Raw genomic sequence first — 56957 nt, 5'->3', positions numbered from 1 at the left:
TTCGCGCCCATCGAGGAGATAAGTGCGACCTGCTTCGCTTAAGGATCGTCAATATGACGAATTGGAAATGCCAATGTACCAGATTATTTTGCCCCATGCTTTCACCTCCAGCCGGTGGAAGAACGGAGGCGGCGTCGTTCATGAGATTATACGCGATAACGTCAATGATCCTTGGCAATGGCGGATCAGTCTCGCAGACGTCACTTCGGACGGACCGTTTTCCCTGTTCGAAGGCATGACGCGGATTCTCACCGTGGTTGACGGCAATGGCCTTAATCTGCTCACGCCAGAGTGTGAATTGGCGGCGCGCCGCTTTCAACCCGTGGAGTTTGCAGGTGACATCCCGGTCGAAAGCCGCATGGTCTCTGGGGGAGTGCGCAACCTGAATGTGATCTATAGCCCCGCCAAAATGATCGCCTCCGTCGTTGTTCTGGCCGGTCCAAAAGTCATTCCTGCAGGACCCGGGCAGACCGGTCTGTTCTGTTTGGCAGGGCCCATCGAAGCCGACGGGCAGACCGTACCGACAGGCGCCTTTGCTCTGGGTAACGGCGGGAACATCTGCTTACCGAGACGAACACATGCCGCGATACTAAAGCTGACAGAACGGCGTTCATGAGGGCTGCAGTGCCAGCTTCCTCGCTTTGCACCTCATATATTCCTTCCTCCTTGCGGTTCAGAAGAGGTTAACCCGGGTCCGCGCATAGAGGCGACCGCCGCGAGGAAAATATCGTTCTCTTGCGGAGTACCGACCGTGACCCGCGCCCAATTGGTGAAGGGGGGCTCCAACCAAGGCTTTATCAGCACGCCCCTATGGCGCAGAGCCTCGGCAAAATCCGTAGCCGACCTGCCGGTGTCGAAAAAACAAAGTTGGTCTGGCTTGGTGCACAGACAAAGCCCGCCTCAGCCAGCCCAACAGACAATCGGGCGCGTCCTTCTGCCGCCAACGCCGCCGAGCGAGACAGATGTTTGGGATCGCCCAGCGCGGCGCGCGCGGCTGCGGCTGCCAGCGCGTTGACACCGAAAGGATTGCGCGCCTTCATCACTTGCGCCACCAGTTCCGGATCGCAGGCAATACCGTACCCCACCCGTAACCCCCGCCAGCCCATAGGCCTTGGAAAAAGTGCGCAGTGCGATCCAAGGGTGCGGCCGGGCAGCAAGGCAGGCGAGGGCGTCAAACCGCAAGCTGGGGTCAATATATTCCCGATAGGCTTCGTCGAAAACGACCAATGTTTCAGCCGGTGTCGCGGCCAGTAATGCCTCGAACTCATCTATGGAGATAGTCGGACCGGCAGGATTGCTGGGCGCGGAAAAAATTAATACGCGCGGCGTCTCTGCTGCCATCGCCCGGGCCAAGCCATCCAGCGGGAAGGACCAGTCGGGTGCAAACGGCACCTTCGTGACATTGGCTCCGCAGGCCAGCGCCCCGAACTCATGCAAGCCGAAGCTCGGCGCGATCGTGACCACGTGATCGCCGGGGCGCAGCACGGAGCGGAAAATCGCGCCGATTAGGTCTTCGGAGCCGTTGCCGATGATGATCCGGTCTGCCGCTACCTTTGTAGCCCGGGCCAGATCATCGCGCAGCGACGAGCTACCCGCATCGGGATAACGCGCGACGCCGGCCGCCATCTCGCGGATCGCCTGCACCGCGCCGGGGCTTGGGCCAGTCGGGTTTTCGTTGCTATCGAGCTTCGCAAGACAGGGGGTGCCGTATTGCGCGCGGAATTTCTCAAGCGCCAGCCCAGCATTGTAAGTCTGTAGTGAAGCAATTTCCGGGCCGATCAGATTTGGGTTCATATCGGGTTCCTGTGGTCAAAGATCGATGAGCTTACCGGTGGAAGGCCGGCATGCTGCCCAGCTTGTATGCGCGCCAAGGTTGAGCAGGAAGAGAAGGCGAGTACAGCATAGCTACGCGTTCACCACCGATTGCGAAGTATCAAAAAGCAGGGCGAAATCACCGAACATAAATTCGGGGCCGTAGGTGTGACACAACGGCGAACCGCCAACTCAAGCGGTCCGCCGCTGTGTCTGCTCTTGCATCAGGCGTTGAACCACCAGCGCTCACCGCAGCGGTTGCCGTCAAGATCCCAGTCGCCCGAAACCTCGCCTGGAATGCCGATTTTCGAGGATTTGGCGTCGAGGAAATCTGCCCAGACCGGCGCGATCAGCCCGCCTTCGTCCGACAGGATGCGCTGACATTCGTGGTAAAGTGCGCGCCGTTCGTCTTCGTCCTTTTCAGAACGTGCCGCGATCAGTGCCTTGTTGAATGCCGCGTTGTCCCAGTCGGTCGCGTTGTAGCCTCCCAATGATTCTTGCGAGTAGGCCAGTGTCAGCATCAGGTCTTCATTTGCGCGACCCGACCAGCGCGAGGCAAAGAACGGCTTTTTACCCCAGATGTTAGACCAGTAGCCGTCCTCTGGTTCGCGCGCGACGTTGATAGTGATCCCCGCCTTCGCCGCGTGTTCGCTGAAAAGCTGTGCTGCATCAACAGCCCCGGTAAACGGCGTATTCGAAGCATGCAGCGTGGTCGCAAGCCCCTCCGCTCCCGCCTCTTTCAATAAGGCTTTGGCCTGTTCGGGATCATAGCTATATTGCGGGAGGTCGGGGTTGTGATAGCGGTAAGCCTCGGAAATCGGTTGATCATTGGCGATCGAACCGTAACCGTTCAGCACTTTGTCAACTATGTCTTGCCGGTCGATTGCCATCTTCATCGCGCGGCGCACCCGTACATCCGAAAACAGCGGATTGGATGTCATCATGCTGAAGCAGTAATGCACCTTGCCCTGCGTTTGCACGAGGTCAATCCCCGGCATAGCCGCCATCAGATTGGCGGTGGTCGGATCGACCGAATTCATAACGTCAATCTCTCCGGTCTGCAGGGCGGTCGTGCGGGCGTTCACGTCGCGGATCGCCAGCATCTCAATGGCATCGAAATGGGCGCGATCTTCCTTCCAGTAGTTTGCGTTCTTCTTGACGATGGACTTGATGCCCGGCTCGTAGGATTCCAGCGTGTAACCGCCGGTGCCTATTCCAGCTCCAAAGTTCATGTCCCCAGCAGGCACAATAACCATCGTGGTCAGCGCCAGAACCGGGGGAAAGCCGGCGTTGGGCTCTTTAAGCGTGATCGTCACCTCATTGGGCGCCGTGGCTTCCACTTCTTTAATCATCGCGACCAAAGATTTGGTCTGGCTGATGGTATTCTCGCCCCTATGGAGGTTGATGGAGAACACCACATCATCGGCGTCCATCGTCTTGCCGTTATGAAACTCGACCCCCTGGCGAAGTTTGAACACCCAGACGGTCAGATCGTCGTTCGGCTCCCAACTTGTAGCCAATTCCGGCACCAGAACGCCACCAGGCCCAATCTCGATAAGGTTGTTGCGCAGCTGCCATTGAAGGTTCTGCATGAACTTAGTCTCATTCACCTGCGGATCCAGCGTTTCACCTGAATCAAAGCTGCCGATGCCGAGACGCAGCGTGCCGCCCGGTTGCGGTGTAGCAGCACGCATGGGGCGCGCCGAAAGACCCAATACCGTCGTCGCGCCCAACGCGCCCGCGCCCAGCAGTAGTGTACGTCTGTTAGTCGAAAGTACCATTCTGAAAGTCTCCCCGGATATCAGCGGATCTTTTAGATCTCTGCATGCAGCGCCGCTGTTAGGCTTGCCATTATGTCTAGTTTTATTATGATAATTTGCGGTATATCATCGTGGCAAACCAGATTTGCGGGAACACTGTTTAGTGTTTCTAAACCCGGCATCTATACGGACATGTAGGTACGCCATGAAACTGCCCCTCCCTCCCCTTCGTGCGCTTCAAGCCTTTGAAAGCTTCGGTCGGCTTGGCTCGGTCACCGACGCCGCAAAGGAACTAAGCGTTACCCCCGGCGCCATCAGCCAGCAGATCAAGATACTTGAGACGCAGTTAAACATACCGCTCATCGTCAAGGACGGGCGCCGCGCGTCGTTGTCCCAAGCAGCTCAATCTTATCACGAGCTCCTGTCGGAGGGTTTTGGCAAGTTGCACCGGGCACAGCATCTGCTGTCGCAGCGGACAGCGGACATCGACGTACAAATTTCCGGTCTGCCCACACTATTGCTGAAATGGCTGAATCCCCGTCTACATCGTTTCGAACCATCGCAACGTGGCGCATCAATTCGACTGGAAGCAACGCATGTGGAGCCGGACCCGCAGTTCTTGAACCACATGTTTCGCCTGACGTACGGCACCGCATCTGAGGCTTTCCCCCATGTCCGCGCCCTTTACCAAGATGAATGCTTTCCAGTCTGCTCGCCGAAGTTTCTGGCAGACAATCCGATCGCGTCCGACCCCGCGGCACTAGGTTCCCTGCCCTGGATCGATATCGACTGGGGCCCGGCCTATACCAGCGTTCCAAGACTAGGCGACTGGTTGATTGCCCAAGGTCAAACGCAGTCTGCGACAAAGCCCATTTCGGTTCATTCGCTTTCCAGTTCAGCGCTTGAAGCTGTGGCCAGCGATCAAGGGATTATGCTGGCGCAGTCTTCCTTTGCTGCAACAGACTTGGAACTGCGGCGGCTGGTTCGTCTGTCGGATCAGACGATACCCATGCCGGAACCCTATTTTATCTGCTGGTCCCCCCTGATGCTGGAGAACGAAACCTCGCGCAAATTCCTTAACTGGATACTGGCAGAAGCCGGGAATATTTAGCCGAGACACGCTAGGCCCTTATCAAGCAAGACTCCATTCTTATCGTGCCATGTCACCATTTGGAGCGCAGAAACCGTCAACGCTTTGACCCACGTTAAAGTTATGGCCCGGCCAGCAGTGCCTCTAGCGCGGAGGCCGATAGCTCGGGGCAGATAACGCATAGATGATCGCCCGGTGCTACGACCGCCCCGGCCCGTAGGATCGCGACAATGCCGTCTGTTCCGGCGCACAGTGCCTGCGGCGCAGCGTCCAGCCGGTGCAGGCGGCGTAGCCGTGCGACAGGCTCGCCCTTTCGCACTGCCTTTCCGATCCTGATCATCGGCTCCACCAAACCGTAATCTTGTGCCGTCACCATCGCCGCCGAGGCGCCTAGATCGAGGAACCGCGTCCGTGGCGCCGAGGCCACGCCCAACCGATGCGCCGCCTTGGCGCGCAGCACGCCCTTATGAACCAGCACGCGCAGAACCCCTTGCCAGCCCACCTCAAGCGCGTCCAAAGATAATTTGCCCTCGCCGCCCAATTCGCAGGACAGCATAGCGCAGCCTGCCGCATGGGCGGCTCCGTCGAAATCACCGGGCGTGTCGCTGGGCGGCACGACCATGGCGTTCGGCAGGCCCATAGCAACGGCGAGATCGCGGGTCTGCGCATTGCGCCCGGGATCGTGCGACAAACATAGATAAGCGGAATCGAGATAATTCGTCCCGCTGCCGCCGGAGTGCAAGTCGATCGCCAAATCCGCCAGCGGCATCAACTGCGTTCCGACAAACCCTGCAATTTCGCGCGTCGGCCCGGCAAAGACCTGACCGGGAAACGCGCGATTGAGGTTGCCACCGTCAAGCGGCGAGACCCGGCTATTGGCTCGAACCGCGGGCATATTCAGCGCAGGCGCCAAGATCACCCCGCCTGCCAAATCGTCGGGTCCCAGCTGCTCGTAGAGACGCCGCACGATAATCTGGCCTTCGTATTCATCGCCGTGGTTGCCAGCACAGACCAGCGCCATCGGTCCGTCACCGCCCCGGATCACCGCCAAAGGCGACTGAATGATGGAAAAGGCAAAGCGGTTGTCGGAATGGGACAGGCCGAAATGGCCCGCGCGCTTGCCGCCGGCGGCGAGATCAAGTTCACAAGTTACAGTGCCAAACTTTAAGGACATCCCGTGCTCTCCGGCTGCACAACCTTGCTCCGCTCCGTCAGAAGCCGGGTAAGCCAGTCGGGGTCCATTTGGGGGACTGAGGACAGCAAAACCCCCGTATAGGGCGCATGCGGCGGGGCAAATATCTCGTCCTTGGGACCCTGCTCAACGATGGTGCCATTCTGCATTACCACGACCCGGTCAGCGATAGAGCGTACCGTCGCCAGATCATGTGTGATGAACATGTAAGTGAGACCCATTTCCCGTTGCAGCCGGTCCAGGAGACGCAGGATGCCCTCTGCCACGAGTTGGTCCAGCGCCGATGTTACTTCGTCGCAAATGATGAACTCGGACTCTGCTGCCAAGGCGCGGGCGATGCAAATCCGTTGTTTCTGTCCACCTGAAAGCTCGCCCGGCAGACGGTCAATAAACTCATCAGGTTCCAGCTCGATCAGGCCAAGAAGCTCGCGAATGCGCGCTTCTTTGGCCCGCCCCTTCATCCCAAGGAAGAACTCTAGCGGCCGGCCTAAAATGTCGCGAATGCGGTGCTTTGGGTTGAGGGCGGTATCCGCCATCTGATGGATCATCTGGACATGGCGTTGAAGAGCCGGCGTCCGGTGGCGGCTGGATTTTGGCAGGGGCGTGCCTTCGAACCGAATTTCCCCCTCGCGCGGCGGCAAAAGACCCATCACGCAGCGGGCGAGTGTCGATTTACCAGACCCGCTTTCGCCGACGACCGCCATCGTGGTCCCACGCGGTATCGCCAAGTCAATGCTTTCAAGCACCGTAACGGCCCCATATCCGGCAGTGACGCCAGCGAGTTCCAGAACCGGCTGAGCGGCTTTGTCGGGCGCAGAAGAGGGGGTACGGCGGAACGCACGCACGGCCCAAAGCGATTTAGTATATTCCTCTTGTGGGCTGGCCAGCATCTGGCGGGTCGGCGCTTCCTCGACATCACCGCCGCGTAGCAGCACCTTGATCCGGTCGGCCATTTGAGCCACCACGGCCAAGTCATGGGTGATGTAGATGGCCGCAGTATTGTACTTCCGCACGATATCGCGGATCGCGGCCAGCACCTCAATCTGGGTGGTCACGTCCAGCGCCGTCGTGGGCTCATCAAAGACGATCAAGTCGGGGCGACAGGACATCGCCATCGCTGTCATCGCGCGCTGAAGCTGCCCTCCCGACACCTGATGCGGATAGCGAAAGCCGATCTGCTCCGGATCTGGCAAGCGGATCGTGCGGTAGAGCTCGACGGCATCACGCTGCGCCTCATGCCGGCTCATGACACCGTGCTGAACAGGACCTTCACAATACTGGTTGATGATCCTGTAGGCCGGGTTGAACGCGGCGGCCGCCGATTGCGCGACATAGGCAATCCGCGCGCCGCGCAACTTGCGCAGGGTATTTCTGCGCGCGCCAACCAGCTCCTGACCGTCGAACTGGATCGAACCGCCACTTATGCGGCAGCCTGCCTTGGTGTAGCCCATCGCCGCGAGGCTCAGGGTCGATTTGCCTGCGCCCGACTCTCCGATGAGGCCGAGAATTTCACCGCGATTCAGCGTGAGGTCCACGCCATTGATGATGGGCTTCCAGCGGCCCTCGGACCGGCCTTCGATCCTAACGTCCTTCATACTTAGCAGTAGATTGGACATGGCTACTCCTTCAGGCCCGAGGACATGTGCAACACCCAATCGACAATCAGGTTTACGCCGATGGTCAGCAGTGCAATGGCGCCCGCTGGCAGCAATGGCGCCAGCCCAAAGGTCGCGGTTTGCCAACTGTGAAAATTGGCGAACCCGATCAACTTTGCACTTTCGCGCACCATGCCACCCCAATCAGCGGTGGGCGGCTGTATCCCAAGGCCAAGAAAGGACAGCGCTGAGATGAATAGGAATACAAAGCAGAAACGCAGCCCAAATTCGGCAACCAGCGGCCCCGCGGCATTGGGCAGCACCTCGCGGCGGATCAGCCACAAAATTCCCTCGCCCCGCATGCGGGCCACCTCGATGTAGTCCATGGTCAAAATGCCCTGTGCCACGGCGCGCGACAGACGAAAGACACGGGTGCTGTCTAGCACCCCAATCACAAGGATCAGCGACAGGACTGATGTGCCGGTGATCGTCAGGATCAGCAGCGCAAAGATCAGCGGTGGGATCGCCATGAGCACATCCACGACCCGCCCGGCAAACGCATCGAACCACCCCGACAGCGTTGCCGCCAAAAGGCCAAAGGTTGTGCCCAGTAGAAAGGCGAGTGCGGTGGTCGCGAGCGCGATTCCGACCGTGTTGCGCGCGCCATAGATCAGCCGGGACAGCACATCGCGGCCCAGTGCGTCCGTGCCAAGGTAGTGCGGCGCGGCCCAAGGGTGATACTGCGCACCGACCGACGCGGCCTCAGGGAACGGCGCGAGGAGGGGCGCGCCGATGGCCAAGACTGCGTAGACGAGCACGATACCAATCCCGATCCATGTGGAGAGGGGCGCGCCGCGCAGGTTGTGGATCACGTTCTGCATGGCGTCACCTTGGATGCATGAGGCGAGGATTGGCGATAATCGAGAGGATGTCGGCCATCAAGTTCAGCAAGATATACGTCCCTGCAAAGATCAGACATGCCGCTTGCACCACGGTCACATCCCGGTTCGACACCGCATCGACCAAGATCTGCCCGAGGCCGGGATAGACGAACACAACCTCAACCAGAACGACCCCGACAATGAGATAGGCCAAGTTCAGCGCGATGACGTTGATGATCGGCGCCAGCGCATTGGGGAGCGCGTGAACCGCGATTACCCGCCAAGGCTTCATCCCCTTAAGGTGCGCCATTTCGATATAGGGAAGCGCCAGTAAGTTGAGAATGGCCGCCCGCGTCATCCGCATCATATAGGCCAGAACAATCAGCGTCAGCGTCATCGCCGGCAGAAACGTCCGGTAGAGCCGCTCACTAAGCCCGTCGCCCACATCCACGTTCGCAAGGCTGGGGAACCAACCAAGCGCGACGGAAAATATCAGGATCAGAATATAGGCGATAAAGTATTCGGGGAAGGAAATGGCGGCAAGCGTTGAGCTGGACAGGATACGGTCAAAAACCGACCCGTTATAGAGTGCGGCCAGCATTCCAGAAATTACCGCAATGGGTACAGCGATTGCAGCAGCATAGCCCGCCAAAAAGAACGTGTTCGCGGCACGCTGGCTGATCAGTTGCGAGATTGGACGCTGGTTGGCCATCGACAGGCCAAAATCCCCCGTGACAGCACCGCCAAGCCAAGAGAGATACCGCTCGTGCAGCGGGTGGTTCAGATCGTATTTGTCACGAAAGGCGTTCAAGCTTTCCTCGGTTGCCGCCTGGCCCAAAACCTCAGTAGCGATGTCTCCGGGCAGCAATTCGATAGCACCGAAGATGATGATCGTTACAATTAGGAGGGTCAGCATCCCGACGAGCAGCCGTTTCGCAATAACAAAGAGGATCGCCAGCATCTATACCAACTTAATTCGAGTTAATCGCCTTATGTCTATACTTATAGTTGGAAAATGAGATCGCGTATAGGATCGCGAGCCTAGAAGCGCTGCATGACCGTTTAGATTTTCTGGCCTTTTTACATCTCGGCGCGTCGCGCCCAATGCAGAGTTTCTGCTGATCTGTTCCGCTGTCAGATCCTAAGGCGCACCATCTATCCGGCGTTGCCGGGTAGATGGTGCGCCTTATTGAGAATTCCGCGTGGTGAGCTTCGATATGGGGCGTTGCAAAAGCCAGCGCCTTCACGCCCCGGAGTTTGCTGATCGGCTCATCTCCCTGCGGCATGGACCGTCGCAGCTAACCCATGCCGAAAACTAGACGAGCACAGCAGGCTTCACCCATCCGCCCTCTGCGCATCCCGTACCAATGCGGCCAGCCGATAGAACCCATGCGCCATCTTGGTAAAGGGCGTCAGCAGAAAGAACGCCAGAACCGACCCAAGGTGAATGACCAAAAGGCCCGGCATCCAGCCTGTTCCGCCCGCGGCATAGAGCACTAGCCCGCTAAGCCCGACGAAGCCCAGCAGCCCGACAAAGGCGATTTCACCGCCGAAGGCATTGGTCGCGCCAAGCCCTTTATCTGCCCGAAGCTTGAGCCGGATCATTTCAGCACAGCCGAGCACCAAGAGAAGACCGCCAGAGAGGCCAAGCAGCTTTGGCACCGAAAACAACCCGTAGGGCGCTGGCATGTTCAACAGGTAATGCATGAGCGTGGCGGTGCTGGTGGATGCGAAACACAAGAGAAACCCATACATCACCGCCTGATGCGCAAGACGCCGAGCATGGGTAAAGCGGTCCTCATCCTCAAAGTTGCAGCCGTCCCCATGTCCGCCCTTGAGGTTTCGCATATTGGCCGCCGAGGCAAAGGCGTGGCGCAGATGTGCAAGACGCACCGGCGCGCCGCCGACCGTTTGCCAATACCGGCGCAGGCCGATTGCGATGCTCAAGAGAGGGAACAGGAAGGCTGGCAGAAAGATCGCAACCATCGCGTTATGCGACAGCACCGCGTAGAACCCTTCGCCCCCGGCGGAGGCCAGCGCCCGCGCCGCCCAGAACAACAGGGCAAAGCCCAGGACGGTTGCGGCAACAATGGCCAGACCGTTCTTTTGAAACGCCTTGCCCATCGCCTGCGGGAAAGCGAATTCTTCCCAACTGTCCTGCCGGACATCGGCCAGGGCTTGCGGAAGGTTCAGGTCAAACTCATGCGGGGCGGTGTATTGGCAGGCGTAATAGCATCCCCGGCAGTTGTGACAGAGGTTTGCCAATTGCGTCAGGTCACCGTCGGAAAAGGCGCGCTCGGCCTGCAACGCCGGGAACACGGCGCAGTAGCCCTCGCAATAACGGCAGGCGTTGCAGACCTCGGCTTGGCGCCGGGCTTCTTGTAGGAAATCAATTTGCATGGGCTGCGGCCTCCTTGCCTGCGATACGTCCAAAAACCGTGCCAATGGTCATGCCAAAACCAGCGAGATAGCCCTGCCCCAGTATCGACCCCGCCATTGTTTCGCCCGCCGCCCAAAGATTGCGGATGGGCTGGTCGCCGATGAAACATTGCGCGTTTTCGTCCACCTTCAGCCCGAGATAGGTAAAGGTAACGCCGGTGCGCAGGCTGTAGCCGTAGAATGGGGGCTCCGTGATTGGGCGCGCCCAGTTCGTCTTGGCCGGTGTGATGCCGCTGGTGCTGACCCCGTCCAACTCGGTGGGGTGAAAACCACTTTGATCCCCGCAGGCATCGTTGAAGGTGGCCACCGTCTGCTCAAGCGCTGCGGCGGGCAGGCCCATTTTATCGGCGAGTTCGGAGAGCGTGTCAGCCTTGATCGGCGGAAAGACCGAGGGCATGAAAAGATTCAGCGATTTGGCGTCAATGATGACATAGCCCACCTGATCGGGCTGCGCGGCCACCAGCCGGCCCCAGATGGCATAGCGCTTGGGCCAGACATCTTCGCCTTCGTCATAGAAGCGCTCACCGTTCTTATTGACGACGATGGAGAAGGGCACGCAGTCCAACCGGGTGACGATGCCGCCGTCGAATTTCGGCGCCCGCCCGTCAATCGCAACCGCGTGGCACTGTGTCGGGTCGCCCACCTGCGCAATGCCCTGGTCCAAGAGGTCCGCCAGCACGACACCGCGGTTATAGGGCGTGCCCCGGATCAGAAAATTCTTTGCCGCCGGCTCCCAGGCGCGGGCCAGCCAATCGGTGTCCGCCTGAAACCCGCCCGAGGCCACGACGACCGATTTCGGGGAGATACTGCATGCCACGCCTTCATAGGTGTAGTCGACCCGCGTGATCTGGTCCCCGTCCAGTTCCAGATGGGTCACCGCCGCCTCATAGAGCACGTCCACCCCAAGCGCTTCGGCAGTGCGGTAATAGGCGTTCACAAGGCTCTTGCCCCCGCCGCGAAAGAACGCATTGGTGCGGGCCAGAGACAGGGTGCCAGAAAGCGAGGGCTGGAAGCGCACGCCATGCTCCTCCATCCACGGCAGGCACTCTTCTGAACCGCGGATCGCGAGCCGCGCGAGATGTTCGTCGGTCTTGCCCCCGGTCACTTTCATAAGGTCGGCGAAATACTCATCTTCGGTGTAGCTTTCGACCAGCGGCCCCAGAGGGCCGTGGTGCATGCAGCGAAAGTTGCGGGTATGGCGGGAATTGCCGCCCCGGTAGGGTTCGGGGCCGACCTCCAAGATAAGCACCCGCGCGCCCGCTTCGGCTGCCGTGATGGCCGCGCAAAGCGCAGCATTGCCGCCGCCGATCACGACGATATCGTAGGTTTCGCTCATAGAAGGTCTCCGTCATAGCTTTCATTGCGCGCCGGTTGCGCCCTCAAGGCGCGCACTCTGACGCGCTGCGCGGCCTCGATATGCGCGCGCATGGCCGTTTCCGCCAAAGAGGCGTCGCGCGCCTCGATCGCGTCCAAAACACCGAAATGTTCTTCCACGGCTTTTTCAGCCCGGGAAGGATCCGTCAGCGTCGTGGGCCCGAGGATCATGAGGGTCTTTTGCAAAGTGTGGATGGAGCGGGTCAAAAAGCGGTTCTTGGCCGCATCCAGCAGGGCCGCATGGAACTGACGGTTCAAGGCAAAGGCTTCCGGCCCATTGCCCAAAGACGCCAGGCTGCGGTTCATCTCGCGCAGCTCCTCGACCTCGATATCCGAAGCGGCCCGTGCCGCCAGACGGGCGGCAGTCCCCTCCAAAACGGCGCGCATTTCATAAAGCTCCATCACCTCGGCGTAGTCCAGGCTGCGGATGCTCGCGCCCTGCCGCGGGATATGGGCGACCACGCCATCGGCCTCCAACTGCCGGATCGCTTCGCGCACCGGCGTGCGGGATACGCCCAGCCGCTCGGCAAGCTCGGTCTCGCGCAGCCGATCACCGGGATTCAACCGCCCCGCACGCAGTTCGTCCATCAAGCGGTTGTAGGCAGAGTTGCCCTGCGGTGTGTGCTCTACATCACTCATCGTTTCCCTCGGCGGATATTGCATACGGGTGGATACATTTGTATTCAAGAGAGGTCAACACGAGAAGGATGCGCCCCTTGCCCGGTTTTTACCCCCTGCCTCCGCTCCTGCGCCGCCGGGCCTTGACCCTGGCGCTCGCCGGGCTCGGGACCGCGCTTTTCTGGGGTCTGAGCCTTCCTTTGCCGTTCCTCTTCGGCCCCATGGCGGCCTGTCTCATCGCGGCGCTGGCGCATGTGCCGATCAAAGGCTTCGGTCAGATTTCGGTCGCGGCGCGCACGATCTTGGGGGTGGCCGTGGGCGCATCGATCACGCCTGACCTGTTCCACGCGCTGCCCCAGATGGCGATGTCGGTCGCGCTGGTGCCGGTATTCATCGCGTTGATCGGGTTGATCGGCGTGCCGTTTTTCCGGCGTTTTTGGGGGTTTGACCTGCCCACCGCCTATTACGCGGCCATGCCGGGTGGGCTGCAAGATATGGTGATCTTTGGCACCGAAGCGGGCGCCGATCCGCGCGCCCTGTCGCTGATCCATGCCACGCGGGTGCTGTTTATCGTGACGCTGGCGCCGGTCTTTCTTACTTTCGCCTATGGCGCAGAGCTTACGAATCCGATCGGCGCGCCGGTTCTTGAACTGCCCTTGGGCGAGATGGCCTTGATGGTGCTCGCGGCCCTGATCGGCTGGAAAGGCGGCGAGCGGATCGGCCTGTTTGGCGCCTCCATTCTGGGGCCGATGATCGTCACCGCGGCGCTATCGCTCTCGGGGCTGATCCACAGCCGCCCCCCGGCAGAAGCGATCCTCGCGGCGCAATTCTTCATCGGCTGCGGGATCGGCGTGCATTTCCTCGGCGTGACCTGGCGCGAGCTGACCCGCGTCGTTCTGGCCGGCATTGCCTATGTCTTGGTGCTGGCCATCCTGGCCGCGGGTTTTACCGTCTTTATCATGTCAGCGGGGCTGAGCGATCCGGTGGAAGCCTTTTTGGCCTTCGCCCCCGGGGGTCAGGCCGAAATGACCGTGCTTGCCATCGTGACCGGGGCCGATCTGGGCTTTGTCATCACCCACCATCTGACCCGTATCGTGCTTGTCATCGTTGGCGCCCCTCTGGTGGCGGGGGTTATGGCGCGAAGACGGAAGGGTTGACCATATGGATCGGCGCCCCCTGCGCATAGGCATTCACCTGGGCGAAGATATCGGCGAACTGCCGGTCAAACTCGTCTTCGGTGACAAAACCGATATGCGGTGTCGCGATCAAACGGGGGTGCGACAGCAGGGGATCGGCGGCATTGGTCAAGGGTTCGGACGCGAAAACATCCACCGCGGCGGTGCCCGGGCGGCCCGCGTTGAGCGCCTGCAAGAGCGCGCCTTCCGCGATCAATCCTGCCCGAGAGGTATTTATCAAGACGGCCCGCGGCGACATCGCGGCCAAGTCCGTCGTGGTGATGGTGCCTTGGGTCTCTGGCGTCAGCCGCAGATGGAGTGACACCACATCGCTATCTGCAAAAAAGGACGCGCGGCTAACGGCCACGGTTTCGCCATCCGCCACCGCCCGCGCACCCCCGGCCTCAGACGCCCACCAAACGACATCCATTCCGAAAGCACGGGCATAATCTGCCACGACACGTCCGATGCGCCCGTATCCGTAAAGCCCCAATCGGCGCCCGCGCAGGCTGCGCCCGACCCCCATCTGCCAAGCGCCAGTCTTCACGCTGGCCATCTGTTGCGGCAATTGCCGCATCGCCGCAAGGATCAGCGCAAAGGTCAGCTCCGCCGCCGCGTAATTGGCCCCATCGCCTCCTTTGGTTGAGCAAAACAGCACCCCCTGCTCGGTGCAGGCCGGGACATCCACATGCGGATAGGCGCCGCGTTGAGAGATCAATCGCAGGTTGGGCAGCTGCCTCAGAAGGCTGCGCGTCACCTTTGTGCGCTCGCGGAACAGCACAAGGCAGTCGGCATTCTGCAACCGGTCGGCCAGCGCGGCTTCACATTCCTCATGGTCGGTCCAAACGGTGACATCATGGCCCTTGAGCAGCTCAAAGCACGGCAGCCCGCGCAGCGTATCGAACCAATCATCAAGGATATGGACCTTCATCAGATCACCCTATGCCGAAAGCGCGTTGATCGCCTTGCTGACCCGCTCATGCAGGATCAAAAACTCCGGATCATGATTGTTCAACGGGCCAAAGCTGGCGACCAGTTCGCTGCGCAGTTTTTCAAGATCACGGCGGGCATTGGCGAGTTTTTCATGGTTGGTCATTTGCAAATCTCAGTGCGACAAGAGAACAGGTATTTTGATTTTCTTCATGACCTCTGCGGTCACCCCGCCCAAGAGGTCTTCTCGGAACTTGGAATGCTCATATGCCCCCAGCACCAGCAGCGACGGATCATGGCGGTCGCAATAGGCCAGCAAGGTCTGCGCAACCGGATGGGTCTCGGGAAAATTCTCATGGGTGGCCAGAATGCCGTGCCGATCCAGATGGCTCAACAGGTCCGCGAGCGGCCAGGAATGGCGCCGGCCGACGGTGAGCACGCTGACATGCCCCTCGGCTTCGAGCAGCCTTAGACTGTCTGACAAGGCGCGCGCGGCAGCGCGGCCCCCGTCCCATGCCAAGGCCGCGTGGCTGTGGGTCGCGCCCGCGTCATAGCCTGACGGCACGACGATCACCGGACGCCCCGAGAGCAGTGCAATCCGGTCAGGGTGAATGACGACGGTGCTGTCGTCACTCTCTGTGCGCGCGCCCACGATCAGCATATCGAAATAGCGCGCGGCTTCCGCAAGCAGCGCATCAACGCGTCCGGTCTCATTGCGAAACTCCAGCGCATCACCCAGATCAAGCTGGGGACGCAGCTCGTCGAATTTCCGGGTCACCTCGGCGACGATCTCTTGGTTCGCCGCCTGTAACAAGGCCCGCGCCTCATCGGGGATCCAACGCGAGCTGCGGTCGATCACCTCATGGGACGCATGGGCGAAAATCGCGGTCACACAGGCGCCCCGTGCCTTTGCCAGTGACGCGGCATAGCGTAGCGCCGCCACCGAGGCGTCGGACCCATTGAAAGCGACAAGCAGGTTCATCAAAGGCATCTTAGCGCCCTTCCCAAATGCGCGAGGGCACGTAAACCTGCCCATCCGCGAGCTTTCGCGCCGTGCGCAACAGACCGGCGGAGTTGAGCGAGAAACCTGCGCTGGCGTCATAGTCGACCAGAACGTCAATGCGGCCCGAGGCATGTTCCAGCACCACCTCAGCGGGGCTTTGATCAGGCCGCTCCAGCAGGCCCTCCGCCACGCTGCCGGGGGTCAGCGCGCAGGAGGCAAGACATTGCGCCCCGGTCACGGCCATCGAAGGATGCGTATTCCAAGGCATGAAGTAGCGGGTCGCAATCGTGCCACCGTCCTGTGCCGGGGCCAGCAGGCCGAACTTTGGCGTGACCGATTTCGACACATCGCCCATGCCCATCGCCGCCCCGGCCTTGAGGCGTATCGCCTCCATCCGGGCAAAGAATTCGGTGTTGGCATCCAACTCGGCCACGGTTTCATACCCTGTAAGCCCGAAGTCAGCCGCCCGTGCGATGACCATCGGCATGGCGACATCCATGCAGGTGACTTCAACCCCGTCGAATGTGTCGCGGATATTGCCGGTCGGCAGGAAAGCCCCCGTTGAAGAGCCGACGACGCCCATGAAGTTCAGCGCAACCGCCGCGCCCGTGCCCGGCACGCCTGCGATCTCTGTGTCGCCGTCATAGGTCAGGACGCCCGCAGGGGTCAGCACTTTGGACAGGACCTTGGCGCCGGTATTCACGGCGCGGATCTTGATCTCCGTCACATCCCCTTTGGGCGCGACCAGGCCCATTTCGACAGCCGCAGGACCAACACCTGAAAGGATATTGCCGCAGGTGGGTTTGAAATCCACCAATCGGTCTTCGACCGAGACCTGCGCAAAGAAATAGTCCACATCGGCCCATTCATCCTCAGAGGGGGACAGCATCGCCACCTTGGTGGTCACAGCCGCGCCGCCGCCGATGCCATCGATGTTGAGCGGATGGCCGGACCCCAGAACGCTCAGCAACACTTCGGCCAGAGTATCGAGGTCATCCGGCAAGTCGGCGCGGTTGAAATATGGCCCGCGCGACGTGCCACCGCGCATAAAGATATAGGGAATGGCTGTCTGTGTCATGGCTTGCTCTCTTCGAGGTAGCAGCAAAGAATGTCGGTATATGCCTGTGTGCCGAGCGCGCCGCCGAGGTCTGATGTGCGGGTCTTTTCCGCCGCAATCGCGCGGGTCACGGCGGCCTCTATCGCGGTTGCGGCCCGTGTTTCACCAAGATGGCGCAACAGCATGGCGCTGGACAGGATCAGCGAGGTCGGATTGGCGCGGTCCTGGCCTGCAATATCGGGCGCCGAGCCATGCTGCGCCTGCGCGACCGCATGCACGGCGCCTAGGTTCAGCGAACCGGCAAGCCCTAGCCCGCCCGAGAGCTCAGAGGCGAGATCCGACAGAATATCCCCGAACATATTGGTGCAAAGCAGCACATCGAACTTCTGCGGGTGACGCACCAGATGCGCGGCCGCAGCATCCACGAGGAGCTCATCATAGTCCACATCGGGGAAACCGCGGGCAACGTCCCGTGCCACATCAAGGAACAACCCATCGGACATGCGCATCACATTGGCCTTGTGAATGGCTGTGACATGTTTTTTGGTCCGGCCCTGCGCCACTTTGAAAGCGGCTTCGGCAATGCGGCGCGAGCCCGCCTCGGTGATCTTGCGCATGGCCAAGGCCACCCCCGGCTCGGGCATGAATTCGCCCCCGCCCTGCGCCATATTCCGGTCCGCGTAGAAACCCTCAAGGTTCTCACGCGCGACGATAAGGTCAAAGGCCTGCCCGGTCGGGGGCGGCAGCCCGTCGTAGCTGCGCGCGGGCCGGATATTCGCGTAGAGCTCTAGCGCTTTTCTCAGGACACCCGACGGGTTGAGCCCGCCTTCGGCAACCGGCGGATAGGCATTATGCGACACAGGCCCAAGGATGACACCATCGGCCTTTTGCGCCGCGGCGGTCACGGCCTCGGGAATGGTGGTGCCCTCCGCCTTGAGCGCGGGGAAGCCGATTTCGGCCCGGCTGATCGACAGCTCTCGCGACAGCAAGGGCGCAGCCGCGTGAAGAATGCGAACCGTGGCTTCGGTGATCTCCGGGCCAATGCCATCGCCCGGCAGGGTGAGCAGACGCAGCGGGCTCATTTCAGCGGCCACGGAAGATCAACCGCCCCCTGCAAAAGTCCCGGTGGGAAGTCTCGGTTCAACGATCCGGCCATCACGCACATCAAGGCGATCCCGCAGGCGGTCAGGATCAGGGTCTTGGGCCAGGATGCCCCGGCGCGAATGCGCAGGAAGCTGATCAGAAAGCCCAGCAGCGCGAGGATGAAGCCCACGAAATAAGTTGCCACGATCAGGCCGACGAACCACGCCAGCGTGCCCCAGAGCCCGTAGGGCGCGTCGGCATCTTCGCCCGATACTTCCTTATCCGCAAAGACGGTATCCGTCTCGGGCCGCAGGATCATCTGAAGCAACAAGATCAACAGCGCCGTCAGGGTGATGCCACCGACAACCAAGGGAACGATCTTGTCGGTCATGTTATAGTCCGGGATCATATTGGCGTTGAGCAGGGCCGCGACCACATAGCCCATGATCGCCAACAGAAAGACCAGCGGCGCCCGTTTCGAGCCGGACTGGACATCGCCCTCTGCCATAATCGACTTGGCCTGCCGCAGCCCCAGCACGACAGAGACCACGGTGACGATCAAGAGCACGATCACGATCGGCGAAAAGATATAGTCCATCCCCTCTTCGAAAGATTTGCGGAAGCGGAAGGACGCGATCTGGAAGGCTTGGTTCGAGAACTTTTCAACCGGGTTGGACAGCACAAAGCCGATCAGAAACGCCGGGCGCGACCAGTCGAAACGGCGCAGGAAGATACCGATCAGCCCGATCACGAAGAGCGCCAATATGTCTTCGAAGTTCTGCCCCGACTGGAACGCCGCGAAAGAGATCAGCATGAACAAGAAGGGCGCGAGATATGTGAACCGGATCGTGGTCAGCTTGGCGATGCCACCGGATGCCGCGATGCACAAAAGGGTGCCCGCGACATTGGCAAGCGCCAAGAGCCAGACGATGGAATAGGTAATGTCGAGATTGTCCCGCAGCATCGAGGGGCCGACTTCGATGTCACCGGACCCCAAAAGCGCAATCGCGCCAATGAAGATCGCCATGGAGCCCGAGCCGGGAATCCCGAACAGCAGTGTGGGCACCAGCCCCCCGCCCTCTTTGGCGTTGTTCGAGCTCTCAGGCCCGATCACCCCACGCACTTCACCCTTGCCGAACTGCGACTTGTCAGAGGTGGTCTGAACCGCGTGGCCATAGGCGATCCAGTCGACAACGGACCCGCCAAGGCCGGGTATCACGCCCACAACGACCCCGATCAGCGAACAACGGACCGAGAGCCATTTATTGGCCACCCAATCCCGAACGCCGGCACTCCAGCCAGCGCCGAGCTTGGCTTCTTTTGAAATCGACCGGTCCTGCCGCAAAAGGGAAATGATCTCTGGCACGGCGAAAATGCCAAGACCGACGATCACGAGCTTCAGCCCGTCCGTCAGATAGGGGATATCATAGCTGGCCATGCGCAGGCTGCCCCCGGCATCGGCCTCTCCGATTGTTCCGATCAACAGCCCGAGCCCCGCTGCCGCAACGCCCTTGAGCGCAACCCGCCCGGCCAGCACGGCCACCATGGACAGACCGAGGACCGAGATCATCAACATCTCTGGCAGGCCAAACGCCAGCACGATGGGACGGGCGACGACGATGAAGATCGTCAAGAACACCGCGCCGACGAGGCCGCCAAACAGCGACGAGGTAAAGGCCGCCGAGAGGGCGCGCGCGGCCTGGCCCTTCTTTGCCATCGGGAAACCGTCGAGCACCGTGGCCTGACTGGCGGATGAGCCGGGAATGCCCATCAAGACCGACGCAAAAGTATCCGAGGTCGGAACAACCGCAACCATGCCGACCATCAGCGCCAGACCCAGCACCGGGTCCATGCCAAACATGAAGGGCAAAAGCAGCGACAGCCCGGCGATTCCGCCCAGTCCGGGAAACACCCCGACGGCGAGTCCCATGACCACGCCCAAGAGCAGATACCCAAGAACAATTGGTTGCAGAATAAGCGCCCATGCCTGACCCAATGCAGGCAGAGCGGTTGCGAATACATCCATCGCAGCGACCTCGAATTCGGAAATAGTTACAAATATGGCCCCGGGCTGTCCCGGGGCCATCTGATTTCGCTTACTTCAGCGAAACACCATAGGCTTCTTCCAGCCAGTTCGTGACATAGGATTTCGCCTCGGGCGACACGGAGGTGCCGCGCTGCGTGGCCTTTGCTGCGCCCTCGCCTACGAAGACGGGATATTTGCCAACACGTTTCGCGGCGATCTGTGCAAAGTCCTCGCGGTTGCGCACGGCATCAAAGGCAGCGGTATAGGTTTCGATCACGTCATCCGGGGTTCCCGCGGGCAGAAAGGCGATTTTCTGGACGGGGAAACCGGCGATAAAGAAGGCCTTCCACGCATCCCATGCTTCGCCTGAAGTCTCGCAGCCATCGGTCGCTTCGCAGACTTCCTTGAACGTCGGGATATCGGGGAAGGTCGGGTCGCGTACGATATTGCCGTCTTCGTCCAGCGCGCCCCATGTCATCATCGGAACCGCCTGGCCTTTTTCGACCAGTTCAGCCGAGGCACCAAGGTAGCTTGAGGATGTTTGATAATCGATTGTCGCTTCGCCACGCTCAAACATCAAACGGCCATCGCCGCGGCCTTTGATCCCGAAAACCGGCTCGACACTCATGCCCAGCATTTTCCACGCCAAGAGCGGCACGAGGTCCAACCGTGTCGCGCCCTGCGAGCCGTAGATGAAATCAATGTCCTTGAGGTTGTTCGCCGTGCCGTCGAACTTCTTGCCGTCTTCCGGGTTCAGATAGGCGACGCCACCAGTGCCGGAGGCCATGACCGGGTTCCAATCGCTGTATTCATAGCGAACGCGCGGATCATCCAGCAGATAGGGGAATTGGGTCGAACCCGATGTCCCGAACAGCAGGGTGCCGTCTTCATGCTCTTGCTCCTGGAACCAGTTGGCCCCTTTGGTCGAGCCCGCGCCCGGCATGAACTTTACCACGACGGTGGGATTACCGGGCAGTTCTTCGCTCAACAGCGGCGCAAAGAAGTTGGCCCATTTGGCCGAACCACCGGTTTCCGAGAAAGGAATGACCCACTCGACGGTCTTGCCCGACAGATCCACTTCGGCCATCGCCGGAGCGGCGAGACAGGCGGCGGATACAGCCGTGGCGGCGAAATACTTGATAGTCATAGGTGTCCTCCCGTAGACATTCTGTACTGAGCAGATTGTTGAAATCTGCATAGATTTGGACTTCAAGGGAACGAATCCCTCCTCCAGCTCAAATAACCTGCCGCCCCAACCTTGCGCGAAACTTGCGCAGAAGGATTAAATTTTAAGCATGCGCATCGCCGTGATCGAAGACAATGAGACCCTTGCCCAGGGGATCGCCCACCGCCTGCGGGACCGCGGCCATGCAGTGGACCTGTTGCACAACGGAGAAGACGCCGACGCCTTTCTCCGTCTCGAAGGGGCCGACCTTATCGTGCTCGACCGCAATCTGCCGGGCTGTGACGGGCTCGAAGTTCTCAGCCGGTTGCGCCGCCGCGGAGATGGCACGCCGGTGATCTTGCTGACGGCCCGGGCGGAGACTTCGGAGCGTGTTGCGGGGCTGGATGCCGGCGCCGACGACTATCTGACAAAGCCCTTCGAGATGGACGAATTGGAAGCCCGTCTGCGGGCCATGGCGCGGCGCAAGAACCTGGAATTCTCGGCACGGGACAAGCTTGGCCCGCTGATCTTTGACCGAACCAATCGGCAATTGCTGAAAGATGAACAGCCCCTCGCCTTCCCGCGAAAAGAGCTGGCGACGTTGGAGTGTCTGTTGGAACGGCGCGGCAGGCTGGTCTCCAAGGCGCAACTGATCACCCATGTCTATGGCACCGGGGCAGAGCAGGAAGACGCGGTGATCGAGCCGCATATCTCGCGCCTGCGCAAACGGCTGGACCCCTATGGCATCAGGATCAAAACCGCCCGTGGTCTGGGCTACATGCTGCAAGTTGACCCTGCATGACCACCCTGTCCCTAAGGCTCCGCCTGTTTTTCCTGATCCTGTCGCCGCTGCTGCTGCTGTCTATCCTGTTGGGTTTCTGGCGCTTTCAGGTCGCGGAACAGACCTCGCAGACCCTCTTCGACCGCAGCCTTCTGGCCGCCGGTCTGGCGATCTCACGCGATGTTGCCATCTCGGGCGGTGACGCCCTCTCGCCCTCCACCCGTGGCTTCATCTCGGACGCGGGCGGCGGCGAATTGTTCTATCACGTCATGGGCCCGGGCGGCAGCTATATCACGGGCTATGCCTATCCCCCGGTCTCCGGGGGCCGCGCCGATGGAGACGGGCTGCAATACACGATGGCAAGATATCGGGGCGAACCGGTGCGCGTCTTGCGCATGGCCGAGCGCACAACAATCGGTAACCTTACCGGGGACACGATTGTCACCGTATGGCAGCGCGACAGTGACCGAAATGCCTTTGCCGCCGCTTTGGCCCGTCGCGCGGCAGCGCTGATCGCCTGTCTGATGGCCGCGCTGGCATTTGTGGTCTGGTTCGGCGTGAAAATCGGCCTGCGGCCTTTGAATGACCTGCAGGACGCGATCAAGCATCGCTCCCCGGACGACCTGCGCAACATCCGCCGCCCCGTGCCCTCAGAGGTCTCGGGCATCGTCGCGACATTGAACCGGCTGTTTGGCCAGTTGCGGCGCAGCATCGAGGATCACCAGACCTTCATTTCAAACGCGGCCCATCAGTTGCGCAACCCGGCCTCAGCGCTTCTGTCCATGGCCGAGGTGCTCCCGGATGTCAGCGATCTGCAAGAGCGCCGCCAGCGCGAGCAGGACCTGATCGCCGCCGCCCGCAAATCCGCGCGGCTTGCAAATCAGCTCTTGTCGATCGAACGCCTGCGCTACGACGCGCAGCCCGTGCTTGAGAGAACCGAGTTGAACAGCATTGCGGCGGAAATATGCAGCGATCTCGCGCCCGCGATCCTATCGAAAGACCTGTCTTTTGATTTCCACCCGCATCCGGCAGATCTGCCAATCCTCGGCGACCCGCTGTTGATCGGCGAAGCCCTGACCAACCTGCTTGAGAACGCCCTGCAACACGGCGGCCCTGATCTGACATCTATCGTTGTGACGACCTCGGCAAGAGATCACGCTGCGGTGCTATGCGTTGAGGATGACGGCACAGGCATCCCCCACGACAGCACGGATGTCGCGTTTCAAAGGTTTGGACAGCTGCGCAATGGTCAAGGAAGCGGTCTGGGCCTGTCGATCGTCAAAGACGTCCTGCGCCGCCATACCGGCACGGTTACGCTTTTGCCGAGAGAGAAAGGCACAGCCGTGCAATTGGCGTTCCCCCTGGCATGATCGCGCGGAGGGGCTCCTACCGGGACGCCTTCTGCAAAAGCCCGATCAGCTCGTCGAACTTCGCTCTTTGCTCATCAGGGTCGCCGCTTTCAATCGCGGAGGCGACACAATGGTCGGCGTGGTTCTCAAGAACCAGCCGCTCGACCCCGAGCAGGGCCGAGCGGATCGCGGCCGTCTGCGCCAGAATATCCATGCAGTAGCGGTCCGCATCAACCATTTTGGCCACACCGCGCACCTGGCCCTCCAATCGGGCAAGGCGGTCCAAGGTCTTCTGTTTGTTCTGTTTCATATTCGCTCCATGGAACCATTCTGGCGACACGCAGGTTTAGATACCTACAGGGGGTATAGGGAAACTTTAAGAAAGAAAGGCTGGTTCCATATGACAGATGAAAGCGAAAAACACGAGAGCGGTGGCATGGGCTATGGTCGTTTTGCCGCGATGATCGCGACATCGACGGTCGTGATGTTCGTGCTGATGTATCTCAACACCTACCTCGTCAGCCATGTTTTCTGGTCGGAAACCCGCGCCTATATGGCGCTGCTGATGGGCGCGACCATGGCGATCATCATGCTCGCCTTCATGCTGAAGATGTATCCCAGTAAAAAGGCCAATACGGCGATCTTTGCCGGGGCGGCGATTGCATTCGCGGCGTCGCTCTGGCTGGTGCGCAGCCAGGTGACCGTCGGCGATACCAGCTATATGCGGGCGATGATCCCGCATCACTCCATCGCGATCATGACATCGAGCCGGGCCAATATTTCGGACCCGCGGGTGCGCAAACTGGCCGATGAGATCATCTTTGCCCAAGACAAGGAAATCGCCGAGATGCGCTATCTCACCACCAACATCGAAGCGCAGGGCGATGCGGGGGATCGCAATGAAAGCGGCCCCGGCGAGATCGTCTCGCTGGAGGAGGCACTCTCGACAGCCGAAGTCGCCACCCTCGACCCGCAGTTCCTGAAGGAGGCCCATATCGCGAAGCTCTTCCCGAGCGGCGCCGCCTGCACCTTCACCTATACGGAAACCAGCCCGCCCGTGCTGGCGATTGGCGATGATGGTGCGGCACTGCTCCGCCTCTCCGGCGATCTGCTGCGGCTCGACGTTGAGGATGCCGATACGATCGCCTCCGGCCCCGCGCTGGCGGCCGAGGGTATGGCGCTGCTTTTGCGGGCGCCCGAAGGCGAGGGTCTTCTCGACGCGACGGCCGGGCCGCAGGAGGCCGATCTGATCCTCGAACTCGATGCCGGTCTGCGCGCCGGATACCGCGGCTTTTACGGCTGCAATGCCTGATAGGAAAGGACGCTACCGATGACAGATACCCAGATCGACGGCCCCAGCACAGCCCGCGACAAAAGCCGCGGCACCGGCAAGACAGCATCGCTTTACCGAATGGCTATGCCGGGGCATCTCTGCCCCTTCGGCCTCAAGTCGAAGGCGTTGCTGGAACATAAGGGCTATGAGGTGGACGACAATCTGTTGACCACGCGCGACGCGGTCGACGCCTATATGGAGGCGCATGGGGTCAAGACGACGCCGCAGACCTTTATTGACGGGGAGCGGATCGGGGGCTTCACCGATCTGAAAAAGCATTTCGGCTTCCGCGTTCTCGGGGAGGACGAAACGACCTACAGGCCGATCGTCGCGATCTTCGGATCGACCTTCCTGATGGCCCTGGCCATCGTTCTCAATCTCTATGATGGGTTCCCGCTGCTGACGCTCCTGAAATGGTTCTTTGCGATCTCGATGGTCGCGCTGGCGATCCAGAAACTGCAGGATGTGGGCAGCTTCGTGAACGGGTTTCTGGGCTACGACCTTCTGGCGCGCAAATACGTGCCCTACGGCTATGCCTATCCCTTCGCCGAGCTCTGGGCCGGCGTCGGCATGATGGCATTGATCGGCACCGGCAGCGCGCTGATCTGGCTCGTGGCCCCGGTCGGCATCTTTATCGGTGCCATCGGCGCGGTCAGCGTCATCAAAGCGGTCTATATCGAGAAGCGCGAGCTGAAATGCGCCTGCGTCGGCGGGGGATCGAATGTGCCTTTGGGGTTCATTTCGCTGACCGAGAACCTGGTGATGCTCGGCATGGGGATCTGGATGCTTGGCCTATGGTTTGCGGGCGCTTGAAGGGGCGCGTTTGAGGGGCGTTTTCTGCGGGCTGCGCCTTCGGCATCCGAAAGGTCCGCAGGATGTCGGCTCAAACCAGAGGACAGATTGAGGCACACGCCATGGCGACGAGCGACGGCGGAAACGCTACCGCCGTCATAAAGGGTCTCTTTTACGATCCGCAGCTGCCGCAGACCGCCGCCAACGTCGGTGAAGATTTCCATCCCAGAGATCAGCACGCGGCATCTTCCCTCCCCCAAAAAGCCGCTCACAAGAAATATCTTGGAACCCATCCCAGAGACCCACCGTTAGCCCATCATAGTGCTCATTTTCTGTTCCAGCACTTCCGCGGCTCTACTGCGGTCGAGGCCGCGCATAGAACCGGATACCACGGGGGGCCTTCCATGAGTGAAATTACACGTCGCAATCTTTTGGCGATGATCGGGACTGCCGCAGGCAGTACCGCGATGTATCATGCCATGACATCAATGGGTTTTGCCGCACCTTCTGACTACAGCGGACCCATTAAACTGGACGGAGATCCGCAGGGGGCCAAGGTGCTGATCCTCGGCGCCGGGCTTGCGGGGCTTACCGCCGCCTATGAAATGCGGGCCGCGGGCTATGAGGTCGAAGTGCTGGAGTTCCGTGAAAAGGCAGGCGGGCGATGTTGGACCCTGCGCTCGGGCGACAGCTATACCGAGCTTGGCGGGGCGACCCAGAACGTCGATTTCGCCGAAGGCAATTACATCAACCCCGGCCCCTGGCGGCTGCCGCATAACCACCATGCCGTCCTGGACTACTGCAAACGGCTCAAGGTCCCGCTGGAGCCCTTTATCCAGCTGAACTACAACTCCTATCTGCACCGCTCCGATGCCTATGGCGGGCAACCGCAGCGCCTGAAGGACATCAAGACCGACTATCGCGGCCATATCTCGGAGTTGTTGGCCAGGGCGGTCAATCAGGGCAAACTTGATGAAATGGTCACCGCCGAAGACCGTGAGGTCTTGCTGGAAAGCCTGCGGTCCTTCGGGGTGCTCAACGCGCAGAATGAATACGTCAAAAGCCTGGAGACCAGCCACTACCGCGGCTATGCCAAACAGCCCGGCGGCGGTGTGGACGCGGCGCCCGAAGCCTCGGACCTGCTCAACCCGCAGGAGGTGTTGCAGTCGCGGCTCTGGGAATATCTCGCCACGCATGAGACCGTTGACCATCAGGCGCCGATGTTCCAGCCGGTTGGCGGGATGGACGCGATTGCCAAAGGGTTTGAACGCGAGGTGGGAGACCTCATCACCTATAACGCCAAGGTCGTCGCGCTACAGCAGGACGAAAACGGCGTCTCGGTAACATGGGAAGACACGGCCGGCGGCGGTCAGCAGACCAGCCAGGCGGACTATTGCGTCTGCACCATTCCCTTCTCGATACTCGGACAGATCGACCACAATCTCTCTGGCGGTTTGGCCGATGCGATCAGTTCCATGTATTACAACGGGTCGACGAAATGGGGGCTCGAATTCAAACGCCGCTTCTGGGAGGAAGATGACGATATCTATGGCGGCATCAGCTATACCGATCTGGCGATCGGGCAGATCAGCTACCCTTCGACGGGCTATTTCACGGAGGGGCCGGGCGTGCTTCTGGGCGGCTATACATGGCGCGGTGAGAACTCCTACAAGTTCAACGCGATGGAGCCTGCCGAACGTCTGGAATGGGCGTTGCGGCAGGGCGCCAAGATCCACCCGCAATACCGCGATGAGTTCAAGACCGGTGTGAGCGTCGTCTGGCACAAGGTGCCTTGGGTCTTGGGCTGCTCCGGCGTTTGGGAAAGCCGCGACAATTACGATGAGGCCGTCAAGATCGACAACCGCGTCGTCTGCGCGGGCGAGCATCTGTCCTACCTGCCCGCTTGGCAGGAAGGGGCGATCCTCTCCTCGCTCGATGCGATCTCGCGCCTCCATGACAAAGTAATCAACGGGTGAAGCCATGCGACAGACTTTTATCACAGCTGCGATCGTAGGCATGCTCGGCACGCTGCCGCTCTATGCCCAGGATAACGAGGTAGACACGCGCGCCGCGCAAGCAGCGGACGGCGAAACCGGCGAGACCTCTCCCGAGGTCGAAGCCCGCCCCCAGGAACGCGAGATCACCGCGATGGCGGACGGGGGCGAATGGGTTGAGGAATATGTCAGCGAAGACGGCGAAGAACTGTACCAGTCCCTTTGCTCGGGCTGTCACATGGCTGATGGATCGGGCGCCGTCGGGGCCGGGAAATACCCCGCGCTCAGCGGCAATCCGAACCTCGAATATGCCGGCTACGCGACCTATATCATCCTCAATGGACAGGCCGCGATGCCAAGCTTCGGGCATTTCCTTGATGACAAACAGGTGCTTGCGATCACGGATTATATCCAGACCAACCTCGGCAATGACTATGAGGCCGACGGCACGCTGGAGGCCGTGGCCGACGCCCGTCCCGCCGACCCAGTAGATCAAAACACGGAGGAACACGAATGATCCGCAAATTTATCGCCCCCCTCGCCGCGCTCACTGCAATTTCGGCCAGCGCCGCATTCGCGCAAAGCTCGGAGGTCATCCGTCACGGCTTGCCGGATTCCGACTTCCCGATCCTGCAAGCGGTCGAGGTGCCAGCGGATGCGACCTTGGTCTACCTCAGCGGCACCGTGCCAGAGGTCGCTGATGAAACGGCCGCGAAGGGCTCGCCTGAATATTTCGGGGATACGGCAACCCAAACCGCCAGCGTTCTGGCGTCGATTGAAAAGAAACTCGCCGGGATCGACCTCGATATGGGGGATGTCATCAAGATGCAGGCCTATCTGGTTGCCCCCGAGGGCAGCGACGGGATGGACTTTGAAGGCTTCATGGAAGGCTACACCCAATATTTCGGCACCGAGGAACAGCCCGACCTGCCAACCCGCTCGGTCTTTGCCGTCGCCGGACTGGCGAACCCGGCTTGGCTGGTTGAGATCGAAGTTGTGGCGGTCCGCTCCGGCTCCTAAGGCCGGCGCGCAGATACGCGTCTAAATGTCGAAGCGGTGGCCCCGGATCGGGGCCACCGCATTTGCCATCAGGCGGCCCGCTTTCACCGCTCGATCAAGCCTCGGCCTTTCTTCGCGTCAGCATCTGCCGGATTTTCAGCACCACCACATAGAACACCGGCACCAAAAAGATCCCGATCACCGCCGAAGACGCCATGCCGCCCAGCACGCCGATGCCGATCGAGTTCTGCGCCCCGGCCCCGGCGCCCGAGGCGATGGCCAGCGGCAGCACGCCGAGCATAAAGGCGAAGGTGGTCATCAAGATCGGGCGCAGACGCTGCCGCGCCGCGATCTTGGCGGCTTCGACAACCGACAGCCCCTCCTGGACCTGCGCCTGTGCGAACTCCACGATCAAGATCGCGTTCCGCGCGGCCAGCCCGATGGTGGTGAGCAGCCCGACCTTGAAATAAACGTCGTTTGACTGGCCAAAGTAATAGGCCGCCGCGAGCGCGCCCAGAATGCCAACGGGCACGGTCAACATCACCGCCAGAGGCACGGACCAGCTTTCATAAAGCGCGGCCAGCGCCAGAAAGACGACCAGCGCCGAAAGCGCGAACAACATCGGCGCCTGATTGCCCGACATCCGCTCCTGGAAGGACAGGCCGGTCCAGGCCGCGCCATAGTTACCATCGAGCTCCGCCACCAGTTCTTCCATCACCGCCATGCCTTCGCTAGAAGACAGGCCCGCCGCGGCGCTGCCGCTCAGCTCCATCCCCCGCGTCCCGCCGAAGCGGGCAACCGCCTGCGGCTCTTGCGTCCATTTCTGCTCAGAGAATGCCGCGAAAGAGACCATCTCGCCCTGGCTGTTGCGGGCGTACCATTGGTTGATGTCTTCGGGCTGGCGCCGCGCCTCTGCTTTGCCTTGAATGATGACCGGGCGAAGATCATTCCCGAGAGCGAAATCATTCACCTCGCGCCCTGAGAAGATCACCGAGAGCATGGCATTCACATCCGGGATCGACAGGCCAAAGGCCGCCGCCTTTTGCTGATCAATGTCCAGCCGCAGCGCGGTCTGGCTGGCGGCCTCATTGCCGCGCAGCGATGTGACACGGCCATCCGCCTGCGCATTCGCCACAAGTTGATTGGCCGCCGCGGCCAGCGCTTCTTGCCCCTGCCCGCCTTGATCGGTCAGGAACATGTTAAAGCCCGACGAACTGCCCAGCCCCTGGATCGCGGGCGGCTGAAGCACAAAGATATTGCCCTGCCGGTTCGTGGTATAGAAATAACCGTTGGCGCGGTTGACCAGACCCGCGATGTCAAAGCCTTCGCGCTCGGCATAGTCATGCAGTTTGACAAAGACGATGGCATTGTTCTGCCCCGAGCCCGCAAAGCTGAACCCAAGGGCTGCAAAAACGGATTTGACGGTCTCGCCTTCGGCCTCCAGCAGATAGTTTTCGACCTTTTCGACAAGCGCCAGCGTCTGTTCGGTGGTGGAGCCGTCCGGCCCTTGGATCATCACCAGGGCGACGCCCTGATCTTCGTCGGGCAGGAAGGAACCGGGCAGCCGGTCAAAGAGCATGAGCACGCCGACGATAACCGCCGCCAGGACCAGCAAGCTGCGCATCGGGCGTTTGACATAGCGCGACACCACGCGGACATAGCCATTGGTGACGCGGTCAAGGTTGCGGTTGAACCATCGCGCGGGGGCAATGGCGCCGCCATGGCCGCCCGGTTTGAGCAGGCTGGCGCACATCGCGGGGGTCAGGATCACCGCGACCCCAAGGGACAGGACCATGGCGGTGATAATGGTGATCGAGAACTGGCGGTAAATCACCCCGGTCGCGCCGCCCATAAAGGCCATGGGGACAAAGACCGCCGACAGCACCAGCACGATGCCGACGAGCGCGGAGGTGATTTCGTCCATGCTTTTCTCTGTGGCCTCCACCGGCCCAACGCCATCTTCTTCCATGACCCGTTCGACGTTCTCTACCACCACGATGGCATCATCGACGAGCAGGCCGATGGCCAGAACCAAGGCGAACATGGTCAAGGTGTTGATGGTAAAGCCCGCCGCGGCCAGCACTCCGAAGGTGCCCAAAAGAACGACCGGAATTGCGATCACCGGAATGAGCGTGGCGCGCCAGCTTTGCAGGAACACCAGGATCACGAAGAACACCAGCACCACCGCTTCGACCAGCGTGTGGTAGACTTGGGTGATCGAGGCTTCGACGAAGGGCGAGGTGTCATAGGGGTACACCACCTCGACATCATCGGGCAGCGCGCTTTCGACGTTGGCGATCGTTGCCCGCACCGCCGCGGCCGTATCCACCGCATTGGCGCCTGAGGCAAGGTTGACGGCAAACCCCGCCGCCGCCCCACCGTTGTAGCGCGCATCACCGCCGTAGCTTTCCTGACCGATTGCAATATCAGCCACATCCCCAAGGAAAACGGTAGAGCCATCCGGGTCCACCCGCAGGAGGATGCTTTCGAACTCTTCAACCGTCGAAAGCTGCGATTGCGCCGAGATCGGCACGGTGAAGCGCTGCCCCTGCGCGCTTGGCTGCGCGCCCAGATCGCCGACGGTGACATTGGTGTTCTGCGCCGCCACCGCCCCGGCCACATCCGCCGGGGTGACCTGATATTGAACCATCCGCATCGGGTCGAGCCAGACCCGCATCGCATAGCCCGAGCCGAAGGTGCTGATCGATCCGACCCCCGGTGTGCGTTTCACCGGTTCTTCGATCAGCTGCGCGATCAGATCGCCCAATTCCACCGTCGACAATCGGTCGCTTTGGGTGGTCAACGCGCCGACGAGCAGGATCGAACTGGTCGAACGCGCAACCTGCACCCCGCGCTGCTGCACCACATCGGGAAGCTGCGAAGTGACCAGTTGCAACTTGTTCTGCACCTGCACCTGCGCGATGTCGGGATCGACCGTATCGTCAAAGACCAGAGAGATGGAGGCCGAGCCGGGGGTGGAGTTCGACGTCATATAGGACAGCCCATCAAGCGCGGTCATCGCGTCTTCGATCACCGTCGTGACAGACGCCTCCACGATCTCGGCTGAGGCGCCTGTGTAAGAGGCTCTGATGTTGACGGTGGTGGGCGCAATCTGCGGATATTGCTCAATCGCGAGGGAGTTCAGCCCAAGCGCGCCCACCAGCATGACGACCAGTGCAATCACCCAGGCGAAAACCGGGCGGTGAATAAAGAAACGCGCCATCAGTTACTCCGTCGCCTTTGTGGCTGCGGGCAGATCGCGCAGAACGCCATCCTCGTCAAATTCCACCGGCACAGGGACAACCGCCATGCCTTCGGCCAAGCCGGCCAGACCATCCATGATGACCGTATCACCGTCCTTGAGCCCGCCGGTCACGATCCATTGCTGCTGAAATGTGCCATCTTCGGTCAACGCGCGGCGGCTGGCCTTGCCATCCTCGACCACCCAAGCCGTCAACTTCCCCAGTTTGTCGCGTTTGGTGGCGGAATGAGAGATCAAGAACGCCTCTGTCCGGCCCAGTTCGATCTGCCCGCGCAGGAACATTCCGGGCAGGATCAAATGATCGGGATTTTCGAACCGAAACCGCGTGTCGATCGAACCGGTCGAGGTCGAGACCGTCACACCCGGCGCCACCAGACTGCCCCGGCTTTGGTACATCCGACCGTTCTCAAGCTTCAGCGTCGCCTGCAATTCTTCGTTTAGGCGCAAAGTGCCGTCGGTGATATCCTCCATCACCGCAAGGAACCGCGAGGACGGCTCGTACATATCCACCTCAATCGGGTCGAGCTGGGTAACGGTGGCCAGCGCAGCGGCCTGACCTTCGGTGACCAGATCGCCCACCGAGGCGGCGGCGACACTGGCCACGCCCGAGATCGGGCTCTTGACCGTCGTCCACCCCAATTTCGCTTCGGCGAGGGTCAGCGCGGCCTGCGCGGATTTCACCGCGGCGCGGGATTGGTCCAAGGTTGCACGGGCGGATTCAAGCTGTGCCTTCGTGCTGCCGGAGCCGACCAACCGTTCGGTGCGATCATAGGCGGATTCGGCCTGCGTGACCTGCGCCTCGGCACTGGCGAGCTGCGCTTCGGCACTGGCCACATTGGCGCGATAGGTCGCATCCTCGATGCGAAACATCGGCGTGCCTTCGGTGATCGGCTTGCCGGGTTGATAGAGGATTTCCTCCAATATCCCGCCCACACGCGGGCGAATGGCCGTGGCAGAGGCCGCCACCGCACGCCCCGGCAAAGTGACGATCCGGGGCACCTCTTGCAGCTGCGCTTCGATCACGCCGACCTTTTTCGGCGGCATGCCAGCGGGGGCTTGGGCCCATGCAGGAAGGGCCAGCGCCAGCGTCGCGGCAAAGAGCGCCGCCGGGTGAAGCGAGAACTTTTTCATGAGGGTTTAATCCGTTGCCTTGGTCCGAAAGAGCGCCGCGCCGATTGCGCCACGTTGCACAGTGTGCAATGATTACTGTGAATGAAGGAGAGGGGCAAGGATACAATGGCCATGGACCTGCGTCAGAGACGCCGCCTCCAGACAGCGCGGGACATTCAGATGGCGGCGGTCACTCTGGCGCTTCGGCATGGGTTAGACTGCACCACAACCGACGCCATCGCCAAAGAGGCCGCGGTCAGCACCCGCACCTTCTTCAACTACTACCCGAACAAAGAGGCCGCGATCCTGGGCGAGGCCCTGAAGATCGACATGGCGGGTGCGGAGTGGTTTATCGGCTCAACGGCCCCTTTGCCGGAGGACTTGGGCCTGTTGCTGGGCCGTCTCTATCAGGTCGCGCCGGTCGAACGCGCGCTGCTCATGAAAATCCTTGAGGTGGTCGAGGAAAATCCCTCGCTCCGCGACATGTTCCATGTGCGCGGCAAGGCCACGGCGGATGTATTGGCCGACATCTTGACCGCGCGGCTTGGCGAGGACCGGCAGATCGAGGCCCGGCTTCTGTCTGATCTGGCGGTGCGCGCGCTGACGGAGGCGGTGTTGAACTGGGCCAAGGACCGCGACATGCGGCTCGATGACATGTCCGCCGTGATCACCGATAATCTGCGTCGCGTGGCAAGGGTCATGACTTAGAAGGCGAAGATGGTGGTCCGGGTGCCTTGCCCCCCGGCTTAACTGGCCGCGTGCTGGCGCAGTTCGCTTTCGCGCATCGGGCCGGGGTGGATGCAGGCCACGCGGTGCAGATCGCCGTCGGGCTGTGGCACCACCTGCGCGCAGTCGTCCTGCGCGCGCGGGCAGCGACCCCGGAACACGCAGCCCGAGGGCGGGTTCATCGGCGAGGGCATATCACCGCTCATCGGCACGATCTGCTTGGCACGTTCGGCGATTGGGTCCGGGATCGGCACGGCGGAAAGCAGCGCTTGGGTATAGGGATGCTGCGGCTCGTCATAGAGCAGCGCCTTTGGCGCCTTTTCCATGATGCGGCCCAGATAAAGCACCATGACCTCGTCTGAAATGTTTTTCACCACGCTGAGGTCATGGGCGATGAAGATCATCGCCAGCCCCAGATCGCGCTGCAATTCTTTGAGCAGTTCGATCACCTGCGCCTGAATCGACACATCGAGGGCCGAGACCGGCTCGTCGCAAATGAGCAGCTTCGGCTCCACGATCAGCGCGCGAGCGATGCCGATGCGCTGGCACTGGCCGCCGGAGAACTCATGCGGGTAGCGGTTGATCATCTGCGGCAAGAGGCCCACGCGCTCCATCATCTGCGCCACGCGGGTACGGCGTTCGCGGGCGGGGACGTCGGGGCGGTGGGTCTTCAGCGGCTCGGCGATGATCTGGCCCAGCGTCATGCGGGGGTTGAGCGAGGCGAGCGGGTCCTGAAACACCATCTGGATTTCAGAGCGGTAGGGCTTCATCCGGCGCGGGGAAAGCGACAGGAGATCCGTCTCGCCCTGCCACATCACCTGCCCCTCGGCTGGCACCATCTGGATGAGGCCGCGCGCGAGGGTGGATTTGCCGCAGCCGGATTCGCCCACCACGCCGAGGGTCTTGCCGGGCTCCAGATCGAAGCTGACCCCGTTCACCGCGTGGAGCAGGCGCGGCTTGGTCCAGGGCATGTCGCCGGCGCGGGTGATCGGGAATTTGACGTGCAGGTCGCGGACCGAAAGCAGCGGGCTCATGATGTGACCTCCGCGATGGGACGGTGACAGGCGCGGGCGCGGGCCGCGTTGAAGGGTGCGAGCGGCGGCATCACGCGGCAATCCTCGCCGGCATAATCGCAGCGCGGACGGAAGGGGCAGCCCTCGGGCGGGGCGGCCATATTGGGCGGGTTGCCGGGGATCGCCTTCATCGTGGCGTCCTCGTCATCGACGCGCGGCACGGCGGCCAGCAGGCCGCGGGTATAGGGATGCGTGGGCTCGGCAAAGAGCGGCTCGGTCGGCCCTTGCTCCATCACCCGGCCACCGTACATGACCAGCACCCGCTCGCAGAAGCCCGCGACGACGCCGAGGTCATGGGTGATGAGGATCGTGGCCATGCCGAAGTCCTTCTGCAGATCGCCCAACAGGTCCATGATCTGCGCCTGAACGGTGACGTCGAGCGCGGTGGTCGGCTCGTCGGCGATCAGCAGGTCGGGTTTGCACAAGAGCGACATGGCGATCATCACCCGCTGGCGCATCCCGCCGGAAAACTCATGCGGGAAGAGCCGGATGCGCTCTTTCGCCGCCGGAATTTTCACCGCGTCCAGCATCCGCACCGATTCCGCCAGCGCGTCGCGTTTTGACATGCCTTGGTGCAGGGTCAGCACCTCGGTCATCTGGTCAGAGATCCGCATGTAGGGGTTCAGCGAAGTCATCGGGTCTTGGAAGATCATCGCGATGCGCTCGGCGCGGATCTTGTTCAGCAGCTTGGGCTTTGCACCCAAAATCTCCTGCCCGTCGAAACGGATCGAGCCCCCGGTGCGCCCATTGGGGGCCAGCAGCCCCATGATCGAAAAGGCGGTCTGGCTTTTGCCCGAGCCGCTTTCGCCGACGATGCCGAGGGTCTCGCCCCGGTTGATCGAGAGCGACAGGTCGTTGACCGCATGCACGGGGCCGTCTTCGCCGTCGAAGGTGACCGAGAGCTTGTCGATTTCCAGCAGAGACATCAGCGATCCTTGGGGTCGAGCGCGTCCCGCAGCCCGTCCCCGATGAAGAACAGGCCGAAGAGCGTGAGACAGAAGAACAGCAGCGGGAAACCCAGCTGCCAAGTGGTGCCATAGGCGATGGTGCCCGCGCCTTCGGAGATCAGCGCGCCGAGCGAGGTCAGCGGCTCCTGCACGCCAAGGCCGAGGAAGGAGATGAAGCTTTCCGTTAGGATCATCAGCGGCACCAGCAGCGTGGCATAGACGGCGATCACGCCCAGAAGGTTGGGCACGATATGGCGCAGGATGATGACCGGGGCCGAGACGCCGGTGGCGCGGGCCGCCTCGACGAACTCGCGGCCCTTGATGGTCAGGGTCTGGCCGCGCACGATGCGGGCCATCTCCATCCAGGAAATCAGGCCGACACCGGCGAAAAGGATGGTGATCGACCGGCCATACATGACCAGCAGCAGGATCAGCACGAACATGTAAGGCACGGCCATGAAGATATCGACGAGCCGCATCATGATGCTGTCGGTACGCCCGCCGAAGTAACCCGCGACCGCGCCGTAGAGCGTGCCGACGACGCAGGCGATGAGCGCGCCGACGAGGCCGACGGCGAGGCTGATCTGTGTGCCCTGCACGGTGCGCGCAAAGAGGTCGCGGCCCAGATCATCGGTGCCGAAGTAATGGCCGCTTTCGATCGACGGGCCGCCGAGCTCGACGATCTGGCCCATGACGTTGTAGTCGAGCTCCTCGTTCGACCATTGCGCCAGCGCATTGCCGAAAAGCGCAAAGGCCACGACGAAGCCAAGGATCACCAGCCCCATCAGCGCCGCCTTGTTGCGGAAGAACCGCCGCCGCGCGTCAGCCCAGGGGGAGCGGCCCTTGCCCGCAAGCTCGCTGGCTTCGACCCTTTGTTCGGATGTCATCACCATGTCAGTACCGGATCTTAGGGTCGATCCAGCCGTAGAGGATATCGACCACGAGGTTGAAGAAGATGGTCAGCGCACCGACGAGGATCGTCACCCCCATCATCACCGCGTAATCGCGGTTCAGCGCCGAATCGACAAAGGCCTTGCCGATGCCGCCGGTGGAGAAATAGATGTCGACCACCACGGAGCCGGTGATCATCGCCACGAAGGCGGGGCCGAGATAGGAGATCACCGGCAGCATCGCGGGTTTCAGCGCATGGCGCAGGATCACCCGGCGCTCGGGCAGACCCTTGGCCCGCGCGGTGCGGATGTGGTTCGAGGTCAGCACTTCGAGCATCGAGGAACGGGTGATCCGCGCAATCGACGCCATGAAGGAGGTCGACAGCGCGATCACCGGCATGATCCAATATTCCGGCCCCTGCCAGCCACCGCCCGGCAGCCAGCCGAGCCAGAGCGTGAAGACCAGCACGAGGATCGGCGCCATGACGAAATTCGGCAGCACCTGCGCGCCGATGGAGACGCCAACGGCGGCATAGTCCAGCGCCGAATTGTGCCGCACGGCGGCGGCGACGCCGAGGCCCACGCCGACGATCACCGCCACGGCGAAGGACAGAAGCCCATAGGTCAGCGTGATCGGAAAGCCCTGCGCGATGATCTCATTCACCGAGCGGTCCTTGTAGACAAAGCTCGGCCCGAAATCGAAATCAGAGACGATGCCCCAGACATAGGTGGTGATCTGCTTCCACAGCGGATCATCCAACCCGTATTTCGCATTGAGGTTGGCCAGCACCTGCGGCGGCAGTTCACGTTCCGAGGTGAAGGGCCCGCCGGGGGCGGAATGCATCAGCAGGAAGGAGATCACGATCAGCACGAGAAGCGTCGGGATCGCGATGGCAAGGCGCTTGAGGATGTAGCTGAGCAAGGCGCGGGTGCTCCGGATACGGGTTAACGGGGGGGGGTACAAATAGAATCGGGCAGCCCCGCTTAAACGCAGGGCTGCCCGGATGTCGAGAGGTTACTCTGCGGTACGGTAGAGGTCTTTCCCGTACCAGGTGTTGTTCACGTTGTTCTCTGGCAGACCCTCGATGTCTTCCGCGATCATGTCGACATTCGCGTAATGGTAGATCGGAATGATCGGCATTTCCTCGGCCAGAATACGCTCGGCCTCCTGATAAAGCGGCTGCGGATCCTCGGCGGTTTTGCTGTCCTGCATGACCTTATCATAGGCGTCATTGTAGAATTCGCCGTTGTTGTGGCCCGAATAGGAGGTCAGCAGGTCGAGGTAGGTCGAGGCCTCGTTATAGTCGCCGCACCAGGCATAGCGCGCCATGTCGTAATCCTGGTTCTGCATCCGATCGGTGTGGACCTTCCACTCATAGTTGTCGAGCGTGAGGTTCACGCCGATCTGCTTGAGCATCTGCGACGCGGCGATGGCAATCTTCTTGTGATCTTCCGAGGTGTTGTACTGCAGGGTCAGATCGAGCGGGTTGTCGGGGCCATAGCCGGCCTCGGCCAGCAGTTCCTTGGCCTTTTCCACGCGCTGCGCCTGATCCATATTGTCGGCCCAGTCGAGTTCTGGCCGCTCGAAATCGGCAATCGCCCAATGGGTCCAGTTGTAGGAGGGTTTCTGGCCGCCTTGCAGGATCCGCTCGACGATGATGTCGCGGTCGATGGCATAGGCCAGCGCCTTGCGCACGCGCACGTCTTTCAGCGCTTCCGGCCCCTTTTCGCCGACGTTCAGCATGTAGATGTAGGAGCAGTTATAGGGGGTAGAGACGGCCTGCTCGGGGTATTCTTCCTTGAGGCGCGGGTATTGACCGGCAGGAATGTCCACCCGGTCCAACTCACCGGCGAGATAGCGGGTCAGGGCCTGGTTCACGTCGTTGATGGTGAGCGCGGTGATTTTCTCCATCACCACATTGTCGGCGTCCCAATAGGTGTCGCTCTTCTCCATCACGACGCGTTCACCCAGCTGGTGCTCGACCAGCTTATAGGCCCCATTGCCCACCAGCGTGCCGGCGTCGGTCCAGTCGTCGCCATGTTCTTCGACAACGCTTTGCAGCACCGGGAAGGTCGAACCATGCACCAGCATCTGCGGGAAGTATGGCAGCGGCGTGGTGATCTTGACCTCAAGCGTGTGATCGTCGACAGCGCGGATGCCCAGCTCTTCTGGGGATTTCTCACCGGCGATGATCTCGGGCGCGTTTTCGACCTGCATCAGCTCCATGTACCAGGCGTATTCCGAGGCGGTCGCCGGATCGGCCAGACGGCGCCAGGAATAGACGAAGTCATTGGCCGTGACCGGCTCCCCATTCGACCATTTCGCGTCTTCGCGCAGGTTGAAAGTATAGGTCTTGCCGTCTTCGGAGACCTCATGGTCCAGCGCCACACCGGGGACCAACTCGCCATTGCCGTCTTCGTTATAGAGCCCTTCGAAGAGGTTGCGCAGCACGTCCGAGCCTTCGACATCGGTGTTGATCTGCGGGTCCATCGACTTGATCGCGTCCAGAAGCCAGAAGGTATAGGTCTGGTCTTCGGCCAGCGTCACGCCTTCGGGCACATCTGCGGCCTGCGCCTGAAGCGCCAGGCCCAATGCCAGCGCGGAGGCGGTCATCGTCTTGCGAAATTTCATCGGGATTCTCCTCGTGGTGGGTGAATATCTCATCGTATTCTGATTGAGCGAGGAGACCGAAAATCAGGGTCAGTTGCAAGAGCTTGTTCTGCCAACCGGCCCAGCGGCCTTTGCGCGTGGGTCAGATGAGCGATTTTCTGACTGTCGCTCTTGGGTCGCATTGGCTGCCGGGACCGTTGCCCTGCACCCTGATCTGCCAGACATGGCCGGTCGCGCAGACGGGGGACTCACAGTTTAGGAGGGCGACCATGCGCCATTTAGAAAAGCGCGCCCAGATGGCTGATGTCGGGCAGAATGTCAGTTGCGAGGGGCGCTAGCTCTGCCCTCCCCCCCGTCCCGCTCAGCACCCCGATCACCCGACCCGCGCCGCTGTCGCGCCCGAGTTGCAGGTCCTGGATATTGTCCCCCACCATCGCGACTTCGCGCGGTGCCAGACCCAGCTCCTCGGCAAAGGCCAACAAAGCGGCGGGGTCCGGCTTATGGCCGTGGCCGGAGTCGTATCCGGCTATGAAAACGAAATTCTCGGCCAGCCCGGCGTGATCCAAAAACACCTCAATCGCCGCTGCGCTATCGCTGCTGGCGACCCCCATGACATAGCCCTGCGCCGCAAGCGCATTGATCACCGCAGCGCCCCCGGGGATCGGCACCGCATTTTGCATGGCGGCTGTGAAAATCTCGTCGATACAGGTGATCAGCGCCGCACGGCTCCAACCCACCCCCTGCGCGATCCAAGCCTCCGCGATCTCGGCAGAATTGCCCGCTGCGAAAAGCCCACCAGCTTCGGCGCGGCCGGTCTCAGGATCGGCATGCGCCACGATGAGCAACTCTCTGGCCAGATCGGCATCGCCCCGCGCCGCTGTGGTCGCGGCCTTGAGGTTCACCTCGGTCCAGGTGGCGTGGTAATCCAGCAAAGTGCCGTCCTTATCAAAAAGGATCGCCTTGATCGTCATAAGTGCATCGCCTTATCGAATGAGGGTAACGCCACGCGCTCCGGCGGCCCAGAGCACCGCGCGTACGAGCAGCAGCATCAGGATCACAATGCCCATGATGCAGACGGAAAAGGCCGCCGCCTGATTGGTCGCGCCGCGGTCGGCCAGTTGCAGAACCGAAACCGCCGCAACCTGCGTTTGGGGGGTGATGAGGAAGATCACCGCCGACAGCGACACCATCGCGCGCATGAAGAAGAAGACGCCGACACCCAGCAGCGTGGGCCAAAGCAGTGGCAGGGTCACCTTGAACAAGGTGCGCAAGGCGCTTCCGCCCAGCATGGTCGAGGCTTCATCAAAGGTGCTGCTGATCTGTTTGAGACTGGTGGCGGTGATTAGATAGCCCTGCGCGTGATTGTAGTAGATATAGAGCAGGATGATCAGCGGAAAGCTGCCGTAAAGAAAGTTCAGCGGGTTCGAAAGACTGTTGAAGGCTAGCACATAGCCCAGCCCCAGCACCATGCCGGGGATCGAGGCTGGCAAGGTCGCAAGGAAGGAGATCGGCCCGCTCAGCGGCGTGCGGAATTTGAGCGTCACGATCGCCGCGGCAAAGACCGCGGTCACCCCGAAGAACGCGGTCGCCATCGCGACGCCGATCGAGTTCCACAAAGGCGCCGTGCCGTTTTGCACATCGAAGCGGTAATGCTGCAATGTGAAGCTCATGTTATAGGGCCAGAGCTTGACCAGACTGGCAAAGACCACGATCAGCGGGACCGACAGAAAGACCGAGACGATCAGCCCCGCATAGGTGCCAAAGAACCAATCCCGCCGACGGTTCGGGCGGATTTGGAGCGCGACCGATTTGTCGGTGACCTGAGAATGCTGCTTTTTGGAAATCCGCTCAACGATCAGCTTGGAGAGGGCCGCCGGAACCAGCAGGATGACCCCGATCACCGCGCCGAGGTGAAACTGCGCCTGCCCGATCACCTTGTTGTAAATCTCGGTCGCCAGCACATCGAAGTTGCCCCCGATCACGATGGCATTGCCGAAATCGGTGATCGACAGGGAGAAGGCGACGAAAAGCGCCGCGGCAATCCCGAACTTGGTCGAGGCCAGCGTCACCGTGCGAAAGATCTTGAAAGGCCGCGCGCCCATGACGATGGCCCCTTCATAAAGCCTGGCATCCGCCACCGCGAGCGCGGCGGAGAGGATCAGGAAGGCATAGGGGAAAGTATAAAGCGTATTGGCAATCGCGACGCCCCAGAAACCGTAGATCTCGATATCGAAGCCCAGAAAACGGTTGAAGATCCCATTGCGCCCCAAAAGAAAGATCAGCCCCTGCGCCTGGATCAATGAGGGCGCAAAAAGCGGCAGCATAACCACCATGCGCAGCGCGGATTTCCAGACGACATGCGTGCGTTGCAGCGCATAGGCGTAGAAATAGGCGAGCGTCACGGCACAGATGGCGGAGAGCCCCGAGACGGCGAGGCTGTTGACCACCAGCTCCCATATCCGCGGATCGCTGAGTGCCGCGATATAGTTGCCAAGCCCAAAGCCGGCGCCGGTGTCGAAACTCCGCCAAAGGATGGCGATGACCGGGACGACGAAAAACAGCGCCAAGGCCAGAAGGACGAGGGCCGAAAGCCCAAGCGAGATCGTGGTGTCGCCTAACCTCGGCAAACGGCGACGCGGGGGGGCCATGACATCCGCCATCAACGCAGCACCAAAAGCGCATCGGCCGGGAAATTGGCGAGCAGTTGGTCGCCCGGCGCAGGTGTCTGGGCCAACCCATTCATTTCCACCTGAAGCAGTTGATCCGGCGCCTCATTCGGGCGCAGTTCGACATGCTGAAGATTGCCCATGAAGCGGGTGTTGGCCACCGTGCAGGCCAGGCTGTTTTCGGCCCCTGTCGGGTGGTCGCTCAGGGTGATGGCCTCAGGCCGCAGGCCGAGCGTCGTGGCCCCGTTGAGCGGCCCTTCGATCCGCAGCTCCTGCGTTCCGAACTGCGCTCTGCCCTCTGCATTGGCACTGATGTCGAGCAAGTTGATCGCGCCAATGAAATCCGCCACAAAGCGGGTCTGCGGATGCGCATAGAGATCGCGCGGCGCGCCCACCTGTTCGATCTGCCCGTCGCGCAGGACGACGATCTGATCCGCCATCTCAAGCGCTTCGTTCTGGTCATGGGTGACCATGATCGTGGTGATGCCGAATTTCTGCTGGATGCTGCGGATTTCGCTGCGCAGATCGGCCCGGACTTTCGCATCGAGCGCCGAGAGCGGTTCATCCAGCAACAAAAGGGAGGGTTCTGGCGCCAGCGCCCGCGCGATGGCGATGCGCTGCTGTTGCCCGCCCGACATCTGTTCGGGCAGTTTGCCGGCCTGATCGCGCAGATGGACAAGATCAAGCATCTCTTCCGCCCGCGCCCGGCGCCGCCCCCGGCTCCAGCCGCGACACTCAAGCCCATATTGCACATTGCGCAGGGCGGTCAGGTTGGGGAAAAGCGAATAGGATTGAAACACGACGCCAAAATTGCGCTCAGACGGGGGCGTGTCTGACAGGTCATCCTCCCCCAGAAGGATCTGGCCTTCCTCCGCAGTCTCCAACCCCGCGATGACCCGCAGCAGGGTGGTTTTCCCACAGCCTGAGGGGCCGAGAAAACAGGTCAGGCTGCCCGCCGGAATGGTCAGCGACAGATCACTCAACGCGGTGACATGGCCATATCGTTTGGTAATATTCTTAACGTCGAGATCCATGGATCGCCTTTTGGTCTGTAAGAAAATATCGCCCCCGACCTTGGATCGGTCAGGGGCGGTCTCGGCCCGGTGAATACTTAGGCCGAGGGCAAAGCCATCAGTTCTCGTAGCGCTTCTGCCATTCTTCGATGATCGCCGTGCGGTCGTCCGCTGCCGCTTTGAAATCCGTGGGGTGCAAAACGTCAGAAGTGTCTTCCGGCAGGCCCGCATCGAGGAACTGCTGCGGCTTCTCACCCCCCGGCATGGTCACGATCGCCTTCCACTTGCCATAGGCGGTGGCCGCTTCGGGGGTGATCGTCCAATCGAGGAAGCGCTTCGCGTCTTCCTTGTTGTCCGAGCTTGCGACCAGCGCATTGGCCTCCAATTCATTGCCGGAGCCTTCGGAGGGGATCACCATCGTGATCGGGTAGCCTTCGGCGATGTTCTTGATCGCCCGCATGTCATAGGACGCGCCGACGATATATTCGCCCGCCGATGCCGCATGGCAGGGTTTGGAGCCGGATTTAATATATTGCGCGACATTCGCATCCAGATCATCCAGCAGCGCCCAGCCGTCTTCTTCGCCCATCATCTGAAGGATCGAACTGATCTGGATATAGCCGGTGCCAGAGGAGGCGGGGTTGGGCATGACCACCTCGCCTTCGAAGGCCGGATCGGTCAGATCGGCCCAAGAGGTCGGCATCTCAAGCCCTTTGTCTTTCAGCCGCTCATTGTTCACGCAGAAAGCCGCCATATAGCCGGTCACGGCGAACCATTTGTTGTCCGCCGCCTTGAAAGCCGCCGGGATGCCTTCGATACCTTTGGGCGCATAGGGCTCAAGGGTCTTTTCAATTTCAGGGTTCACGATGGTAGAGGCGGCAAACCCCCAGATCACATCATGCTGCGGGTTGCCCTGCTCTGCGATGATCCGCGCGGCCAGATCGCCCGTCGACAGGCGCAGCATGTTCATTTCGACATCTGGCATCGCCTCCCGCGCGAGATCGAGGAATGCAGCGGCTTCGTCTTCTTCATAGGAGGTGTAAATTGTGATCTCGCCCGCATAGGCTTGCGTGGTCAGCATCAAGGCTGCGGTGATACTTGCGGCTTGGAATTTCATGATATGTCCCCTCTGTTTTTGTTCATGTTCTTACAGGCAACCTACAAAATGTCAGATCATTTACAAGCTAAATGTTAAATATCTTCCAAAGTTCTGGATTGGCATTGGTCTTTCGGTATAGCATAGGGCCGTGATACAACTGCCGGCCCACCGCGAGGGTGACGCGAAAATTTAGATCGGGTGATCCTTGATGTCATTGGAACCGGACAAGAAAGACAAACGCCGCGCCGCGTTGATGAGCATTGCCGAAGAGCGCGGCTATATCACGCTGGCTGAGGCTGCCGAGGCTCTGGGCGTCTCTGCCCAGACCATTCGTCGCGATATGAACGAGCTGGAAAAGCTCGGGCGGGTCAAGCGCACACATGGCGGCATCACCTTTACCGGCGCCTTGGACCAGCGGGCCTGGCGGCAGCGGCAGCGCAGCCAGACCGCCGAGAAAAAGAGCATCGCCGAGCGGATTGCCGGGATCGTCACCGATGGTGCGACCATCTTTCTGGACATCGGCACCACCTGCGAGGAAGTCGCTCTTGCGCTCTTGGCGCGACGCAACCTCAAGATCGTGACCTACAGCATCCGCAGTGCGGCGGTTTTCGACGACCGCGAAGATTTCACCGTGGCCATCCCCGGCGGGATCGTCCGACATATCGACGGGGCGATTCTAGGCGCGGGCGGGGATGACTTCATCTCTCAGTTCAGTTTCGATTATGCCATCATCGCGGTGAGCGGCATCGACATGCAGGGCCGGCTTCGCGATGATGACGAATTCGAAGTCCTGCGCGTTCGCACAGCAATCGCCCATGCCCGCCAGACCCTGCTGGCGCTGACCACCGATAAAATCGGCACCGGCGGTCTGGTGAAGCTCTGCGACCTGAGCGAGATCGATGTTGTGGTCGCCAATGATGAACTGCCAGAGCCGCTGCGGGATTTGGTGCTGGCAAAGGACGTCGAACTCGTTTCGCTGTGAGCCTTCGCGCCTCCCGCCGCCCTGAATGAGCCAGCCGCTTAATGCGGCTGGCTGGAAGCGAGGCTGCAGGCTGCAATCATGTTCGCCTTGGGTCAGAGGGCCCTAGAACAGGACCCCCGGCAGCCATGTCGCGAGGAAGGGCAGCAGCCAGATCAGCGACAACCCCAGAATCTGAAGGCAAATGAAGGGCAGCACGCCAGCATAGATTTGTCCCGTCGTGATCTCTTTCGGGGCCGAACCGCGCAGATAGAACAGCGAAAAGCCAAATGGCGGCGTCAGGAACGAGGTCTGCAGGTTGATCGCAATCAACACGCCCAGCCAGATCGGATCATGGCCCAGCAAGATCAGCGTCGGCGTGATCAGCGGCAGCACGATGACCGAGATTTCCACGAAATCGAGGAAGAAGCCCATGATGAAGATCACGATCATGCAAAAGACCAGCGCACCGGTCGCGCCGCCCGGCATCTCTGCCAGAATGCCCGCGACGCGCTCTTCGCCGCCCAACCCGATGAACACGAGGCTAAAGAAGCCAGCCGCAATGATCGTCGCAAAGATCATCGAGGTCATGGTCATGGTCGACATGATCGCCTGCTGCACGACGCCTTTTTGCAACGCCGCCCGCAAGGCAAACAGAATTGACAGCCCGCCGAGCGCCGCAAGCCCGACATAGAACACGCCAAGCACATAGGCGTTGGAGGTCAGGTCGCTGCGCTGAAAACGCACCGGAAAGGCGCCGGCCAGAATGCCCAGTGCGACCAGGGCGACCGTCCCCAGCAGGATGGTGCGCGGCGCCAGGCCGATCCGGTACCCGGTCATCAGCAGCGCGCCAATGGCGCCCACCGATGCGGCCTCTGTCGGGGTGGCGATACCGCCCAGAATGGCCCCCAACACCGCGACGATCAGCAGGACGGGCGGGATCACCGCGCCAACCACCTCGCGCCAATCGGGCTTGGCCAGATCAATCGGCGCGGGCGGCATTTCCTGCGGGCGCAGCCAACCGCGCGCCACGATATAGATCAGGTAAAGACAGACCAGTACCAAACCGGGGATCATCGCGGCGGCGAAGAATTGGCCAACCGACAGTGTTTCGACCGAGAATTTCCCCTGCTCATATTGGGCCTGCTGGAAGGAGGTCGACATCACATCCGCCAAGATGATCAGAAGGGTCGAGGGTGGGATGATCTGCCCCAGCGTCCCCGCCGTGCAGACGATCCCCGAAGCCACCCGCGGGTCGTATCCCGCCCGCAGCATCGTCGGCAGCGCGATCATTCCCATCGCGATCACGGTCGCCCCGACAATACCGGTGGATGCCGCCAGCAAGGTGCCGACCAGCACGACCGAGATGCCCAAACCGCCGCGCAGCTGCCCAAACAGCCGGCCCATCGTGTCCAAGAGCTCTTCGGCGATACGGCTTTTCTCAAGCAGCGCCCCCATCAGCACGAAGAGGGGGATGGCGATCAAGACCGGGTTGGTGAGGATGCCGAACATCCGCTGGCCCAATGCGCCCAGCAAACCGATGTCCATTTGCCCCAGGGCCCAGCCCAGATAGGCAAAGACCACGGCCACGCCGGCGATGCTGAAGGAGACGGGAAAACCCAAGAGAATCGCGCCCATCAGAGCAGCGAACATGATAAGGTCGAGGTATTGGATCATCAGGTCTCTTTCCCGGCCAAAAGGCGGATCAACAGCGCAAGCGATTGCAGAATCACAAGGACACAGAACGCCGGAATCAGGGATTTAAGCAGGAACACCGCCTCGATCCCCCCTACCGAAATCGGCCCTTCAAGGATTTTCCAGGAGTTACGCACTGAGGGCCATGACCAGTAGATCAGGGCGATCATCGAGGGCATCAGCAGAAACAGATGGCCGAAAATGTCGATCCGGCGCCGCACGCTGGGTGTCGCTTTTGCATAGAACACATCGACCCTTACGTGTTTGTCGACCAGCAGCGTATAGCCCGCCGCCAGCATGAAGAGGGTCGCATGCATGTAGAGCACGCTTTCTTGCAGCGCGATGGAATTCAGGCCGAAGGCATAGCGCCCGACAACGATGATGAATTGCACCAGCATCATTGCCAGCGCCAACCAACGCACCACATAGGCCACGCCCAGGTTCACCCTGTCCAACGCGTTCGCCAGTTGCTCCATCGCCTGCCCTCTCCCATCTCAAAGGTCACAAGGGCGCAGCCATCGCCGCGCCCTTGGTAGATATCAGTATCCCATAACGAGATTACGTGCATTCATCTGACCGTTGTCGGCATAGACCATGTATTGGCCGACCGAGTCGCGATAGGCCACGAAACTTTCGGTAATCCGCTTGACCAACTCGTCGTCGTCATTGCGCAGATCATCGATGACTTCGCCAGCGGCTTTGCCCATGGCCGTGATGACATCCTCGGGGAACATTTTCACCTGAACGCCGTGTTCGGCAACCATCGTTTGCAGCGCAAGGGCGTGTTTGGTGGTGTATTCGGTCCAGACCTGGTTATAGAGACTGTCGCAGGCCGCCTTCACCACCAGTTTCAGATCGTCGGGCAGCTCGTTGAACACATCCGCGTTGACGCCGCATTCCTCTGCCGAGGACGGCTCGCCCACGCCCGGCCAATAGTAGTTCTTGGCCACCTGATAATAGCCCAGCGCGCTGTCGGTCCAGGGGCCGATGAACTCGCCCGCGTCCAAAGCGCCGGTTTGCAACGCCTGGAACATGTCCGCACCGCCCATTGCTTCGGCTGCCATGCCCATTTTCGCCGCCATTTCCGAGGCCAGACCCGTGGTGCGGAACTTCATCCCCTTCAGGTCTTCGGCAGATTTGACCTCATCGCGGAACCAGCCGCCCCATTGCGGGCCGGAGTTGCCGCAGAGGAACGGTTTGATGCCGAAACGGCCATACATCTCGTCATAGAGTTCTTGCCCGCCGCCATGCATCAACCAGCCGACCTGCTCGTCCGCACGCAGACCGAAAGGTTGCGAGCCGAACAGCAAAATACCCTTGGACTTCGATCCCCAATAGGCCGGCACCGCGTGATAGAGCTCGGCGGTGCCTTCGCTCACCGCGTCGAAAACGCCGCGACCGGGGACAAGCTCACCGGCCGGGAACAGTTTCACCTCGATCCGCCCACCGGAAAGCGTGGTGATCCGGTCCGCCAGCAGCTGCGCGGCGACGCCCGGCCCGGGCAGGTTCTTGGGCCATGCGGTGACCATCTTCCATTGGCGTTTGTCTTGCGCAATGGCAGGGCTTGCCAATGCGGTGGCTGCGGTGCCGATGGCCCCGGTTGTCAGAAATGTCCGTCTTTGCATGTGACCCTCCTACAGTCATGCTATGGTGATCAAGGCACAGGACCCTCGCTGCGCCTCAATCAAATTCGTGCATAAAGCTTTTATGTAAACACATAATAGAGTCAATCTGTCCCAGTATAAAAACCTACCTAGGCAAGCAAACCCCGCGCAATAATTGTGCGCTGAATCTCGGACGATCCCTCGTAGATCCGGAAAATCCGCAAGTCGCGCAGGTAACGCTCTAACGGGAAATCCCGCGTGTAGCCGTAGCCGCCGTGAATTTGCAGCGCCCGATCGGCAATCCGCCATGCCGCTTCGCTGGCGTAGAGCTTGGCAAAGGCGGATTCGCTCGAATAGCGCACCCCCGTGCCGCGCAACGTGGCCGCCTGCATCGCCAATGCGCGGGCTGCGGCCAGTTCGGTAGCGCTGTCAGCGAGCATCCATTGCAACCCTTGGAACTCGGCAATCGCTTGGCCGCTGACCTGACGTTCCTTGGCATAGGAAATCGCCGCCTTCAGCGCGGCGTCGGCGATGCCCGTGGCCTGCGCAGCAACCTCGATCCGGCCATTGTCCAACACTTTCATCGCGGTGCGAAAGCCCGTACCTTCCTCCCCCAGACGGTTTTCTTCCGGCACCCAGCAATCGAAACTGATGCCAAAGACATGCCCGCCCTTCAGCCCCATGGTTTTCTCATGCGGCGCGACGGAAACGCCTTCGATCTCTTTCGGCGCCACGACAAAGGCGCTGACGCCGCGGGCGCCGGCTTCCGGGTCGGTCTTGGCATAGACCACGATGAAATCCGCCGCCCCCGCGTTCGAGATAAAACATTTGGTCCCTTTGATCCGGTAACCGTCGCCTTCCCGCTTTGCCGTGGTGCGCATATCGGCCGGGTTCGAGCCGGCTTGAGGTTCGGTCAGCGCAAAGGCGCCCAGCGATTTCCCCGCCGCCGCATCGGGCAGAATACGCGCCTGCAAATCCGCATCCGCGCCCAGAAGCAGCGAATCCGTCGCCAGAAAATGGGCCGTCAACATCGAGGCGGTGGAGCCGCAGGCGCCCGCAATCGCCTCCACGGCCGCATAAAGCGCCGGGCCGGAGAGGCCGATGCCGCCGTGATCTTCCGGCAGGTTCAGACCTAACAAACCCAGTTCGGCCATGGCGTCCAAGTGAACAGTGGCAAACAGCGCCTCTTCGTCGATCCGGGCTGCTTTCGGGCTCAACACCTCTGTCGAGAACCGTTCGATCTGTGCAACCAGTGCGCGTTCGTCGTCGCTCATAGGATAGGTGGTCATGCGCTTTGGTCCTTCTTGAGTGTATTCAGAATATCACGTTCATCGGCGTTCAGGGCCGGGGCTGGTCGGCGTCCGCCTCGGGCAACACCGCTGAAATGCACAGGTTGCTCGGGCAGGTTCAGAACGCCCAAATCGGGATGCGTAACGGTTGAAGCGAGGCCACGCTCCACGGCTTGGGGAGAGGCCCAGGCTGCGGCGACAGACTGGATACTGGACGCGGGAATGCCTGCCGCAGAGAGTTGCTCGACCACTTCATCCACCGGCAATGCACCGGCCCATTGATCGATATACGCAGCCAGCGCAGGTTCGTTTTCCCGCCGCAGAGGATCACTGGCAAAGCGCGCGTCCTGTGCCAGACCGGGCTGACCGATTACATTGCAAAAGGTGGCAAAGAGCCGATCGTTCAGAACGGCCAGTGCGAAGTGCCCGTCGCTCGCCTGATAGGTGCCGAAGGGGGCGGAGAGCGGGTGGCGGTTGCCAGTGCGCGTGGGCGCCTCTCCCCCCATCAAGGTTCGACAGGCGAGAATCGGCATCATGGAGACCAGCCCGTCGAACAGCGCCACATCCACATGGCGACCGCGCCCCGTGCGGCTGCGTTCGAACAGGGCGACCATTGTCCCCCAGGCCGCGAAGAGGCCGCCTGCCACATCTCCCATCGCCTCGCCCACCATCGTCGGCGCAGCATCAGGCTCGCCAGTGGCATCCATCAGGCCGCTCATGGCCTGAACGATGATGTCATAGGCCGGCTTCTTGGCGTTGGGGCCGCTTTGACCAAAGCCAGATACGGACACATAGACCAGATGCGGGAAGGCCGCGCTCAGCGTCTGATACCCCAGGCCCAGTTTTTCCATCACGCCGGGGCGGAAGTTTTCGATCAATACATCGCATTCCGCCAGAAGCGCTTTGATGGTGGCAATCGCTTCCGGGGATTTCAGATCCAGCGCGATGGAGCGCTTGCCCCGGTTGATCGCCTGAAACAACAGGCTTTCGCCGTCTTTGAACGGGCCGATATGGCGATAGTCGTCGCCATGGGCAGCTTCGACCTTGATCACATCCGCGCCCAAATCGGCCATCATCGCCGTGCAGTAAGGGCCCGCCAGAACGCGCGTGAAATCTAGCACACGCACCCCGCTTAAGGGTCGGGACGTTTGAGAGTTGAGGGGCTGCGTGGACATATGATCCTCCGATAATGTTCGATTGAGGATAGCGGATGGCGCGGTATAAGAAGAAATACACATTCCCAATAGAGCTATACATGCAATCTATACCCATCAGCCTTCGCCAGATCGACTATGTCATCGCCGCCGCTGAGACAGGCAGCACCGCCGCAGCGGCGCGGGCGTTGAACGTCTCGCAACCCTCCGTCTCGCTGTCGATTGCCAAGGTAGAGGATCACTTTGGCCGCCCCTTGTTTGTGCGCAGCGCAGGCCAAGGCATCGCCCCCACCGCCTTCGGTTTGCGCAAGCTTCGCGCCCTTCGAAGCCTGCGCGCACAGGTGCAAACGGTGCTTGACCCACAGGACAGCGGCACCGAGGAGCTAAACCTTGGGGTCTTCTCAACCCTTGGTCCGCGCTATGCCCCCGCCTTGGTGAGCAGCTTTCAAAAGACCCATCCTGCAACCACGGTGAACCTGCACGAAGGCGATCTGGGTCAACTGACCCGCTGGCTGGAGAACGGGCGTATCGACCTTGCGCTGATCTATGATTTCGGTCTGCCCTCATCGCTTGAGATCACACCGCTTGCGGATGTGCGCCCCTATGGGCTGGTGGCCGCCGAACACCCTTTGGCCGGGCGCGGCACGGTGTCGATGGCAGAGCTTCTGACCGCCCCCCTGATCCTGATGAACCTGCCGCACAGCCGGGACTATTTCCTGACGCTGGCGCAGATGAACGGCATCCGCCCGCGCATCGCGCATGAAACGGGTTCGGTCGAGATGTTGCGCGCCATGGTGGCCAACAGCATGGGCGTGGGCCTGATGGCCACCGACATTGCGCAAGACACCGCATGCGACGGCCATCCTGTCACCCGACTGGAGCTTTCAGACCCCCTCGCGCCCCACCGCATCGCGCTGGCCCGCATGCCGCAGGCTCATACCGTGCCGCTCATCAAGGCCTTTCAGACCCATGTGGCGCGCAGTTTCGACAGCTAAGCGCCTATGTCTGGCCTTTTACACCTTATGTCTATATCTTTCAGGATCAATTCGCCGGGTTCCCCCTGAGCCATAGCGTCGGAGAGCGCATCATGTCCGTTACCTATCGTGAGGTGAAAGCCGATATCCTGCGCCAGATCACCCGCGGTGAACTGTCCCCCGGCAGCGCCATGCCAAACGAGGTCGATCTGGCCGCGAGCTATGGCTGCTCGCGGGCCACTGTCAATCGCGCGATGCGTGAATTGGCCGAAGATGGCATTATCGAACGCCGCCGCAAAGCGGGCACAAGGGTACGCCGGAACCCGATCCGGCATGTGCGGATGAACATCCCGATCGTCGGGCAAGAGATCGAAGACCTTGGCGCGGCATACCGCTATGCGCTGGTGCAATGCAAAGCCGAACCCGCCCCCAACTGGCTGCGCGCCCGCATGGCGCTCAAACATGACGATCGCGTGCTTCACCTGACCTGCATGCATTATGCCGATGGCGCCCCCTATCAACACGAAGATCGCTGGATCAATCTAAGCGCCCTGCCGGAAGCCGAACAGACTGATTTCACAAATGTCGGCCCCAATGAATGGTTGGTTTCCACGGTGCCCTTCACCGATGCGCAGATCAGCTTTCACGCCGTCGCCGCCAATGCCGCCATCTCCGATTATCTGGAATGCACCGAAGGCGATGCCCTGTTCCAGACCGAGCGCATGACATGGCTTGAGGGGCGGACAATCACCTTCGTACAACTCACCTATCGCCGCGGTCACCGGGTAACTATGCAGTATTGAGCGGGCGGGGATCGCGGGTCGGGCATTACGTAGTCAAAATTTCTGGGGGGGGCTGACTTTGCCAGCGGGGCAAAGCCCCCCTGCCCTGGATCGTTCCACGACACCCGTTCAAAGTGGCGGTCTGTGTCTCCTAGGTCGTCACCGCAAATTTTCCGGCCGGTGTGATGCGAAGTGCCCCCTGATAGGGCGCTAAATAGCGCATTCAACAACCGTCGATCCGACAGTGCGCCTCAGTTTCATTGTCAGGCAAAGCGACGGAGCTGCGATCACGCGGGTCACGACATGGGAATTGTCATGATAACGCGGTCGCGGAAAGCTTCTTCCAGCTTTTGAAGCGGGAGCGCATTAGGCAGCGAACATACCTCACACACGACGCAGCAAGCCGCGACACCTACCAAATCCTCACTACAGCGCACGTCCTCTGTTGTCACAGTGTCGCACTTACCTATCCAGTGGTACCAGATCAGGAACCCACCGTTTGACATGTTTCCTCTGCCCTCGGAGATCGCAGTATCGAAATGAGCGCCTTACCTGTAAACATCATGGCCCTGGCTCGCCGTGACGGCCCACGGGAGTTGCTCGATAGGATAAGTGCCTGGCTTGAACGGCGACCTCTATAGCGATAGAGCGAGGCAGGACGTATGGGGCGAACGACACGAAAGCTCGTCAACCTCGATCAACAGCGAACCAAAAGGAACCAACCGAGAATTTCCTAAATTGAGGCGCACTGAGGGCGATAGAGTGGCTCCGAACGAGTGGGTTTATCAAAGAGATTATGATGTAGTGGGTGGCTTGAAAGCCGTGTCGAGCAAATTATCACGTAGTTGAGCCGCAACTTACTGAGTACTTTCACCGAACGGACACAAACAAAAGACCCCAGCGATGTTGCGCTAGGTGGCCCCATTTTATTGGTTGCGGGAGTAGGATTTGAACCTACGACCTTCAGGTTATGAGCCTGACGAGCTACCGGGCTGCTCCATCCCGCGCCAATGACCTTCACCTAAACTTTGTACCGGCCGGCTGCAAGAGGCAATCGCGATGTTTTTCGGATTTTTATTGCCGGAAAGGTGAGACCCTTAGCCTCTATAGGTCAGCGGCCATACTCCCATAAGGTCATTCAATGAACGGCTTTGCAGCCTAGCAGCCACACGACCCTCGGCGGAGGTTTCCTTTTGAGATGCATCGCCGGCTAAGGAACCGATCAGTGGTCCCAAGCGCAGAGCTTCGCGGCCTGCCGAGGTCTATTGGAACTTCTCAGTTTTGTGCAATTCGGCAAGGATCAACTTTGTGCGGATAAGGTGGGCTCTAGGCCATTGTTGAGCAATGGCGGCCGCGCAAATCCCATAGCCCCCCCACGCACAAAACCGCCGCAGCATTTCTGCTGCGGCGGTTTTATCTTTGGGTATCGTAATGAGAGATACTGTTTATTCAGGAACTTATTAGGTTTGGCGATGACCTACTCTCCCACGTCTTAAGACGCAGTACCATCGGCGCTACGGCACTTAACGGCTGGGTTCGGGATGGGACCAGGTGTTTTGCTCGCGCTATGATCACCAAACCGAATAAATTCCTGTTCCAAGTCGAGTACGACTGATTGTATGTGTATGCTTTCGATCAGTTTAAGCAGTCTTGCTTCTACTGGATCAAATCAAGCCTATCGAGCAATTAGTACCAGTCAACTGAACGTGTTACCACGCTTACATCTCTGGCCTATCGACGAGATGGTCTATCTCGGCTCTCAGGGATACCTTGTTTTGAGGGGGGCTTCCCGCTTAGATGCCTTCAGCGGTTATCCTGTCCGATCATAGCTACCCAGCACTGCTATTGGCATAACAACTGGTCCACCAGTGGATCGTTCACCCCGGTCCTCTCGTACTAGGGGCAACTCCTCTCAAGTATCCTACACCCACGGAAGATAGGGACCGAACTGTCTCACGACGTTCTAAACCCAGCTCACGTACCTCTTTAAACGGCGAACAGCCGTACCCTTGGGACCTGCTCCAGCCCCAGGATGAGATGAGCCGACATCGAGGTGCCAAACACTGCCGTCGATATGGACTCTTGGGCAGTATCAGCCTGTTATCCCCGGCGTACCTTTTATCCGTTGAGCGATGGCCCTCCCACTTGGGACCACCGGATCACTATGGCCGTCTTTCGACTCTGCTCGACTTGTCAGTCTCGCAGTCAGGCTGGCTTCTGCCATTGCACTCAACGAGCGATTTCCGACCGCTCTGAGCCAACCTTCGCGCGCCTCCGTTACGATTTAGGAGGCGACCGCCCCAGTCAAACTACCCGCCACACAGGGTCCCGGAACCGGATAACGGTCCGCGGTTAGACATCAAGCAGAACAAGGGTGGTATCTCAAGGGAGGCTCCACCGAGACTGGCGTCTCGGTTTCAAAGCCCACCACCTATCCTGCACATGTTCGGCCTAATGCCAGTGTGAAGCTGTAGTAAAGGTGCACGGGGTCTTTCCGTCTAACCGCGGGTAACCGGCATCTTGACCGGTAATTCAATTTCGCTGAGTCTATGTTGGAGACAGCGGGGAAGTCGTTACGCCATTCGTGCAGGTCGGAACTTACCCGACAAGGAATTTCGCTACCTTAGGACCGTTATAGTTACGGCCGCCGTTTACCTGGGCTTCAATTCAGAGCTCTCACTCCTCCTTTTAACCTTCAGGCACCGGGCAGGCGTCAGACCCTATACGTCGTCTTGCGACTTCGCAGAGCCCTGTGTTTTTAATAAACAGTCGCCACCCCCTGGTTTGTGCCCCCAGCCCCTAGTTGCCTAGGAACCGGGCCTCCTTCTCGCGAACTTACGGAGGTATTTTGCCGAGTTCCTTCAACATAGTTCTCTCAAGCGCCTTGGTATTCTCTACCTGTCCACCTGTGTCGGTTTAGGGTACGATCTAGCGATGGAGCTATTTCCAGGGACCGCTCAGCAGCCCATCCAATCCGATAAGGATGAACTACCCCTGCGATCCGTCACTTCCATCTGGCCCAGGAATATTAACCTGGTTCCCATCGACTACGCCTTTCGGCCTCGCCTTAGGGGTCGGCTTACCCTGCTCAGATTAGCTTTAAGCAGGAACCCTTGGACTTTCGGCGAGAGTGTCTCTCACACTCTTTGTCGCTACTCATGTCATCATTCTCACTAGTGATCTCTCCACCGGATCGCTCACGCGCCGGCTTCACAGAAAGCTTCTTGTGTCCAGTACCACGGTCCGGTTGGGGTAAACCAATCGAACTGGGTGGTTAAGGACACATGAAACTATGTCACACTACGCTCTGCTACCATGCAATAAATGCATCCTAAGCTTCGGCTCATGGCTTGAGCCCCGTTACATCTTCGCCGCAAGACAACTTATTTAGACCAGTGAGCTGTTACGCTATCTTTAAAGGATGGCTGCTTCTAAGCCAACCTCCTGGTTGTTTTGGTCGTCTCACCTGCTTTCCCACTTAGCCATGAATTAGGGGCCTTAGCTGTAGGTTAGGGTTGTTTCCCTCTCCACGACGGACGTTAGCATTCGCCGTGTGTCTGCCGACTAGTACTCCTCGGTATTCGGAGTTTGGTTAGGATCAGTAAGCCTGTGGGGCCCCATTACCCATCCAGTGCTCTACCCCCGAGGGTATTCGGTCGACGCTCTACCTAAATAGATTTCGCAGAGAACCAGCTATCTCCGAGTTTGATTGGCCTTTCACCCCTAGGCACAGCTCATCCCGATCTTTTTCAACAGATGTGGGTTCGGTCCTCCAATAAGTGTTACCTTATCTTCAACCTGGCCATGCCTAGATCACTCGGTTTCGGGTCTGATCCCACGAACTCGACGCCCTATTAAGACTCGCTTTCGCTGCGCCTACACCTAACGGCTTAAGCTTGCTCGTGAGACCAAGTCGATGACCCATTATACAAAAGGTACGCTGTCACATCGCAAGGATGCTCCAACTGATTGTAGGCGTTCGGTTTCAGGTACTGTTTCACTCCCCTCGTCGGGGTGCTTTTCACCTTTCCCTCACGGTACTGGTTCACTATCGGTCAGTAAGGAGTACTTAGCCTTCGAAGGTGGTCCTCCGATCTTCAGACAGGATTTCACGTGTCCCGCCCTACTTAATACGTCCAATCATGCTTCTTATACGGGACTATCACCCACTTTGGTTGCGCATTCCAACGCATTCTAATCACAGTCATGGCTCGGCTGGTCCCCGTTCGCTCGCCGCTACTAGGGGAGTATCATATTGATTTCCTTTCCTCCGGGTACTTAGATGTTTCAGTTCCCCGGGTTTGCCTTTTTAAGCCTATATATTCAGCCTAAAAATACCTGTCTTACCTCATTATTAGCTGATCCGAAGATCAATAATAACAAAGTATCAGGTGGGTTGCCCCATTCAGAGATCCATGGATCAAAGCTTATTCTCAGCTCCCCATGGCTTATCGCAGAGTATCACGTCTTTCATCGCCTCTTACTGCCAAGGCATTCACCAAACGCCCTTTTCGCGCTTGATTTGATCCAGAAAAAGCAAGACTTGGCGTCTCGCGCGAAGATCAGAAGCTGGTAAGAAACTGATCCTCTTATTCTGCATCAAAAGCATACTTTACCCGCCCAGACTGTCGTCTGGACAATGAGCGATGCAGATAG

General features: G+C 60.4%; 47 protein-coding genes, 1 tRNA gene, 2 rRNA genes and 1 pseudogene. 14 read left to right on the top strand and 37 right to left on the bottom strand.

The features are described 5' to 3' along the window. The first annotated feature begins 73 nt into the window (after positions 1-73). Positions 74-616: a HutD family protein gene (locus AB4M76_RS00625; RefSeq protein ID WP_368439920.1), complete on the top strand. Its 543-nt coding sequence runs from the start codon at positions 74-76 to the stop codon at positions 614-616. A gap of 181 nt (positions 617-797) precedes the next feature. Here AB4M76_RS00625 and AB4M76_RS00620 read toward each other — a convergent pair whose 3' ends face one another. From AB4M76_RS00620 to AB4M76_RS00610, 3 genes and pseudogenes are all read right to left on the bottom strand, one after another. Next, the gene (locus AB4M76_RS00620; RefSeq protein ID WP_368439919.1) at positions 798-1106 is read right to left on the bottom strand and encodes an aminotransferase class I/II-fold pyridoxal phosphate-dependent enzyme; all 309 of its coding nucleotides are present in this window, start codon (positions 1104-1106) and stop codon (positions 798-800) included. Between the two features lie 13 nt (positions 1107-1119). Continuing rightward, a pseudogene (locus tag AB4M76_RS00615) lies at positions 1120-1794 on the bottom strand (aminotransferase class I/II-fold pyridoxal phosphate-dependent enzyme); the annotation flags it as partial. A gap of 242 nt (positions 1795-2036) precedes the next feature. Then, positions 2037-3593 carry an ABC transporter substrate-binding protein gene (locus AB4M76_RS00610; RefSeq protein WP_368439918.1) on the bottom strand — a complete coding sequence of 519 codons (1557 nt, stop codon included), beginning with the start codon at positions 3591-3593 and terminating at the stop codon, positions 2037-2039. A gap of 184 nt (positions 3594-3777) precedes the next feature. On the opposite strand from AB4M76_RS00610, the gene AB4M76_RS00605 reads away from it, so the two are divergent. Further along, positions 3778-4683, top strand: a complete 906-nt coding sequence (locus tag AB4M76_RS00605; protein ID WP_368439917.1) for a LysR family transcriptional regulator — start codon at positions 3778-3780, stop codon at positions 4681-4683. A 100-nt stretch (positions 4684-4783) separates the two neighbouring features. On the opposite strand, the gene AB4M76_RS00600 is transcribed toward AB4M76_RS00605, so the two are convergent. From AB4M76_RS00600 to AB4M76_RS00570, 7 genes are all read right to left on the bottom strand, one after another. Next, on the bottom strand, positions 4784-5836 hold the full coding sequence (locus AB4M76_RS00600; RefSeq protein WP_368439916.1) for a succinylglutamate desuccinylase/aspartoacylase family protein: 1053 nt from the start codon (positions 5834-5836) through the stop codon (positions 4784-4786). Further along, positions 5827-7470 carry an ABC transporter ATP-binding protein gene (locus tag AB4M76_RS00595; protein ID WP_368439915.1) on the bottom strand — a complete coding sequence of 548 codons (1644 nt, stop codon included), beginning with the start codon at positions 7468-7470 and terminating at the stop codon, positions 5827-5829. The genes AB4M76_RS00600 and AB4M76_RS00595 overlap by 10 nt, the downstream gene beginning before the upstream one ends. A 2-nt stretch (positions 7471-7472) precedes the next feature. Further along, positions 7473-8330 (bottom strand): ABC transporter permease, encoded by an 858-nt coding sequence (locus tag AB4M76_RS00590; RefSeq protein ID WP_368439914.1) that lies wholly within the window; start codon positions 8328-8330, stop codon positions 7473-7475. Positions 8331-8334: 4 nt separating this feature from the next. Continuing rightward, positions 8335-9291 (bottom strand): ABC transporter permease, encoded by a 957-nt coding sequence (locus AB4M76_RS00585; RefSeq protein ID WP_368439913.1) that lies wholly within the window; start codon positions 9289-9291, stop codon positions 8335-8337. A gap of 374 nt (positions 9292-9665) precedes the next feature. Continuing rightward, positions 9666-10730, bottom strand: a complete 1065-nt coding sequence (gene tcuB, locus AB4M76_RS00580) for a tricarballylate utilization 4Fe-4S protein TcuB (protein WP_368439912.1) — start codon at positions 10728-10730, stop codon at positions 9666-9668. After that, positions 10720-12105 (bottom strand): FAD-dependent tricarballylate dehydrogenase TcuA, encoded by a 1386-nt coding sequence (tcuA, locus tag AB4M76_RS00575; protein ID WP_368439911.1) that lies wholly within the window; start codon positions 12103-12105, stop codon positions 10720-10722. Before tcuA ends, tcuB begins: the two co-directional genes overlap by 11 nt. Continuing rightward, a complete protein-coding gene (locus AB4M76_RS00570) occupies positions 12102-12782 on the bottom strand; it encodes a GntR family transcriptional regulator (protein WP_368439910.1) in 681 nt (226 codons plus the stop codon). Before AB4M76_RS00570 ends, tcuA begins: the two co-directional genes overlap by 4 nt. A gap of 77 nt (positions 12783-12859) precedes the next feature. On the opposite strand from AB4M76_RS00570, the gene AB4M76_RS00565 reads away from it, so the two are divergent. Beyond that, positions 12860-13918, top strand: coding sequence for an AbrB family transcriptional regulator (locus AB4M76_RS00565; RefSeq protein WP_368439909.1), 1059 nt, complete (start codon positions 12860-12862; stop codon positions 13916-13918). Here the strand turns inward: AB4M76_RS00565 and AB4M76_RS00560 are convergent. The 7 genes from AB4M76_RS00560 to AB4M76_RS00530 all read right to left on the bottom strand — a co-directional run bounded on the left by AB4M76_RS00560 (position 13893) and on the right by AB4M76_RS00530 (position 21182). Further along, positions 13893-14867, bottom strand: coding sequence for a D-2-hydroxyacid dehydrogenase family protein (locus tag AB4M76_RS00560; protein ID WP_368439908.1), 975 nt, complete (start codon positions 14865-14867; stop codon positions 13893-13895). The two genes, AB4M76_RS00565 and AB4M76_RS00560, sit on opposite strands and share 26 nt — an antisense overlap. 9 nt (positions 14868-14876) lie before the next feature. After that, positions 14877-15032 (bottom strand): hypothetical protein, encoded by a 156-nt coding sequence (locus AB4M76_RS00555; protein WP_368439907.1) that lies wholly within the window; start codon positions 15030-15032, stop codon positions 14877-14879. A gap of 9 nt (positions 15033-15041) precedes the next feature. Further along, positions 15042-15848: a universal stress protein gene (locus AB4M76_RS00550; protein WP_368439906.1), complete on the bottom strand. Its 807-nt coding sequence runs from the start codon at positions 15846-15848 to the stop codon at positions 15042-15044. Positions 15849-15858: 10 nt separating this feature from the next. Beyond that, positions 15859-16947 (bottom strand): 4-oxalomesaconate tautomerase, encoded by a 1089-nt coding sequence (locus AB4M76_RS00545; protein WP_368439905.1) that lies wholly within the window; start codon positions 16945-16947, stop codon positions 15859-15861. Then, complete coding sequence (locus AB4M76_RS00540) at positions 16944-18008, bottom strand: isocitrate/isopropylmalate dehydrogenase family protein (RefSeq protein ID WP_368439904.1); 1065 nt, start codon at positions 18006-18008, stop codon at positions 16944-16946. The genes AB4M76_RS00545 and AB4M76_RS00540 overlap by 4 nt, the downstream gene beginning before the upstream one ends. Then, the gene (locus AB4M76_RS00535; RefSeq protein WP_368439903.1) at positions 18005-20035 is read right to left on the bottom strand and encodes a tripartite tricarboxylate transporter permease; all 2031 of its coding nucleotides are present in this window, start codon (positions 20033-20035) and stop codon (positions 18005-18007) included. The genes AB4M76_RS00540 and AB4M76_RS00535 overlap by 4 nt, the downstream gene beginning before the upstream one ends. Before the next feature lie 70 nt (positions 20036-20105). Continuing rightward, positions 20106-21182, bottom strand: a complete 1077-nt coding sequence (locus AB4M76_RS00530) for a tricarboxylate transporter (protein ID WP_368439902.1) — start codon at positions 21180-21182, stop codon at positions 20106-20108. Between the two features lie 148 nt (positions 21183-21330). Between AB4M76_RS00530 and AB4M76_RS00525 the strand changes: the two genes are divergently transcribed. Continuing rightward, positions 21331-22002, top strand: coding sequence for a response regulator transcription factor (locus AB4M76_RS00525; RefSeq protein ID WP_368439901.1), 672 nt, complete (start codon positions 21331-21333; stop codon positions 22000-22002). Next, positions 21999-23351 carry an ATP-binding protein gene (locus AB4M76_RS00520; protein ID WP_368439900.1) on the top strand — a complete coding sequence of 451 codons (1353 nt, stop codon included), beginning with the start codon at positions 21999-22001 and terminating at the stop codon, positions 23349-23351. The genes AB4M76_RS00525 and AB4M76_RS00520 overlap by 4 nt, the downstream gene beginning before the upstream one ends. Positions 23352-23367: 16 nt before the next feature. Here the strand turns inward: AB4M76_RS00520 and AB4M76_RS00515 are convergent, their stop codons facing one another. Next, positions 23368-23640: a metal-sensitive transcriptional regulator gene (locus AB4M76_RS00515; RefSeq protein WP_368439899.1), complete on the bottom strand. Its 273-nt coding sequence runs from the start codon at positions 23638-23640 to the stop codon at positions 23368-23370. 126 nt (positions 23641-23766) lie between these two features. Between AB4M76_RS00515 and AB4M76_RS00510 the strand changes: the two genes are divergently transcribed. From AB4M76_RS00510 to AB4M76_RS00490, 5 genes are all read left to right on the top strand, one after another. After that, a complete protein-coding gene (locus AB4M76_RS00510; protein WP_368440004.1) occupies positions 23767-24642 on the top strand; it encodes a DUF305 domain-containing protein in 876 nt (291 codons plus the stop codon). 18 nt (positions 24643-24660) lie between these two features. Beyond that, a complete protein-coding gene (locus tag AB4M76_RS00505) occupies positions 24661-25476 on the top strand; it encodes a MauE/DoxX family redox-associated membrane protein (RefSeq protein ID WP_368439898.1) in 816 nt (271 codons plus the stop codon). A gap of 383 nt (positions 25477-25859) precedes the next feature. Continuing rightward, positions 25860-27431: an NAD(P)/FAD-dependent oxidoreductase gene (locus tag AB4M76_RS00500; protein WP_368439897.1), complete on the top strand. Its 1572-nt coding sequence runs from the start codon at positions 25860-25862 to the stop codon at positions 27429-27431. A 4-nt stretch (positions 27432-27435) separates the two neighbouring features. Then, positions 27436-27966 carry a cytochrome c gene (locus tag AB4M76_RS00495; RefSeq protein ID WP_368439896.1) on the top strand — a complete coding sequence of 177 codons (531 nt, stop codon included), beginning with the start codon at positions 27436-27438 and terminating at the stop codon, positions 27964-27966. Beyond that, a complete protein-coding gene (locus AB4M76_RS00490; protein ID WP_368439895.1) occupies positions 27963-28469 on the top strand; it encodes a RidA family protein in 507 nt (168 codons plus the stop codon). The genes AB4M76_RS00495 and AB4M76_RS00490 overlap by 4 nt, the downstream gene beginning before the upstream one ends. Positions 28470-28563: 94 nt before the next feature. Here AB4M76_RS00490 and AB4M76_RS00485 read toward each other — a convergent pair whose 3' ends face one another. Further along, positions 28564-31671 carry an efflux RND transporter permease subunit gene (locus AB4M76_RS00485; RefSeq protein WP_368439894.1) on the bottom strand — a complete coding sequence of 1036 codons (3108 nt, stop codon included), beginning with the start codon at positions 31669-31671 and terminating at the stop codon, positions 28564-28566. Positions 31672-31674: 3 nt separating this feature from the next. Beyond that, on the bottom strand, positions 31675-32841 hold the full coding sequence (locus AB4M76_RS00480; RefSeq protein ID WP_368439893.1) for an efflux RND transporter periplasmic adaptor subunit: 1167 nt from the start codon (positions 32839-32841) through the stop codon (positions 31675-31677). 111 nt (positions 32842-32952) lie between these two features. On the opposite strand from AB4M76_RS00480, the gene AB4M76_RS00475 reads away from it, so the two are divergent. Further along, on the top strand, positions 32953-33528 hold the full coding sequence (locus AB4M76_RS00475; RefSeq protein ID WP_368439892.1) for a TetR/AcrR family transcriptional regulator: 576 nt from the start codon (positions 32953-32955) through the stop codon (positions 33526-33528). A 38-nt stretch (positions 33529-33566) separates the two neighbouring features. Here AB4M76_RS00475 and AB4M76_RS00470 read toward each other — a convergent pair whose 3' ends face one another. The 9 genes from AB4M76_RS00470 to AB4M76_RS00430 form a co-directional block, all read right to left on the bottom strand. Then, positions 33567-34580: an ABC transporter ATP-binding protein gene (locus AB4M76_RS00470; protein ID WP_368439891.1), complete on the bottom strand. Its 1014-nt coding sequence runs from the start codon at positions 34578-34580 to the stop codon at positions 33567-33569. Next, positions 34577-35545, bottom strand: coding sequence for an oligopeptide/dipeptide ABC transporter ATP-binding protein (locus AB4M76_RS00465; protein WP_368439890.1), 969 nt, complete (start codon positions 35543-35545; stop codon positions 34577-34579). Before AB4M76_RS00465 ends, AB4M76_RS00470 begins: the two co-directional genes overlap by 4 nt. Further along, positions 35545-36459: an ABC transporter permease subunit gene (locus AB4M76_RS00460; RefSeq protein WP_368439889.1), complete on the bottom strand. Its 915-nt coding sequence runs from the start codon at positions 36457-36459 to the stop codon at positions 35545-35547. Before AB4M76_RS00460 ends, AB4M76_RS00465 begins: the two co-directional genes overlap by 1 nt. 1 nt (position 36460) lies before the next feature. Further along, positions 36461-37378: an oligopeptide ABC transporter permease OppB gene (gene oppB / locus AB4M76_RS00455; protein ID WP_368439888.1), complete on the bottom strand. Its 918-nt coding sequence runs from the start codon at positions 37376-37378 to the stop codon at positions 36461-36463. 93 nt (positions 37379-37471) lie between these two features. Continuing rightward, complete coding sequence (locus AB4M76_RS00450; RefSeq protein ID WP_368439887.1) at positions 37472-39088, bottom strand: peptide ABC transporter substrate-binding protein; 1617 nt, start codon at positions 39086-39088, stop codon at positions 37472-37474. A gap of 257 nt (positions 39089-39345) precedes the next feature. Further along, positions 39346-40038 (bottom strand): HAD family hydrolase, encoded by a 693-nt coding sequence (locus AB4M76_RS00445; protein WP_368439886.1) that lies wholly within the window; start codon positions 40036-40038, stop codon positions 39346-39348. Between the two features lie 12 nt (positions 40039-40050). Beyond that, positions 40051-41715, bottom strand: a complete 1665-nt coding sequence (locus AB4M76_RS00440) for an ABC transporter permease subunit (RefSeq protein WP_368439885.1) — start codon at positions 41713-41715, stop codon at positions 40051-40053. Positions 41716-41726: 11 nt separating this feature from the next. Continuing rightward, positions 41727-42767, bottom strand: coding sequence for an ABC transporter ATP-binding protein (locus tag AB4M76_RS00435; RefSeq protein ID WP_368439884.1), 1041 nt, complete (start codon positions 42765-42767; stop codon positions 41727-41729). A gap of 97 nt (positions 42768-42864) precedes the next feature. Then, positions 42865-43863 (bottom strand): ABC transporter substrate-binding protein, encoded by a 999-nt coding sequence (locus tag AB4M76_RS00430; protein WP_368439883.1) that lies wholly within the window; start codon positions 43861-43863, stop codon positions 42865-42867. A gap of 190 nt (positions 43864-44053) precedes the next feature. On the opposite strand from AB4M76_RS00430, the gene AB4M76_RS00425 reads away from it, so the two are divergent. Continuing rightward, positions 44054-44827: a DeoR/GlpR family DNA-binding transcription regulator gene (locus AB4M76_RS00425; RefSeq protein ID WP_368439882.1), complete on the top strand. Its 774-nt coding sequence runs from the start codon at positions 44054-44056 to the stop codon at positions 44825-44827. A gap of 102 nt (positions 44828-44929) precedes the next feature. Here AB4M76_RS00425 and AB4M76_RS00420 read toward each other — a convergent pair whose 3' ends face one another. From AB4M76_RS00420 to AB4M76_RS00400, 5 genes are all read right to left on the bottom strand, one after another. Then, positions 44930-46480, bottom strand: coding sequence for a TRAP transporter large permease subunit (locus AB4M76_RS00420; protein ID WP_368439881.1), 1551 nt, complete (start codon positions 46478-46480; stop codon positions 44930-44932). Continuing rightward, positions 46480-46974, bottom strand: coding sequence for a TRAP transporter small permease subunit (locus AB4M76_RS00415; protein WP_368439880.1), 495 nt, complete (start codon positions 46972-46974; stop codon positions 46480-46482). The genes AB4M76_RS00420 and AB4M76_RS00415 overlap by 1 nt, the downstream gene beginning before the upstream one ends. Positions 46975-47037: 63 nt before the next feature. Then, positions 47038-48123, bottom strand: a complete 1086-nt coding sequence (locus AB4M76_RS00410; protein ID WP_368439879.1) for a TRAP transporter substrate-binding protein — start codon at positions 48121-48123, stop codon at positions 47038-47040. A gap of 128 nt (positions 48124-48251) precedes the next feature. Beyond that, positions 48252-49391, bottom strand: a complete 1140-nt coding sequence (locus tag AB4M76_RS00405; protein ID WP_368439878.1) for an acyl-CoA dehydrogenase family protein — start codon at positions 49389-49391, stop codon at positions 48252-48254. Continuing rightward, positions 49388-50566: a CaiB/BaiF CoA transferase family protein gene (locus tag AB4M76_RS00400; RefSeq protein ID WP_368440003.1), complete on the bottom strand. Its 1179-nt coding sequence runs from the start codon at positions 50564-50566 to the stop codon at positions 49388-49390. Before AB4M76_RS00400 ends, AB4M76_RS00405 begins: the two co-directional genes overlap by 4 nt. An 80-nt stretch (positions 50567-50646) precedes the next feature. Between AB4M76_RS00400 and AB4M76_RS00395 the strand changes: the two genes are divergently transcribed. Continuing rightward, positions 50647-51540, top strand: coding sequence for a LysR family transcriptional regulator (locus AB4M76_RS00395; RefSeq protein ID WP_368439877.1), 894 nt, complete (start codon positions 50647-50649; stop codon positions 51538-51540). 92 nt (positions 51541-51632) lie between these two features. Then, entirely contained in the window at positions 51633-52322 is a 690-nt protein-coding gene (locus AB4M76_RS00390) for a GntR family transcriptional regulator (protein WP_368439876.1), read from the top strand. A gap of 909 nt (positions 52323-53231) precedes the next feature. On the opposite strand, the gene AB4M76_RS00385 is transcribed toward AB4M76_RS00390, so the two are convergent. The 3 genes from AB4M76_RS00385 to AB4M76_RS00375 form a co-directional block, all read right to left on the bottom strand. Next, positions 53232-53308 (bottom strand) — tRNA-Met (locus tag AB4M76_RS00385). A 457-nt stretch (positions 53309-53765) separates the two neighbouring features. Next, positions 53766-53880, bottom strand: a 5S ribosomal RNA gene (gene rrf, locus AB4M76_RS00380). Positions 53881-53966: 86 nt separating this feature from the next. Further along, a 23S ribosomal RNA gene (locus tag AB4M76_RS00375) occupies positions 53967-56824 on the bottom strand. Positions 56825-56957: the final 133 nt, after the last annotated feature.

The organism is Sulfitobacter sp. PS-8MA (assembly GCF_040933935.1).
Classification (GTDB): domain Bacteria; phylum Pseudomonadota; class Alphaproteobacteria; order Rhodobacterales; family Rhodobacteraceae; genus Sulfitobacter.
Note: the sequence above shows the minus strand (reverse complement) of the source record. Positions and strands in the feature narration are given on the sequence as shown.

What these genes read in the sequence shown, in the direction of transcription:
- AB4M76_RS00625 (WP_368439920.1), top strand. Translation starts at nt 74, where the DNA reads ATGTACCAGATTATTTTGCCCCATGCTTTCACCTCCAGCCGGTGGAAG.
- AB4M76_RS00620 (WP_368439919.1), bottom strand. Translation starts at nt 1,106, where the DNA reads ATGGGCTGGCGGGGGTTACGGGTGGGGTACGGTATTGCCTGCGATCCG.
- AB4M76_RS00610 (WP_368439918.1), bottom strand. Translation starts at nt 3,593, where the DNA reads ATGGTACTTTCGACTAACAGACGTACACTACTGCTGGGCGCGGGCGCG.
- AB4M76_RS00605 (WP_368439917.1), top strand. Translation starts at nt 3,778, where the DNA reads ATGAAACTGCCCCTCCCTCCCCTTCGTGCGCTTCAAGCCTTTGAAAGC.
- AB4M76_RS00600 (WP_368439916.1), bottom strand. Translation starts at nt 5,836, where the DNA reads ATGTCCTTAAAGTTTGGCACTGTAACTTGTGAACTTGATCTCGCCGCC.
- AB4M76_RS00595 (WP_368439915.1), bottom strand. Translation starts at nt 7,470, where the DNA reads ATGTCCAATCTACTGCTAAGTATGAAGGACGTTAGGATCGAAGGCCGG.
- AB4M76_RS00590 (WP_368439914.1), bottom strand. Translation starts at nt 8,330, where the DNA reads ATGCAGAACGTGATCCACAACCTGCGCGGCGCGCCCCTCTCCACATGG.
- AB4M76_RS00585 (WP_368439913.1), bottom strand. Translation starts at nt 9,291, where the DNA reads ATGCTGGCGATCCTCTTTGTTATTGCGAAACGGCTGCTCGTCGGGATG.
- tcuB (WP_368439912.1), bottom strand. Translation starts at nt 10,730, where the DNA reads ATGCAAATTGATTTCCTACAAGAAGCCCGGCGCCAAGCCGAGGTCTGC.
- tcuA (WP_368439911.1), bottom strand. Translation starts at nt 12,105, where the DNA reads ATGAGCGAAACCTACGATATCGTCGTGATCGGCGGCGGCAATGCTGCG.
- AB4M76_RS00570 (WP_368439910.1), bottom strand. Translation starts at nt 12,782, where the DNA reads ATGAGTGATGTAGAGCACACACCGCAGGGCAACTCTGCCTACAACCGC.
- AB4M76_RS00560 (WP_368439908.1), bottom strand. Translation starts at nt 14,867, where the DNA reads ATGAAGGTCCATATCCTTGATGATTGGTTCGATACGCTGCGCGGGCTG.
- AB4M76_RS00555 (WP_368439907.1), bottom strand. Translation starts at nt 15,032, where the DNA reads ATGACCAACCATGAAAAACTCGCCAATGCCCGCCGTGATCTTGAAAAA.
- AB4M76_RS00550 (WP_368439906.1), bottom strand. Translation starts at nt 15,848, where the DNA reads ATGAACCTGCTTGTCGCTTTCAATGGGTCCGACGCCTCGGTGGCGGCG.
- AB4M76_RS00545 (WP_368439905.1), bottom strand. Translation starts at nt 16,947, where the DNA reads ATGACACAGACAGCCATTCCCTATATCTTTATGCGCGGTGGCACGTCG.
- AB4M76_RS00540 (WP_368439904.1), bottom strand. Translation starts at nt 18,008, where the DNA reads ATGAGCCCGCTGCGTCTGCTCACCCTGCCGGGCGATGGCATTGGCCCG.
- AB4M76_RS00535 (WP_368439903.1), bottom strand. Translation starts at nt 20,035, where the DNA reads ATGGATGTATTCGCAACCGCTCTGCCTGCATTGGGTCAGGCATGGGCG.
- AB4M76_RS00530 (WP_368439902.1), bottom strand. Translation starts at nt 21,182, where the DNA reads ATGACTATCAAGTATTTCGCCGCCACGGCTGTATCCGCCGCCTGTCTC.
- AB4M76_RS00525 (WP_368439901.1), top strand. Translation starts at nt 21,331, where the DNA reads ATGCGCATCGCCGTGATCGAAGACAATGAGACCCTTGCCCAGGGGATC.
- AB4M76_RS00520 (WP_368439900.1), top strand. Translation starts at nt 21,999, where the DNA reads ATGACCACCCTGTCCCTAAGGCTCCGCCTGTTTTTCCTGATCCTGTCG.
- AB4M76_RS00515 (WP_368439899.1), bottom strand. Translation starts at nt 23,640, where the DNA reads ATGAAACAGAACAAACAGAAGACCTTGGACCGCCTTGCCCGATTGGAG.
- AB4M76_RS00510 (WP_368440004.1), top strand. Translation starts at nt 23,767, where the DNA reads ATGGGCTATGGTCGTTTTGCCGCGATGATCGCGACATCGACGGTCGTG.
- AB4M76_RS00505 (WP_368439898.1), top strand. Translation starts at nt 24,661, where the DNA reads ATGACAGATACCCAGATCGACGGCCCCAGCACAGCCCGCGACAAAAGC.
- AB4M76_RS00500 (WP_368439897.1), top strand. Translation starts at nt 25,860, where the DNA reads ATGAGTGAAATTACACGTCGCAATCTTTTGGCGATGATCGGGACTGCC.
- AB4M76_RS00495 (WP_368439896.1), top strand. Translation starts at nt 27,436, where the DNA reads ATGCGACAGACTTTTATCACAGCTGCGATCGTAGGCATGCTCGGCACG.
- AB4M76_RS00490 (WP_368439895.1), top strand. Translation starts at nt 27,963, where the DNA reads ATGATCCGCAAATTTATCGCCCCCCTCGCCGCGCTCACTGCAATTTCG.
- AB4M76_RS00485 (WP_368439894.1), bottom strand. Translation starts at nt 31,671, where the DNA reads ATGGCGCGTTTCTTTATTCACCGCCCGGTTTTCGCCTGGGTGATTGCA.
- AB4M76_RS00480 (WP_368439893.1), bottom strand. Translation starts at nt 32,841, where the DNA reads ATGAAAAAGTTCTCGCTTCACCCGGCGGCGCTCTTTGCCGCGACGCTG.
- AB4M76_RS00475 (WP_368439892.1), top strand. Translation starts at nt 32,953, where the DNA reads ATGGACCTGCGTCAGAGACGCCGCCTCCAGACAGCGCGGGACATTCAG.
- AB4M76_RS00470 (WP_368439891.1), bottom strand. Translation starts at nt 34,580, where the DNA reads ATGAGCCCGCTGCTTTCGGTCCGCGACCTGCACGTCAAATTCCCGATC.
- AB4M76_RS00465 (WP_368439890.1), bottom strand. Translation starts at nt 35,545, where the DNA reads ATGTCTCTGCTGGAAATCGACAAGCTCTCGGTCACCTTCGACGGCGAA.
- AB4M76_RS00460 (WP_368439889.1), bottom strand. Translation starts at nt 36,459, where the DNA reads ATGGTGATGACATCCGAACAAAGGGTCGAAGCCAGCGAGCTTGCGGGC.
- AB4M76_RS00450 (WP_368439887.1), bottom strand. Translation starts at nt 39,088, where the DNA reads ATGAAATTTCGCAAGACGATGACCGCCTCCGCGCTGGCATTGGGCCTG.
- AB4M76_RS00445 (WP_368439886.1), bottom strand. Translation starts at nt 40,038, where the DNA reads ATGACGATCAAGGCGATCCTTTTTGATAAGGACGGCACTTTGCTGGAT.
- AB4M76_RS00440 (WP_368439885.1), bottom strand. Translation starts at nt 41,715, where the DNA reads ATGGCCCCCCCGCGTCGCCGTTTGCCGAGGTTAGGCGACACCACGATC.
- AB4M76_RS00435 (WP_368439884.1), bottom strand. Translation starts at nt 42,767, where the DNA reads ATGGATCTCGACGTTAAGAATATTACCAAACGATATGGCCATGTCACC.
- AB4M76_RS00430 (WP_368439883.1), bottom strand. Translation starts at nt 43,863, where the DNA reads ATGAAATTCCAAGCCGCAAGTATCACCGCAGCCTTGATGCTGACCACG.
- AB4M76_RS00425 (WP_368439882.1), top strand. Translation starts at nt 44,054, where the DNA reads ATGTCATTGGAACCGGACAAGAAAGACAAACGCCGCGCCGCGTTGATG.
- AB4M76_RS00420 (WP_368439881.1), bottom strand. Translation starts at nt 46,480, where the DNA reads ATGATCCAATACCTCGACCTTATCATGTTCGCTGCTCTGATGGGCGCG.
- AB4M76_RS00415 (WP_368439880.1), bottom strand. Translation starts at nt 46,974, where the DNA reads ATGGAGCAACTGGCGAACGCGTTGGACAGGGTGAACCTGGGCGTGGCC.
- AB4M76_RS00410 (WP_368439879.1), bottom strand. Translation starts at nt 48,123, where the DNA reads ATGCAAAGACGGACATTTCTGACAACCGGGGCCATCGGCACCGCAGCC.
- AB4M76_RS00405 (WP_368439878.1), bottom strand. Translation starts at nt 49,391, where the DNA reads ATGACCACCTATCCTATGAGCGACGACGAACGCGCACTGGTTGCACAG.
- AB4M76_RS00400 (WP_368440003.1), bottom strand. Translation starts at nt 50,566, where the DNA reads ATGTCCACGCAGCCCCTCAACTCTCAAACGTCCCGACCCTTAAGCGGG.
- AB4M76_RS00395 (WP_368439877.1), top strand. Translation starts at nt 50,647, where the DNA reads ATGCAATCTATACCCATCAGCCTTCGCCAGATCGACTATGTCATCGCC.
- AB4M76_RS00390 (WP_368439876.1), top strand. Translation starts at nt 51,633, where the DNA reads ATGTCCGTTACCTATCGTGAGGTGAAAGCCGATATCCTGCGCCAGATC.